This is a genomic window from Kitasatospora sp. NPDC087315 (assembly GCF_044744345.1).
Lineage (GTDB): Bacteria > Actinomycetota > Actinomycetes > Streptomycetales > Streptomycetaceae > Kitasatospora.
Map to the genome: position 1 here is coordinate 145,567 of NZ_JBIUYD010000006.1, position 55,448 is coordinate 201,014.

At 73.6% G+C, this 55,448-nt stretch carries 50 protein-coding genes and 6 tRNA genes (1 of these 56 running past the window's edge); 17 read left to right on the forward strand and 39 right to left on the reverse strand.

The annotated features are described in order from the left end of the window. Positions 1-156: 156 nt before the first annotated feature. The 4 genes from ACIO5D_RS10890 to ACIO5D_RS10905 all read right to left on the reverse strand — a co-directional run bounded on the left by ACIO5D_RS10890 (position 157) and on the right by ACIO5D_RS10905 (position 4,661). Positions 157-717, reverse strand: coding sequence for an HIT domain-containing protein (locus tag ACIO5D_RS10890; protein WP_363611356.1), 561 nt, complete (start codon positions 715-717; stop codon positions 157-159). 139 nt (positions 718-856) lie between these two features. Further along, positions 857-2,833 carry a threonine--tRNA ligase gene (gene thrS, locus ACIO5D_RS10895; protein ID WP_400757558.1) on the reverse strand — a complete coding sequence of 659 codons (1,977 nt, stop codon included), beginning with the start codon at positions 2,831-2,833 and terminating at the stop codon, positions 857-859. 87 nt (positions 2,834-2,920) lie between these two features. Next, positions 2,921-4,075 carry a hypothetical protein gene (locus tag ACIO5D_RS10900; protein WP_400794800.1) on the reverse strand — a complete coding sequence of 385 codons (1,155 nt, stop codon included), beginning with the start codon at positions 4,073-4,075 and terminating at the stop codon, positions 2,921-2,923. A 31-nt stretch (positions 4,076-4,106) separates the two neighbouring features. Continuing rightward, the gene (locus tag ACIO5D_RS10905; protein ID WP_363611350.1) at positions 4,107-4,661 is read right to left on the reverse strand and encodes a DUF4365 domain-containing protein; all 555 of its coding nucleotides are present in this window, start codon (positions 4,659-4,661) and stop codon (positions 4,107-4,109) included. A 148-nt stretch (positions 4,662-4,809) separates the two neighbouring features. On the opposite strand from ACIO5D_RS10905, the gene ACIO5D_RS10910 reads away from it, so the two are divergent. Then, positions 4,810-5,577: a 3'-5' exonuclease gene (locus ACIO5D_RS10910; RefSeq protein WP_363611348.1), complete on the forward strand. Its 768-nt coding sequence runs from the start codon at positions 4,810-4,812 to the stop codon at positions 5,575-5,577. Between the two features lie 79 nt (positions 5,578-5,656). Here ACIO5D_RS10910 and ACIO5D_RS10915 read toward each other — a convergent pair. From ACIO5D_RS10915 to ACIO5D_RS10925, 3 genes are all read right to left on the reverse strand, one after another. Continuing rightward, positions 5,657-5,728: transfer RNA gene (locus ACIO5D_RS10915), tRNA-Val, on the reverse strand. A gap of 212 nt (positions 5,729-5,940) precedes the next feature. Continuing rightward, positions 5,941-6,012, reverse strand: a tRNA-Val gene (locus ACIO5D_RS10920). An 87-nt stretch (positions 6,013-6,099) separates the two neighbouring features. Next, the gene (locus ACIO5D_RS10925; protein ID WP_400794802.1) at positions 6,100-6,606 is read right to left on the reverse strand and encodes a TIGR02611 family protein; all 507 of its coding nucleotides are present in this window, start codon (positions 6,604-6,606) and stop codon (positions 6,100-6,102) included. A gap of 194 nt (positions 6,607-6,800) precedes the next feature. Between ACIO5D_RS10925 and ACIO5D_RS10930 the strand changes: the two genes are divergently transcribed. Beyond that, the gene (locus tag ACIO5D_RS10930) at positions 6,801-7,214 is read left to right on the forward strand and encodes an SsgA family sporulation/cell division regulator (RefSeq protein ID WP_030056266.1); all 414 of its coding nucleotides are present in this window, start codon (positions 6,801-6,803) and stop codon (positions 7,212-7,214) included. A gap of 390 nt (positions 7,215-7,604) precedes the next feature. After that, entirely contained in the window at positions 7,605-8,174 is a 570-nt protein-coding gene (locus tag ACIO5D_RS10935; protein WP_363611345.1) for a CGNR zinc finger domain-containing protein, read from the forward strand. A 33-nt stretch (positions 8,175-8,207) separates the two neighbouring features. On the opposite strand, the gene ACIO5D_RS10940 is transcribed toward ACIO5D_RS10935, so the two are convergent. Continuing rightward, positions 8,208-8,675, reverse strand: coding sequence for a hypothetical protein (locus tag ACIO5D_RS10940; RefSeq protein WP_400794804.1), 468 nt, complete (start codon positions 8,673-8,675; stop codon positions 8,208-8,210). 109 nt (positions 8,676-8,784) lie between these two features. Here ACIO5D_RS10940 and ACIO5D_RS10945 point away from each other — a divergent pair, with 109 nt between their 5' ends. Continuing rightward, the gene (locus ACIO5D_RS10945; RefSeq protein ID WP_400794806.1) at positions 8,785-9,300 is read left to right on the forward strand and encodes a DsbA family protein; all 516 of its coding nucleotides are present in this window, start codon (positions 8,785-8,787) and stop codon (positions 9,298-9,300) included. Here ACIO5D_RS10945 and ACIO5D_RS10950 read toward each other — a convergent pair. The 3 genes from ACIO5D_RS10950 to ACIO5D_RS10960 all read right to left on the reverse strand — a co-directional run bounded on the left by ACIO5D_RS10950 (position 9,293) and on the right by ACIO5D_RS10960 (position 12,145). Then, the gene (locus tag ACIO5D_RS10950; protein WP_400794808.1) at positions 9,293-10,135 is read right to left on the reverse strand and encodes a GNAT family N-acetyltransferase; all 843 of its coding nucleotides are present in this window, start codon (positions 10,133-10,135) and stop codon (positions 9,293-9,295) included. The two genes, ACIO5D_RS10945 and ACIO5D_RS10950, sit on opposite strands and share 8 nt — an antisense overlap. Before the next feature lie 58 nt (positions 10,136-10,193). Further along, positions 10,194-11,024, reverse strand: coding sequence for an aminotransferase class IV (locus tag ACIO5D_RS10955; protein ID WP_400794810.1), 831 nt, complete (start codon positions 11,022-11,024; stop codon positions 10,194-10,196). Between the two features lie 83 nt (positions 11,025-11,107). After that, positions 11,108-12,145, reverse strand: a complete 1,038-nt coding sequence (locus ACIO5D_RS10960) for a chorismate-binding protein (protein WP_363611364.1) — start codon at positions 12,143-12,145, stop codon at positions 11,108-11,110. A gap of 313 nt (positions 12,146-12,458) precedes the next feature. On the opposite strand from ACIO5D_RS10960, the gene ACIO5D_RS10965 reads away from it, so the two are divergent. The 4 genes from ACIO5D_RS10965 (at position 12,459) to ACIO5D_RS10980 (ending at position 12,865) form a co-directional block, all read left to right on the forward strand. Beyond that, positions 12,459-12,531, forward strand: a tRNA-Gly gene (locus tag ACIO5D_RS10965). Between the two features lie 40 nt (positions 12,532-12,571). Beyond that, positions 12,572-12,645: transfer RNA gene (locus ACIO5D_RS10970), tRNA-Cys, on the forward strand. 35 nt (positions 12,646-12,680) lie between these two features. Continuing rightward, a tRNA-Val gene (locus ACIO5D_RS10975) sits at positions 12,681-12,752 on the forward strand. A 41-nt stretch (positions 12,753-12,793) separates the two neighbouring features. Then, positions 12,794-12,865, forward strand: a tRNA-Val gene (locus tag ACIO5D_RS10980). A gap of 314 nt (positions 12,866-13,179) precedes the next feature. On the opposite strand, the gene ACIO5D_RS10985 is transcribed toward ACIO5D_RS10980, so the two are convergent. Next, positions 13,180-13,374 (reverse strand): hypothetical protein, encoded by a 195-nt coding sequence (locus ACIO5D_RS10985; RefSeq protein ID WP_363611334.1) that lies wholly within the window; start codon positions 13,372-13,374, stop codon positions 13,180-13,182. A 425-nt stretch (positions 13,375-13,799) separates the two neighbouring features. Between ACIO5D_RS10985 and ACIO5D_RS10990 the strand changes: the two genes are divergently transcribed. Next, entirely contained in the window at positions 13,800-15,845 is a 2,046-nt protein-coding gene (locus tag ACIO5D_RS10990; RefSeq protein WP_400794812.1) for a protein kinase, read from the forward strand. Positions 15,846-15,871: 26 nt separating this feature from the next. Here the strand turns inward: ACIO5D_RS10990 and ACIO5D_RS10995 are convergent, their stop codons facing one another. Beyond that, a complete protein-coding gene (locus ACIO5D_RS10995; protein WP_363611332.1) occupies positions 15,872-16,681 on the reverse strand; it encodes an RNA methyltransferase in 810 nt (269 codons plus the stop codon). A 98-nt stretch (positions 16,682-16,779) separates the two neighbouring features. Between ACIO5D_RS10995 and ACIO5D_RS11000 the strand changes: the two genes are divergently transcribed. Further along, positions 16,780-19,542 carry a SpoIIE family protein phosphatase gene (locus ACIO5D_RS11000; protein ID WP_400653576.1) on the forward strand — a complete coding sequence of 921 codons (2,763 nt, stop codon included), beginning with the start codon at positions 16,780-16,782 and terminating at the stop codon, positions 19,540-19,542. A 48-nt stretch (positions 19,543-19,590) separates the two neighbouring features. Here ACIO5D_RS11000 and cobA read toward each other — a convergent pair whose 3' ends face one another. From cobA to ACIO5D_RS11085, 17 genes are all read right to left on the reverse strand, one after another. Beyond that, positions 19,591-20,868 carry a uroporphyrinogen-III C-methyltransferase gene (cobA, locus tag ACIO5D_RS11005; protein ID WP_363611328.1) on the reverse strand — a complete coding sequence of 426 codons (1,278 nt, stop codon included), beginning with the start codon at positions 20,866-20,868 and terminating at the stop codon, positions 19,591-19,593. A 102-nt stretch (positions 20,869-20,970) separates the two neighbouring features. After that, positions 20,971-24,759, reverse strand: a complete 3,789-nt coding sequence (gene cobT / locus ACIO5D_RS11010; RefSeq protein ID WP_400794814.1) for a nicotinate-nucleotide--dimethylbenzimidazole phosphoribosyltransferase — start codon at positions 24,757-24,759, stop codon at positions 20,971-20,973. Between the two features lie 483 nt (positions 24,760-25,242). Next, complete coding sequence (gene cbiE / locus ACIO5D_RS11015) at positions 25,243-26,508, reverse strand: precorrin-6y C5,15-methyltransferase (decarboxylating) subunit CbiE (RefSeq protein ID WP_363611324.1); 1,266 nt, start codon at positions 26,506-26,508, stop codon at positions 25,243-25,245. A gap of 143 nt (positions 26,509-26,651) precedes the next feature. Continuing rightward, complete coding sequence (locus ACIO5D_RS11020) at positions 26,652-27,287, reverse strand: GNAT family N-acetyltransferase (protein WP_400653578.1); 636 nt, start codon at positions 27,285-27,287, stop codon at positions 26,652-26,654. Positions 27,288-27,470: 183 nt separating this feature from the next. Then, the gene (locus ACIO5D_RS11025) at positions 27,471-28,301 is read right to left on the reverse strand and encodes a MetQ/NlpA family ABC transporter substrate-binding protein (protein ID WP_363611320.1); all 831 of its coding nucleotides are present in this window, start codon (positions 28,299-28,301) and stop codon (positions 27,471-27,473) included. 57 nt (positions 28,302-28,358) lie between these two features. Continuing rightward, positions 28,359-29,096, reverse strand: coding sequence for a methionine ABC transporter permease (locus ACIO5D_RS11030; protein WP_363611318.1), 738 nt, complete (start codon positions 29,094-29,096; stop codon positions 28,359-28,361). Then, entirely contained in the window at positions 29,093-30,115 is a 1,023-nt protein-coding gene (locus ACIO5D_RS11035; protein WP_400653579.1) for a methionine ABC transporter ATP-binding protein, read from the reverse strand. The genes ACIO5D_RS11030 and ACIO5D_RS11035 overlap by 4 nt, the downstream gene beginning before the upstream one ends. A gap of 557 nt (positions 30,116-30,672) precedes the next feature. Continuing rightward, on the reverse strand, positions 30,673-31,176 hold the full coding sequence (locus ACIO5D_RS11040) for a GNAT family N-acetyltransferase (RefSeq protein WP_400653580.1): 504 nt from the start codon (positions 31,174-31,176) through the stop codon (positions 30,673-30,675). 495 nt (positions 31,177-31,671) lie between these two features. After that, positions 31,672-31,929, reverse strand: a complete 258-nt coding sequence (locus ACIO5D_RS11045; protein WP_363611312.1) for a hypothetical protein — start codon at positions 31,927-31,929, stop codon at positions 31,672-31,674. A 108-nt stretch (positions 31,930-32,037) separates the two neighbouring features. Then, the gene (gene argH / locus ACIO5D_RS11050; RefSeq protein WP_400653581.1) at positions 32,038-33,477 is read right to left on the reverse strand and encodes an argininosuccinate lyase; all 1,440 of its coding nucleotides are present in this window, start codon (positions 33,475-33,477) and stop codon (positions 32,038-32,040) included. 84 nt (positions 33,478-33,561) lie between these two features. Next, positions 33,562-34,755, reverse strand: coding sequence for an argininosuccinate synthase (locus tag ACIO5D_RS11055; RefSeq protein ID WP_363611308.1), 1,194 nt, complete (start codon positions 34,753-34,755; stop codon positions 33,562-33,564). 106 nt (positions 34,756-34,861) lie between these two features. Further along, positions 34,862-35,410 carry an arginine repressor gene (locus ACIO5D_RS11060; RefSeq protein WP_363611306.1) on the reverse strand — a complete coding sequence of 183 codons (549 nt, stop codon included), beginning with the start codon at positions 35,408-35,410 and terminating at the stop codon, positions 34,862-34,864. A 17-nt stretch (positions 35,411-35,427) separates the two neighbouring features. Then, positions 35,428-36,636 carry an acetylornithine transaminase gene (locus tag ACIO5D_RS11065; protein ID WP_400757547.1) on the reverse strand — a complete coding sequence of 403 codons (1,209 nt, stop codon included), beginning with the start codon at positions 36,634-36,636 and terminating at the stop codon, positions 35,428-35,430. After that, positions 36,633-37,568, reverse strand: coding sequence for an acetylglutamate kinase (gene argB, locus ACIO5D_RS11070; protein ID WP_363611302.1), 936 nt, complete (start codon positions 37,566-37,568; stop codon positions 36,633-36,635). Before argB ends, ACIO5D_RS11065 begins: the two co-directional genes overlap by 4 nt. Before the next feature lie 60 nt (positions 37,569-37,628). Beyond that, positions 37,629-38,780, reverse strand: a complete 1,152-nt coding sequence (gene argJ, locus ACIO5D_RS11075) for a bifunctional glutamate N-acetyltransferase/amino-acid acetyltransferase ArgJ (RefSeq protein ID WP_400794855.1) — start codon at positions 38,778-38,780, stop codon at positions 37,629-37,631. 14 nt (positions 38,781-38,794) lie between these two features. After that, the gene (argC, locus tag ACIO5D_RS11080; RefSeq protein ID WP_363611300.1) at positions 38,795-39,823 is read right to left on the reverse strand and encodes an N-acetyl-gamma-glutamyl-phosphate reductase; all 1,029 of its coding nucleotides are present in this window, start codon (positions 39,821-39,823) and stop codon (positions 38,795-38,797) included. A 108-nt stretch (positions 39,824-39,931) separates the two neighbouring features. After that, on the reverse strand, positions 39,932-41,131 hold the full coding sequence (locus tag ACIO5D_RS11085; protein ID WP_400794816.1) for a methyltransferase: 1,200 nt from the start codon (positions 41,129-41,131) through the stop codon (positions 39,932-39,934). 84 nt (positions 41,132-41,215) lie between these two features. Between ACIO5D_RS11085 and ACIO5D_RS11090 the strand changes: the two genes are divergently transcribed. Together ACIO5D_RS11090 and ACIO5D_RS11095 are read left to right on the forward strand one after the other, a co-directional pair. Further along, positions 41,216-41,617 (forward strand): VOC family protein, encoded by a 402-nt coding sequence (locus ACIO5D_RS11090; protein WP_363611296.1) that lies wholly within the window; start codon positions 41,216-41,218, stop codon positions 41,615-41,617. 55 nt (positions 41,618-41,672) lie between these two features. Next, positions 41,673-42,047, forward strand: a complete 375-nt coding sequence (locus ACIO5D_RS11095) for a S4 domain-containing protein (protein WP_363611293.1) — start codon at positions 41,673-41,675, stop codon at positions 42,045-42,047. Between the two features lie 60 nt (positions 42,048-42,107). On the opposite strand, the gene ACIO5D_RS11100 is transcribed toward ACIO5D_RS11095, so the two are convergent. Continuing rightward, complete coding sequence (locus tag ACIO5D_RS11100) at positions 42,108-42,614, reverse strand: FBP domain-containing protein (RefSeq protein WP_363611291.1); 507 nt, start codon at positions 42,612-42,614, stop codon at positions 42,108-42,110. Between the two features lie 84 nt (positions 42,615-42,698). Between ACIO5D_RS11100 and ACIO5D_RS11105 the strand changes: the two genes are divergently transcribed. Continuing rightward, the gene (locus tag ACIO5D_RS11105) at positions 42,699-42,848 is read left to right on the forward strand and encodes a hypothetical protein (protein WP_400794818.1); all 150 of its coding nucleotides are present in this window, start codon (positions 42,699-42,701) and stop codon (positions 42,846-42,848) included. 92 nt (positions 42,849-42,940) lie between these two features. Here the strand turns inward: ACIO5D_RS11105 and ACIO5D_RS11110 are convergent, their stop codons facing one another. Continuing rightward, a complete protein-coding gene (locus tag ACIO5D_RS11110) occupies positions 42,941-43,825 on the reverse strand; it encodes an SAM-dependent methyltransferase (protein ID WP_363611289.1) in 885 nt (294 codons plus the stop codon). Between the two features lie 266 nt (positions 43,826-44,091). Between ACIO5D_RS11110 and ACIO5D_RS11115 the strand changes: the two genes are divergently transcribed. Beyond that, positions 44,092-45,006, forward strand: a complete 915-nt coding sequence (locus ACIO5D_RS11115; protein WP_363611287.1) for a polysaccharide deacetylase family protein — start codon at positions 44,092-44,094, stop codon at positions 45,004-45,006. Between the two features lie 25 nt (positions 45,007-45,031). Here the strand turns inward: ACIO5D_RS11115 and ACIO5D_RS11120 are convergent, their stop codons facing one another. Beyond that, positions 45,032-45,850, reverse strand: coding sequence for an SDR family oxidoreductase (locus ACIO5D_RS11120; RefSeq protein WP_363611285.1), 819 nt, complete (start codon positions 45,848-45,850; stop codon positions 45,032-45,034). Positions 45,851-46,134: 284 nt separating this feature from the next. Between ACIO5D_RS11120 and ACIO5D_RS11125 the strand changes: the two genes are divergently transcribed. The 3 genes from ACIO5D_RS11125 to ACIO5D_RS11135 all read left to right on the forward strand — a co-directional run bounded on the left by ACIO5D_RS11125 (position 46,135) and on the right by ACIO5D_RS11135 (position 48,623). Next, the gene (locus ACIO5D_RS11125) at positions 46,135-47,004 is read left to right on the forward strand and encodes a 3-hydroxybutyryl-CoA dehydrogenase (protein ID WP_363611283.1); all 870 of its coding nucleotides are present in this window, start codon (positions 46,135-46,137) and stop codon (positions 47,002-47,004) included. A gap of 213 nt (positions 47,005-47,217) precedes the next feature. After that, positions 47,218-48,384, forward strand: a complete 1,167-nt coding sequence (locus tag ACIO5D_RS11130; RefSeq protein ID WP_400757540.1) for a peptidoglycan-binding protein — start codon at positions 47,218-47,220, stop codon at positions 48,382-48,384. Positions 48,385-48,398: 14 nt separating this feature from the next. Further along, positions 48,399-48,623, forward strand: coding sequence for a holin (locus tag ACIO5D_RS11135; RefSeq protein ID WP_363611279.1), 225 nt, complete (start codon positions 48,399-48,401; stop codon positions 48,621-48,623). A gap of 9 nt (positions 48,624-48,632) precedes the next feature. Here ACIO5D_RS11135 and ACIO5D_RS11140 read toward each other — a convergent pair whose 3' ends face one another. The 6 genes from ACIO5D_RS11140 to ACIO5D_RS11165 form a co-directional block, all read right to left on the reverse strand. Beyond that, positions 48,633-49,184, reverse strand: a complete 552-nt coding sequence (locus ACIO5D_RS11140; RefSeq protein ID WP_363611277.1) for an NUDIX hydrolase — start codon at positions 49,182-49,184, stop codon at positions 48,633-48,635. 81 nt (positions 49,185-49,265) lie between these two features. Next, entirely contained in the window at positions 49,266-49,628 is a 363-nt protein-coding gene (locus ACIO5D_RS11145; protein ID WP_363611275.1) for an SET domain-containing protein-lysine N-methyltransferase, read from the reverse strand. A 467-nt stretch (positions 49,629-50,095) separates the two neighbouring features. Further along, on the reverse strand, positions 50,096-50,938 hold the full coding sequence (locus ACIO5D_RS11150) for a chitosanase (protein WP_400794820.1): 843 nt from the start codon (positions 50,936-50,938) through the stop codon (positions 50,096-50,098). Between the two features lie 450 nt (positions 50,939-51,388). Continuing rightward, entirely contained in the window at positions 51,389-53,890 is a 2,502-nt protein-coding gene (gene pheT / locus ACIO5D_RS11155) for a phenylalanine--tRNA ligase subunit beta (protein ID WP_400653583.1), read from the reverse strand. Further along, positions 53,890-55,011, reverse strand: coding sequence for a phenylalanine--tRNA ligase subunit alpha (gene pheS, locus ACIO5D_RS11160; protein WP_363611269.1), 1,122 nt, complete (start codon positions 55,009-55,011; stop codon positions 53,890-53,892). Before pheS ends, pheT begins: the two co-directional genes overlap by 1 nt. Before the next feature lie 292 nt (positions 55,012-55,303). Next, positions 55,304-55,448, reverse strand: partial view of an ATP-binding protein gene (locus tag ACIO5D_RS11165; protein ID WP_363611267.1) — the end only. The gene runs 959 nt beyond the window's last position; 145 of the gene's 1,104 nt are visible here — the last part of the coding sequence; its start codon lies off the right edge, out of view; the stop codon is at positions 55,304-55,306.

Here is a 55,448-nt window from a genome sequence, read left to right on the forward strand (position 1 = left end):
GTCCCACAACCTCCCCTCCCCCAACAGCCCCGTGGCACCGCCCACCCGCCCCCCCCCCCGCCGCGGCGCCGCCGCCGGGGGGGGGGGGGGCGGGGGCCCCCCCCCCCCCCCGCCCGCCGGCGGGCCCCTCCGCTCTCGCGGTGTCAGGGCTCGGCCTCAGCCCTGCGGCCAGACCTCGGCCAGCATCTTGCGGGTGTCCGCCAGCAGTTGCGGCAGCACCTTGGTGTGGCCGACCACCGGCATGAAGTTGGTGTCCCCGCCCCAGCGCGGCACCACGTGCTGGTGCAGGTGCGCCGCGATCCCGGCGCCGGCCGCCGTGCCCTGGTTCATCCCGATGTTGAACCCGTGCGCCCCGGAGGCCGCCCGCAGCGCGGTCATCGCCTTCTTGGTGAACACCGCCAGCTCGGCCGTCTCCGCCTCGTCCAGCTCGGTGTAGTCGGCCACGTGCCGGTACGGGACCACCATCAGGTGCCCACCGTTGTACGGGTACAGGTTGAGCACCGCGAACACGGCGCTGCCGCGTGCGATGACCAGCCCGTCCTCGTCGCTCAGCGACGGGACCGAGCAGAACGGGCAACCGTCGTCCGGAGCCGGGCCGGTGGGCTTGTTCTCGCCCTGGATGTACGCCATCCGATGGGGGGTCCAGAGGCGGCGGAAGCCGTCCGGCTCGCCGACGCCCCGCTGCAGTTCCGGCTCAGTCGTCATGCTGATCAGCATATTCGCCCGGCAGGGCTTGCAAAGCAGTGCGGGGCAGACTCGTCAGGAGCCTGCCCCGCGGCCCCCGCGTGAGCGGGGACCAGGACGTACCCCGGATCCGCCGAAGCGCCGGGTATCACCCGCTCACGCGGGGAACGCCTCACACCTGGATGCGGCGCTCCACGGCGTCCACGATCTCGGCGATCGCCTGGTCACGCGGCACGCCGTTCTTCTGCTCGCCGTTGCGGTAGCGGAACGACACCGCACCCGCCTCGACGTCGTCGTTGCCGGCGATCAGCATGAACGGGACCTTGGACTTCTGGGCGTTGCGGATCTTCTTCTGCATCCGGTCGTCCGAGGTGTCCACCTCGACCCGGATCCCGCGCTTCTTCAGCTCGGCCGCGACCTCCAGGAGGTAGGGCACGTGCTCGTCGGTGATCGGGATGCCGGTCACGGTGACCGGGGCCAGCCACGGCGGCATGGCGCCGGCGTAGTGCTCCAGCAGCACCGCGAAGAACCGCTCGATCGAGCCGAACAGCGCGCGGTGGATCATGACCGGCCGCTGGCGCGAGCCGTCCGCCGCCGTGTACTCCAGGTCGAAGCGCTCGGGCAGGTTGAAGTCCAGCTGGATGGTGCTCATCTGCCAGGTCCGGCCGATGGCGTCCTTGGCCTGCACCGAGATCTTCGGGCCGTAGAAGGCCGCGCCGCCCGGGTCCGGCACCAGCGGCAGGCCCTGCTTCTCGGCCACGCTCGCCAGGACGGCGGTGGCCTCCTCCCAGGTCTCGTCGCTGCCGACGAACTTCTCCTCGTCCTTGGTCGACAGCTCCAGGTAGAAGTCGGTCAGACCGTAGTCGCGGAGCAGGTCCAGGACGAAGGTCAGCGTGGAGTCGAGCTCCTCCGCCATCTGCTCGCGGGTGCAGTAGATGTGCGCGTCGTCCTGGGTGAAGCCGCGGGCACGGGTCAGGCCGTGCACGACGCCGGACTTCTCGTAGCGGTACACCGTCCCGAACTCGAAGAGGCGCAGCGGCAGTTCACGGTACGAGCGGCCGCGCGCGTCGAAGATCAGGTTGTGCATCGGGCAGTTCATCGGCTTGAGGTAGTAGTCGATGCCCTCGTCCAGCTGCATGGGCGGGTACATGCCGTCGGCGTACCAGTCCAGGTGACCGCTCTTCTCGAAGAGCTTCCCCTTGGTGGCGTGCGGGGTGTAGACGAACTCGTAGCCCTCTTCCTCGTGCCGCTTGCGCGAGTAGTCCTCCATGGTGCGGCGGATGATGCCGCCCCTGGGGTGGAAGACGGCGAGGCCGGAGCCGATCTCCTCGGGGATGGAGAAGAGGTCGAGCTCGTTGCCGAGCTTGCGGTGGTCGCGCTTCTCGGCCTCGACCAGGAAGTCGAGGTGCGCCTTCAGCTCGTCCTTGGTCGGCCAGGCGGTCCCGTAGATGCGCTGGAGCATGGGGTTCTTCTCGCTGCCGCGCCAGTAGGCGGCCGCGTTGCGCATCAGCTTGAACGCCGGGATGTGCCGGGTGCTGGGCAGGTGCGGGCCGCGGCAGAGGTCGCCCCAGCACTGCTCGCCGGTCTTGGCGTCCAGGTTGTCGTAGATGGTCAGCTCGGCGCCGCCCACCTCGACGTTCGAGCCGTCCTCGGCGGAGGCCGAGCCCTTGAGGCCGATCAGTTCCAGCTTGTACGGCTCGGCGGCGAGCTCGTCGCGGGCGTCGTCGTCGGCGACCACGCGGCGGGAGAACTTCTGCCCCCGCTTGATGATCTCCTGCATCTTCTTCTCGATGGCCTTGAGGTCATCGGGGTGGAACGGCTTCTCGACGTCGAAGTCGTAGTAGAAGCCGTCCTTGACCGGCGGGCCGATGCCGAGCTTGGCCTCCGGGAAGAGCTGCTGCACGGCCTGCGCCATGACGTGCGCGGTGGAGTGGCGCAGGATGTCCAGGCCGTCCTTGCTGCCGATCCCGACCGGCTCGACCTCGTCGCCGTCCTGGAGGGCGCAGGCGAGGTCCTTGAGCTGACCGCCGACGCGGGCGGCGATGATCGAGCGGTCGTCGGCGAAGAGCTCGGCGGCCGTAGTGCCCGTGGTCACCACGCGCTCTTCCCGATCGGGTTCGCGGTTGATGATTACCCGGACGTCCGTCACCGGTCTCTCCTGACGTGCTGGATTCATAGGACGCAACACTGCGCTGCGCGTGACGATGGTACCGAGAGCACCACCCCCGCCGTGCAACTACGTCCCCTGCCGCCCCTCCCCCAGGGTCTTCAGCAGGCGCTCCCGCTCGGCCTCCTCCAGCCCGCACGGTTCCAGGCCGCGCGGGTGGGCGAGCCGCCGGAAGCCGCCCCGCCGCTCCAGCCGGCCGCTGACCCGGACCGGGGTGCCCGCCAGGTGGGCCTCGGCGGCCAGCCGGTACGCGGCGTCGCCGAGCCGGATCCTCACCTCGGTGACCTCGGCCCCGCCGAGCACCCGCAGCCGTACCGTGCCCGGCCCTGCCGGGTCGGACCGCTTGAGGCGGACGACGATGCCGACGACGGTGACCGCCACGGCGGGCTCGATCCGTTCCAGCAGTTCGGCGGCCTCTTCGAGGGCGGGCAGGTCCCCGGGGGAGAACTCCAGGGCGATCCGCCGGTCGCCGAAGCCGCCCGGCGTTCCGGCGGCGGCCGACCAGGAGACGGTCAGCTGCGCCGCCGTCGCGCCGCGCACCAGCTCCTCGACGGACTGCACCAGCTCGCGGCTGACCCCGGCCTGCACCGCGTTCTCGAAGGCCTCGGGCCCGCCGCTGACCCGGCGGTAGTCCACCGCGTCGCGCAGCGCCTCCAGGGCGCGGACCAGGGTGGTCACCGCCGCCCGGCCCTCGGGCGCGGGGGCGTAGGCGGTGAGTCCGGCGCCGTTCTCGACCACCAGGACGCGGTCCAGGAAGTCACCGGCCCAGGCGTCCAGCCGGGCGCCGAAGTACGCGGCCCTGGTCCGCCCGGCCTTGGCACCGGCCACGAGCATCGCCCGCGCGGCCCGCTGGAGCCGCTCGGCGCCGTCCCAGGGCGCGGCGCCGGCCGGGCCCGGCAGTTCGCGCCGCCACCGCAGCTCGTCGCCCGGCACCGCGAGTGCCAGCAGGATCGAACGGGCGGACGGGCTGCGCGAGCGGGACAGCGCGGTGACGGCGTCGGCGAGCAGGTCGACCGCGTCGTCGAAGCCGTCCCCGGCCGGGACCAGCAGGCTGGTGCCGGGGTCGGTGTCGCCGGGCGGCGTCCAGCGCCCGTACCGGGCCGAGGGGCCGCCCCGCCGTACCCAGCCGTGCCGGGCGAGCAGGGTGGCGAGGACCACCGGGTCGACGGCGGCCGGGTCGGGCAGTGCCCGGGCACCCTCCGGCGACCCGTCTGGCAGCGTCATGGTCCTGCTCCTCCCCGTCGGGGCCGGGCCGTCACGGGCTGCCGCCCGCGCCGACCCGCGCCATGATGTCGCACAGCGCCCGGTCGTCGAAGACCTTCGCGACGGGCACGCGGACGTTGGTGCGCTGCCGGCCGGTCACCGGGTGGCCGGCCAGGTTGATCCAGTAGCAGCAGTGCCGCAGCTCCAGCGCGTCCGGCCGGGCCTCCAGCCAGTCGTCGACCCGGCGTGGCAGCAGCATCACGACCAGGATCCTGGGCACCGCCACCCGGACCCGCGCCAGCTTGCGCAGGTGGTCGTTGTCCAGGGTGAAGCTGAAGTACGGCCCGCCTGGACCGGCCGCGATCTGCTGGGTGGCCTTGAGCTGGATCTTGATCGTGACCTCGTCGTCCACCTCGTGCGCCGCGGAACCGTGGCTGACCTGCCAGTCGATGCCGTTGTCCGGGAAGGGCTGGGAGAGCGAGCAGCCGGCCGCCGCCGCGACCGCGTGCAGATAGCCGACCTGCAGCGTCTCCATGCAGGCCGTCACGGCCAGATTGCCCCGCAGGACGGCCGCCGCCCCCTCGGGCTGCGGCTGTGTCAGCGCCATCGCCCCGTTGCCTCCCCCGGCCCCGGGCCCGTCCGGATTCGAACGGGACACCCGACGGCAGCATCCCCGACCCGGGCTGCGCCAAACGGTTGAGCGGGCGTCAGAAGCGGGTATCAACCGGGCGGAACGCAGTACCTGAGGGGCAGTCATGCAGCAGCAGTGGTACACCGGCCCGCTCGCCTCCTTCGACACCGAGACGACCGGCGTGGACGTCGAGACCGACCGGATCGTCTCGGCCGCCCTGATCGTCCAGCTCGCACCGGGCACACCGGCCCGGACCTCGACCTGGCTGGCCGACCCGGGCGTCCCGATCCCGGACGGCGCCCGCGCGGTGCACGGCATCACCGACGAGCGGGTGCGCGCGTTCGGCCGCCCACCGCACGTGGTGGTGGCCGAGATAGCCCACGCCCTCGCCGAACAGGCCCGCGCCGGGCGACCGCTGGTGGTGATGAACGCGCCCTACGATCTGACGCTGCTGGACCGGGAGCTGCGCCGGCACCGGGGCCGGTCGCTGGCCGACGGGCTGGGCCCGGACGGTCTGCTGGTGCTGGACCCGCGGGTGCTGGACAAGCACATGGACCGCTACCGCAAGGGCCGCCGCACACTCACCGACCTGTGCGCGCACTACGGCGTGGAGCTGACCGGCGCGCACGACGCCGCGGCGGACGCGACGGCGGCGCTGAAGCTGGTCCGGACGATCGGCGCCCGTTACCCGGTGGGGCTGGGCGGGTTGTCGCCGGCCGAGCTGCATCTGCGGCAGGCGGTCTGGCACGCGGCGCAGGCCCGCGGGCTGCAGAGCTGGTTCGACCGGTCGGGGACGCCGGAGCGGGTGGACCCGTCCTGGCCGTTGCGCCCGGCCCGGTGCGGCTGCGGGCGGCGGCCGGGGCCGGAGCACAGCTGCGAGGTCGCCGCGTAACAGGGGCGTCGCGGCGGGGGTTCCCGAAGACGCCGCAGGCCCCGACCGGTCTCCCGATCAGGGCCTGCATGCTGTCCGGTGGGCGATACTGGGATCGAACCAGTGACCCCTTCGGTGTGAACGAAGTGCTCTCCCGCTGAGCTAATCGCCCGGGCAACGAGAAGAACAGTAGCACCAATTGGGGGGTGCCGTACAACTCGTTCCCCCCGGGCGGCCGCCCGGCGGATCCACAGAACTACGGCTCCGCACGGAAGATGACTGCGCTTCAGCCCGATTCCGGGCAGGCCGCTCCCGGGATTCCGGAAATACATGTGAGGCCCAGCCGATAATCGACTGGGCCTCACATATCACAATGCATTCCGGTGGGCGATACTGGGATCGAACCAGTGACCCCTTCGGTGTGAACGAAGTGCTCTCCCGCTGAGCTAATCGCCCGGGTGCAGGGAAAACATTACCGCATCCCGCAGGGTGGTCCGAACACCCCCGCTTCGGGCTCCCGTCACCCGGGACACCCCGCACGGCTCAGTTGCCGTTGATCGTCCAGGGCGCGACCAGCCCGTACCTCCACAGGTACCAGCCGCCGAGGCCGGCGATCACGGCCAGGCCGACCGCGGTGAACGTGAGGTTGCGACGCCGGACCCTCGGGTCCATGGCCTTCTGGGCCGTCTCGGCCACCTTGCGCCTGGTCCAGCGCAGGGCCAGCTGGGCCCAGACGAACTCGGTCGCCCAGATGCCCATGCCCAGGAAGATGACCACCCAGCCGGGGCCGGGCAGCGGCAGCATGATCACGCCGATCACCACCACGGCGAGGCCGATCAGGAAGACCGCCACCTGCCAGCTCAGGTGCAGCGACCGGGACCGCCGGACGAAGTGCGGCGCACGCGAGCCGAGCGGCCGGCCGCCGTCGACGCCCGCCCGCTCCTCGTCCGCGCCCTCGCCCGCCGCCCCGGAGTCGTCCGGCACCACCGCATCACCCGTTCCCGTGTTCCCGCCCGCGTTCCCGCGTGTCCTGTCGCTTCGCACAGTCATGCCGGGAAACTAACCGAGAAGTCCCCGGGTAATGCCCCGCCGGGCGCTCCGGGCCGATTCCGCAATGCGCCGTAAGGGGTACGACTCGCCCCCGAATCGGGACAGAGGGGTTTACATCGGTCGTGGGGGTGGGATGGTCCGTTCGCCGACGTGCGATTCCCCGAGCGCACACTGAGCGAAAGGCCATGGCGCTTATGAACACCACGGTCAGCTGCGAGCTGCACCTGCGCCTCATCGTGTCCAGCGAGTCCTCACTGCCCGTCCCCGCGGGCCTGCGCTACGACACCGCCGACCCCTATGCCGTGCACGCCACGTTCCACACCGGCGCCGACGAGACCGTGGAGTGGGTGTTCGCCCGAGATCTCCTTGCGGAGGGGCTGCACCGACCCACCGGTACCGGTGACGTCCGGGTGTGGCCGTCGCGCAGCCACGGGCAAGGGGTGGTCTGCATCGCGCTGAGCTCTCCGGAAGGAGAAGCCCTGCTGGAGGCCCCGGCCCGGGCGCTTGAGTCGTTTCTCAAGCGGACGGACGCCGCCGTACCCCCTGGCACCGAACACCGTCACTTCGACCTCGACCGGGAGCTGTCCCACATCCTCGCCGAAAGCTGACCCCAACCGGAGGAGGTCACGCCCCGCTGCCGGCGGGGTGGTCACCCCCTGCCGTCATCGCAGCCGTCCTACTCGGGGGCACGGCCGCAGACTCAGCCGCGCACGACGCGGTCTCGGGGCCGGTGTACGGCCCGCTCCCACCGGAGCGGGCCGAGCACCACAGGCGCCCGGCACCGGAGCCGGCCATCCGTACGGGTGGCCGGCCTCGCTGCCGGGCGCCGTCGGTTCCCCCCGCGCACCGGCGCCGGGCGCCGCGATCGCACACCCTGACGACATCCGTACACCTCTTCGAAGAAAGCGGCCATCCTTCGGCGGCACAGCCCGGTAAGGTCTGGGGTTAACCGTAGACGTGGGGTGCCGACGGCCCCCTCCGCGCGAGGAGCCCCCAACGTGCTGATCACCCATGACACCGAGTGCGCGCTGAGCATCCTCGTCGAGCTGCTCAACACCGCACCCGAGGTGTGCGGCACCGAGCTGCTGCCCGACGTGGCCGCGCTGGACGCCTTTGTGATCCGCCAGGAGATCAGCGAGGTCGACTCGCTGACCCAGGACGACCTGCGCAAGGTGCACGAGCTGCGCTCCCGGCTGCGGGAGGTGTTCGGCACCGAGTCCACGGCCGAGGCCGCCGAGCTGGTCAACGCCCTGGTCGCCGACGCCGGCACCACGCCCCGGCTGACCAACCACGACCACCACGGCTGGCACATCCACTACTTCGCGCCGCACGCCGCCCTCGGCGACCACCTGGCGGCCGAGCTGGGCATGGCGCTGGCGTTCATCCTGATGGCGGGCGAACGCGAGCGGCTGCGCCGCTGCGAGGCGCCGGACTGCGCGCGGGTCTTCGTGGACCTCTCCCGCAACCGCTCCCGCCGCTACTGCGACAGCCGCACCTGCGGCAACCGGCTGCACGTCGCCGCCTACCGGGCGCGCCAGCGCTCGGCGGAGGCCGTGCCGTCCGCCTGAGCCGTGCTCCCGGGGCCGTGCTCCCGGGCCGGGTCAGATGCCGCGCCGGCGGAGAATCTCCTCGATGTCGTCGAAGTCGCCGAGACCGTCGTCCCGCTTCCTGGCCGGTTTGGCCTTCGGGGCGGCGGTCTTGCCCTGGTCCGACGCGGCCGTGACCGCGGGGCGGGCCGGGGCCGGTCCGGTCGCGGCCGGGCGGGTCCCGGAGGCCTCGACGGCCCGGCGGCCCACCCAGCGGGTGGCGAGCAGCAGACCGGCCGAGACCGCGAGCAGCGCGATGCCGGTCCAGACCCGGGGGTCGAACACCAGCTTGGCGGCCCAGTCGGCGAATTCGTGGCCGATCGTCCGCGCCACCGGGAAGAGGCCGGTCAGATAGAGCCCGGCCGGCAGCAGGGCCACCGCGAACCAGCGGGTCGCGGAGAGGAAGCGCCGCCGGTACGCGCGCAGCCCGGCGACGGCCACCCCGGCCGCCGTGAGCAGGAAACTGACCGCCGCCGTCAGCATGGCCGCACCCCGTCTCGTCCAGTCGTCCTGGTCATCAGGCCCTCCTGTCGGTCCGGCCCCGATCGCACCGCCGACCCGGCGCGGGGCCTATTAGTGGAACACTGAGGACATGATCGAAGGTTCCCTCCCCCGTCTCGAGTTCTGGTGCGAGCTCCAGTGCCCGGACTGCCGCACCGCCCTGGACGACGTACGGGCGCTGCGCGCCGAGTACGGCGACGCGCTCCCGGTCGAGCTGCGCCACTTCCCGCTGGAGAAGCACAAGCACGCCTACGCCGCCGCGCAGGCCGCCGAGGAGGCGTTCGCGCAGGGGCTGGGGTGGCCCTATGTGGAGGCGCTGCTGGCCCGGGTCGAGGAGCTGGACGCGCGCGGCGAGGAGTTGCTGCTCGAGGTGGCGCGCGAGGCCGGGGTGGACGCCGAGGAGGTCGACACGGCGCTGGTCGACGGCAGGCACACGCTGATCGTGGACGCCGACCAGGCCGAGGGCAAGGCGATCGGGGTGACGGGCACGCCGACGTACGTGATCGCCGGGCAGCGGCTGGACGGCGGGCAGAGCCAGGACGGCCTGCGGGCCCGGATCGTCGCCGCCATCGAGGCCGCGCGGGCTTCCCGACCGACCGTCAGATGAGCGGCTTGCCGTAGACCCGGTTGACGGTCCGGTAGCCGAGCGAGTCGTAGAGGCGGATCGCGACCTCGTTGTCGCTGAAGACGTTCAGCGCGAGGTCGCGCACTCCGGCGGCCAGGCACTCGCGTTCGGCGAGCAGCATCAGCGACCGGCCGTGGCCCCGGCCCCGGCGGGGCCCGTCCACCTGGACCACCATCACCCAGGCCAGCGGGGCGCCGTCGGGCAGCTCGCGGACCCGCAGGGCCAGCCAGAGCGAGCCCAGCGGGTCCGGCCCGTCCCCGTAGAGCCGGCGCAGGGCGACGCCCGAGGTCTCCGCGCCCTGCGGGAGCAGCTGCACGTGGTCGGCGTCCGACTTGGCGCGCGCCTGCTCCGGGCTGAGGCCGGAGGAGATCAGGTGGCCGAGATAGACCTCCTTGACGGTGGCGAGCCAGTGGGGGAAGGCCTCGGCGTCGATCCGGCACACGACGGCGCCGGCCGGCAGCCCGGGCGGGGCGGTGAGCCGCTTGGACATGCTCCGCATCCGCTCGGTGTAGCCGAGGGTGGTGGCGAGGGCGCGGGCGACGGGCGCCGGCTCGGAGATGTCGGCGTCCACCCGGACGCAGCCCCAGCCGCGCAGCACCTCCTCGGCGGCCAGCGCGCCGAAGGTGCCGCGCCCTCGTCCGCGGCCTTCGCGGACCTCCAACTCCGCTATCTCGCCCCAGAGTTGCCCTCCCCTGAGGACTGCGGTGGTGCGCAGCGCGCCGACCGGGTGGCCGTTGGCGCAGATCAGCCAGCGTCTGGTTCGGCCGCCTTCGGCGGTGGGTGTTTCCGGGCCCTCGGGGCGCAGCGTGGTGGTCATGTGGTGCTCCCTCCCCACCGTCCGGGGGTTCTATCCGTGCCCGGGCGCGGGGTGGGGCTCACGGGTCGAGGTCGTCGCCGCTGCGCTCGGTGAAGACGGCCATGGCCTTGACGGTGACGGGGCCGGGTCCGGCGAGTTCACGGTCGTCGACGCGGGTGACGGCCTGGACGTCGCGCAGGGTGGAGGTGAGGAAGATCTCCTCGGCGTCCTGGAGCGCGCTGAACGGCAGGTCGGCCTCCTCGGCGCCGGACCAGTCGATGACCAGCCGACGGGTGATGCCGGCCAGGCAGCCGGAGGCCAGGGCGGGGGTGAGCAGGCGTCCGTCGATCACGACGAAGACGTTGGAGCCGGTGCCCTCGCAGAGCCGTCCCGCGGTGTTGGCGAAGAGGGCCTCGGAGGCGTGGGCGCGGTGGGCGGCGGCGAGGGCGACGACGTTCTCGGCGTAGGAGGTGGTCTTGAGGCCGGCGACGGCGCTGTGCTCGTTGCGGCGCCACGGGACGGTGGCGACGGCGGTGGTGTCGGGGCGGCGGCCGGCGGCGGAGAGGGCGACGACCAGGGTGGGGGTGTCGTCGCCGCGCTCGGAGCCGAGCGGGGCCGGGCCGCCGGTGTAGGTGACGCGCAGGCGACCGAGCGGCACGGGGTTGGCGGCGAGGACCTGGGCGCAGGCCTCGCGGACCAGGTCGTGGTCGGGGTCGGGCAGTCCGAGGCCGCGGGCGGAGCGGGTGAGCCGGTCGAGGTGGCGGGTGAGGGCGAAGGCCCGGCCGTCGACGGCCTTCATGGTCTCGAAGACCCCGTCGCCGGTGGTGAGTCCGTGGTCGAGGACGGACACGGCGGCGTCGGCCGAGTCGACGAGTGACCCGTTGACCCAGCTCTTGGTGGGGTTCTGCATCGAGGGGTGCTCCTCAGGGCGCTTGTGCGGAGCGCTGCGCCGGGGCCGGGGGTTCCCGTTCGGCTCCTGGCGTTCGCCCCGCTTCAGTCGGTTTCGGTGCCCGACGCTATCGCGACCAGGCGGGCGGCCTTCAGTTCGGTTTCCGCCCACTCGCGCTCGGGGTCGGAGCCCCAGGTGATGCCGGCGCCGGTGCCGAAGCGCAGGAGGGGGGTGCCGGGGTCGGTGCGGTCGATCCAGAAGGTGCGGATGCCGACCGCGAGTTCGGCTTCGCCCCGGTCCGCGTCCACCCAGCCGACGGCCCCGCAGTAGGGGCCGCGCGGGGCGGTCTCCAGGGCGTCGATGATCCGGAGCGCGCTGGACTTGGGCGCGCCGGTGACGGAGCCGGGCGGGAAGGTGGCGTCGAGGAGGGCGGGCCAGCCCGCGTCGGCGCGCAGGGTGCCCTGGACGGTGGAGACCAGGTGGACCAGGCCGGGGTGCTTCTCGACGGCGCAGAGATCGGGGACGGTGACGGTGCCGGTCCGGCAGACCCGGCCGAGGTCGTTGCGGACCAGGTCGACGATCATCACGTTCTCGGCGTGGTCCTTCTCCAGCAGGTCGTCCTCGGTGCGGCCGGTGCCCTTGATCGGGCCGGAGGAGACGGTATGGCCGTCGCGGCGCAGATAGAGCTCGGGTGAGGCGGTGGCGATCTCGACGCCGTGCTGCGGGAGCCGGATCGTTCCGGCATAGGGGGCCGGGTTGCCGTGGGCGAGCAGACCGGTCAGGGCGTCGACGTCGGAGCGGGCCGGGTCGGGCAGTGGCGCGGAGAGGACGCGGCAGAGGTTGGCCTGGTAGACCTCGCCGGCGGCGATGTGCTCGCGGATCCGGCGGACCCCCGCGGTGTAGGCGGCGCGGTCGAGGGAGCTGTGCCAGGTGCCGGCGGCCGGGCCGAGCCAGCCGGCGACGGCCGGGGGCGCGGGGGCGGGGCGGACGTCGTCGAAGCGGGCGCAGGTGAGCCGGCCCTCGAAGTCGTGGGCGACGGCCCAGTAGCCGGTGGAGTCCAGCGCGGCCGGATCCGAGGTGACGTCGCGCAGCCCGGTGGCGAGGCGGCCCCCGAAACGGGCGAGCGGGGTGAGGGGGGCGATGGGGCCGAACACGGTTCTCCTGCACGGGTGGCGGGGCTGCGGTGCCTGAAGTGTAGGTCGGGGGTGCGCGCCGGGGTCGTGAGCAGGCGCGGGCATCGCGCGGGTGTGCGACGGATGGCCTGCGGATGATCGTCCGGCTTCGCCGCCGACGGGGCGCGACGGCCCTCCGGAGCGGCTGACGGAACGGCACTCGAGGGACACCCCCTCGGCACGCTGCGGGAACGGATTTTTAGCTGGCCCGGGAATCCGCTAGAGTTCAACACGTCGCCAGGGAGCGCAGCCGAAGAAAAGCGGTGAAGATCCCGGGAGACAGGCGGACGTGGCTCAGTTGGTAGAGCATCACCTTGCCAAGGTGAGGGTCGCGAGTTCGAATCTCGTCGTCCGCTCAATGGAGAACAGTGTAAGATCGTTCTTCGAGTGTTGCCTGGTGGAGTGGCCGAGAGGCGAGGCAACGGCCTGCAAAGCCGTCTACACGGGTTCAAATCCCGTCTCCACCTCCAAGAGGATCGACCGGTTCTGCCGGAAGAACCTCCCCGCGCGATTAGCTCAGCGGGAGAGCACTACCTTGACACGGTAGGGGTCACTGGTTCAATCCCAGTATCGCGCACGTCGGGCCCTTCGGGGTCTGCTGCAGGACCGCCACACCAGGCGCGATTAGCTCAGCGGGAGAGCACTACCTTGACACGGTAGGGGTCACTGGTTCAATCCCAGTATCGCGCACAGTAACGGCCGGGGCCGTGATCCGTGAGGATCACGGCCCCGGCCTTTTGTCGTTCCCTTCAGGGCCCGGGGCCTCGGCTCAGGCGCCCCAGGGCATCCGGGGGTTCCGGGCATGCAGAAGAGCCGCGTACGGTCGACCTCACCGACGTCCGTACGCGGCATCTCCGCCTGCCGGGGTGCTCTGCGCACCGCTATCGCCCGTCCGCGGTCATCGCGGGCACGGCCTCCCCGGCGGCACCGCTCCCCGTCCCCAGGGGATCGGTGCCCGTTCAGTGGCCGGCTGTGGCAGCCGGCCGGTCTCAGTGACCGATCGGTCAGTGACCGATCAGCTCGGCGACGGCCTGGGCCTGGTTCGCCATCTGCTCCCAGCCGCCGAAGAGCGCGACCAGCAGGACGGCGCAGGGCAGGGCCATGGCCAGGGCGACCGCTGGGTGCCTGGTCTGGTCGGCGGAGCGCTGGGTGAAGGCCGGTCGCCGGCGGCGGGGGGATCCCGTGAGCTGCGCTGCCATGCCCTCACTCCTGATTCGTGCTCTGCTGTACCGGTCGGTCGATGTTGGCGCGGTGGACGGCTTACCTCGGGGGACGAGTGCCCCGTCCACCGCTGAGGACAACGCTATGGCGCGAGGGGGTGGTAGGTCGTCATGCCGTCGTACTGTTCGCCGGGCATCCCGGAGGATGACGCGCGTCCTCCGGGACTACTACCGCAGGGGGAGACGGGCTCGACCGCACCCCCGGGGGAACCCTGAGAGGCGACCCCGAGAAGCGCTCCGCAGGTCTGGTGACCTTGATGTCAGTGCTAGATCGGACAATCGCACCGAGGGTTGAGGTGTTGCGTATCAGCACACCGCAACGGGCAGTCCGTAAGCTGTGCCAGACAGGAACTGACGATGCCCCAACCGACGGGGCCTCATCCACGGGCTGACGGGGAACGAAGATGGCGATGATGCGGCTGAGGCGTGAGGACCCCCGCATCGTCGGGCCGTACCGCCTGCACCGACGGCTGGGAGCCGGCGGGATGGGCGTGGTCTACCTCGGCTCCGACCGCCGCGGCCAGCGGGTCGCCCTCAAGCTCATCCGGGCCGAGCTGGCCGAGGACCTGGAGTTCCGGACCCGCTTCGCCCGCGAGATCTCCGCCGCCTCCAAGATCCGGGGCGGCTGTACGGCGCGGGTGGTGGGCTCGGACATCGAGGCGGACCGCCCCTGGCTGGCCACCGCCTACGTCCCCGGCCCCTCGCTGTACAAGCGGGTCGGCGACGAGGGGCCGCTGAGCTGGCCGGAGGCGGCCAGGATCGGGGCCGCCCTGGCCGACGGGCTGGTCAAGGTGCACGAGGCCGGGGTGGTGCACCGGGATCTCAAACCGTCCAACATCCTGCTCTCGCCCCGGGGGCCGCGGATCATCGACTTCGGCATCGCCTGGTCGCGCGGCGCCAGCACGCTCACCCACGTCGGCACGGCGGTCGGCTCCCCCGGCTTCCTCGCGCCCGAGCAGGTCCGCGGCGCCGCCGTGACACCCGCCACGGACGTCTTCGCGTTCGGGGCGACGCTGGCGTACGCGCTCACCGGGGACACCCCGTTCGGCTCGGGGGCCTCCTCCGAGGTGATGCTGTACCGGGTCGTGCACGAGGAGCCGGACCTGTCGGCCGTACCGCCGCCGCTGGCGCCGCTGATCGGGGCGTGTCTGGCGAAGGAGCCCGCCGAGCGGCCGGGCGCGGCGGCCCTGCACGAGCGGCTGAGCGAACTGGCGGCGCGCGGCACGACCGTGGGTGGCACGGCCTCGGGAGGTCCCGCGCGCCCCGCCGGGCGGCCCGGGGCCCGGCCGGGGCCCGCGGTTCCCGCCGGGGCCACCGTACCGGCGCCCCCCGCCGTCCCACCGCGCGGTGTGCCCGCGCCCGGGCGCTCGCCGGACCCTGCCGCCGCGCGGGCCCGGGCAGGGGCCGTCGGCCGCCCGGTCGGCCAGCCCGCGGCCCATCCGGCCGGGCCGCAGCGGCACCCGCAGGGGCAGCAGGCCACCGCGCCGCTGCCCCGGCCCGAATCGCTCCAGACCACCCGGCCGATGCGCGAACGCCAGCAGACCCCGCCGCCCGTCCGCCCCGCAGGGCCCGGCGGCCCCGGCCCCGCGGCCGCCCGGGAACGCGAGCGGGAGCAGCGGCCCGACCGGCCACGCGGGCGGTCCGGGGACCGGCAGCACACGCCCGTGCCCGGCGGACGGCCCGCCACGTCGCGGCAGCGGCTGCTGCGCCAGCGGCTGGTGGTGTTCGTCACCGTGACGGTGGGGGTGGCGCTGGCCATCGCGGCGGCGCAGGGCTGCGAGAACCGGAGCAACCGGGGCCTCGGCCCGGCGGGCGGCCGGACGGTGAGCACCGCGCCGGTCCAGCCGCCGGGCGCTCCGGTGACGCCTTCGGCGGCCGGGCTGTCGGCGGACGGCGCGACGCCGTTCGCGGCGGCGGCGCACGGCGGCGCGACGGGTGAGGGTGCGCTGGGGCCCGCGCAGGGCGCGGGACCGGTGGTGGACTGGCCGAACCGCGGCTACCCCGATCCGGCGGGCGGCCCCGGGATCGCGCTGCGTGACGGCCGCTCGGTGGGGACGACGGGGCCGCAGGTCGTGCTGAGCGCCGTACTGCCGGCCCGGTACAAGGGCGCCCCGGCGACGCTGGTGGTGCTGCGCCGGGCGGAGGGCTCGGTGCCGGTGGACCTGGTCCAGCTGTTCTCCTTCAACGGGGACACGCCCGTCCCGCTTGCCTCCCGTTCCTCGGCCGCGGATCCGCAGTCGACGGCGACCTGGCGGCTCGACAACGGTGCGCTGGTCCGCGAGGAGCGGGTCACCCAGACCGGTGCGGTCACGTCCACCCGGTACACCGTGCGGGGCGACGGCACCATCGAGGAGTCCTGGCCCGGCGCGGGCGCTTCCGGCGGCACCGGCCTCAGCTCGGTCGCGCCGCCCGCCGCGGCCCCCGCGCCGCCGACCTCTCCGACGGGCTGACGGCACGGACGGGGGCGCCGCCCGGTTCAGGAGGCGGCGGTGACGGCGTAGAAGGCCACGGCCGCGGCGGCGCCCACATTGAGCGAGTCGATGCCGTGGGACATCGGGATGCGGACCGGACGGTCGGCCGCGGCGAGGGCCTGCGGGGTGAGTCCGTCCCCTTCGGCACCGAGCAGCAGGGCGGCCTTGGCGAGGCGGTGCGGGGCCAGGGCGGCGAGGTCGACGGCGGTGTCGGCGGGGGTGAGGGCCAGCAGGTCGAAGCCGGCGGCACGGACCGTCCCCAGGGCGGCCGGCCAGGGCTCCAGCCGGGCGTAGGGGACGGCGAAGACCGCGCCCATGGAGACCTTGACCGCGCGCCGGTAGAGCGGGTCGGCGCAGTCGGGCGAGAGCAGGACGGCGTCCATGCCGAGCGCGGCGGCGCTGCGGAAGATCGCGCCCAGGTTGGTGTGGTCGACCAGCCCCTCCAGGACGGCCACCCGGCGGGCACCGGCCAGCAGCGCGGCGGCGTCCGGCAGCGGCTTCCGTTCCATCGAGGCGAGCGCGCCGCGGTGGACGTGGTAACCGGTGACGGCCTCGGCCAGGGCGGGTTCGACGACGTGGACGGGGGCGTCGGCCTCGGCGATGACGTCCGCCATCACGTCCAGCCACTTGGCCGTGAGCAGCATCGACCGCATCCGGTAGCCGGCGGCGAGGGCCCGGCGGATGACCTTCTCGCCCTCGGCGATGAACAGGCCTTCGGCGGGTTCGCGTCGGCGGCGCAGTTCGACGTCGGTCAGGCCGGTGTAGTCGCCGAGGCGCGGGTCGGCGGGGTCGGTGACGGTGCTGGGTTCGGACACCCTGCGATCTTGCCAAGCCCGGGAGGAGAAGACCAAACGGGCGTACGGCCGGACCGGCTGGCCTTGGCCCGACGGCGGCGGGAGTGCGAGGATGGCGTATGGCCCGATTTCCGGGTCGATCATGGGCTCCGTCGGCCTCTGGCACTTCCGGTTCCGCCGTATCCTCCCGTTCCGCCGGTGCCACCGGCTCCGCCGGTGGGGGCCCACACGGTCGGCCAGCACAGCCGTCGGCGGCCCGTTCGCGCTCACCGAAGCGTCGGTCGCTGGCCAGGCAGGTGTTCGCGCTCCAGGTGTTCGTGGTGGTGCTGCTGGTGATCGCCGCGGCGCTGGCGCTGGTCGTGCAGTCGCGCAACAACGCCACGGACGAGGCCCGCAACCGGTCGGTGGCGGTGGCCCAGACCTTCGCCAACTCCCCCGGCGTGGCCGCCGCGCTGGTCGGCCCCGATCCCACGGCCGTCCTGCAACCGTCGGCGGAGGCCGCCCGGACGGCCTCCGACGTGTCCTTCATCGTCGTGCTGAACCTCTCCGGCGTCCGCTACACGCACCCGAACCCGAACCTGATCGGCGGGATGTTCAACGGCACCTTCGAGCCCGCGGTGCACGGGCAGGTGGTCACCGAGAAGGTCAACGACTCGCTCGGACCGCTGATCCAGGCGGTGGTACCGGTCTACGGGCAGAACCACACGGTGGTCGGGCTGGTGTCCGCCGGGATCACGATCGCCAGCGTGAGCAGCGCGAGCGAGCGGCAGCTGCCGCTGGTGCTGGCGGCCGCTGTGGTCACGGTCGGGCTGGCCACCTGCGGGACGGCGCTGATCAGCCGGCGGCTGCGGCGGCAGACGCACGGGCTCGGTCCGGCCGAGATGACCCGGATGTACGAGCACCACGCGGCGGTGCTGCACGCGGTGCGCGAGGGCGTGCTGATCGTCGGCGGTGACGGCCGGCTGCTGCTCTGCAACGACGAGGCGCGCAGGCTGCTGGACCTGCCGCCGGACGCCGAGGGCCGGCCGGTGACCGAGCTGGGGCTGGACCGGGCACCCGAGGAGCTGCTGACCGCGAACCGGCCGGTCAGCGACGAGGTGGTGCTGGCCGGTGAGCGGCTGCTGGCGGTGAACATCCGGCTGACCGACCGCGACGGCGGCCCGCCCGGCTGCGTCGCCACGCTGCGCGACTCGACCGAGCTGCTGGCGCTCTCCGGGCGGGCCGACGTGGCGCAGCAGCGGCTGCGGCTGCTGTACGACGCCGGGGTGGCGGTGGGCAGTTCGCTGGATGTGACGCGGACGGCGGAGGAGCTGGCGCAGGTGGCGGTGCCGCGGTTCGCGGACTTCGTCACGGTGGACCTCGCCGAGCAGGTGCTGGAGGGCGAGGAGCCGCCGCCGGGGCCGGCGCTGGGGCGGATGCGCCGGGCGGCGCTGAGCGGCGTCCGGGACGACGCGCCGTTCTATCCGGTGGGCACGGCGCTGAACGTGGTGCCGTCGGCACCACTGGCGGGAGCGCTGAACAGCGGGCTGCCGGGGGTGGAGCCGCGGCTGGCGGACGCGCACGAGTGGCGGGAGCAGGATCCGGAGCGGTCCGCGCAGGTGCTGGCGTACGGGGTGCACTCGCTGGTCCGGGTGCCGCTGCGGGCGCGCGGGGCTCTGCTGGGGGTGGCGCGGTTCTGGCGGGCGGACCGCACGGAGCCGTTCGAGGAGGACGATCTGGCGCTGGCCGAGGAGCTGGTCGCGCACGCGGCGGTCTGTATCGACAACGCGCGCCGGTACACCCGGGAACACGCGATGGCCGTGACCCTGCAGCACAGTCTGCTGCCGCGCACCCTGCCGGACCAGAACGCGCTGGAGATCGCGCACCGGTATCTGCCGGCGCAGGCGGGGGTGGGCGGGGACTGGTTCGACGTGATCCCGCTGCCGGGGGCCCGGGTGGCGCTGGTGGTCGGGGACGTGGTGGGGCACGGGCTGCACGCGGCGGCGACGATGGGCCGGCTGCGGACGGCGATCCACAACTTCTCGACGCTGGACCTGCCGCCAGACGAGCTGCTGGGGCACCTGGACGACCTGGTGAACCGGATCGACCAGGAGGAGTCGGGGACCGGGGCGGCGGTGACCGGCGCGACCTGCCTGTACGCGATCTACGATCCGGTGTCGCGGCGGTGCACGCTGGCCAGCGCGGGGCATCTGCCGCCGGCGCTGGTCGGCCCGGACGGGCGGGTGGACTTCCCCGAGCTGTCGACCGGGCCGCCGCTCGGGCTGGCGTCGATGCCGTTCGAGACCACCCAGCTGGAGGTGGCGGAGGGCAGCCGGCTGGTGCTCTACACCGACGGGCTGGTCGAGGACCGCGAGCGGGACATCGACGTCGGGCTGGAGCTGCTCCGGACGGCGCTGAGCGGGCCGGACCGGACGCCGGAGCAGACCTGCGCGGACGTGCTGCAGACGATGCTGCCGGCGCATCCGCAGGACGACATCGCGCTGCTGGTGGCACGGACCAGGGTGCTGGCGCCCGACCAGGTCGCGGAGTGGGAGGTGCCGTCCGACCCGGCCGCGGTGGGCGAGGTCCGGGCGGCGGTCGCGGAGCGGCTGACCGGGTGGGGGCTGGAGGAGGCGGCGTTCGTCACCGAGCTGATCCTGAGCGAGCTGGTGACCAACGCGATCCGCTACGGGACCGGGCCGATCCGGGTACGCCTGCTCCGCGACCGGGCGCTGATCTGCGAGGTGTCCGACACCAGCAACACCTCGCCGCATCTGAAGTACGCGGCCACCACGGACGAGGGCGGGCGCGGGCTCTTCCTGGTCGCCCAGTTCGCCGACCGCTGGGGCACCCGGTACACGGGGACGGGGAAGGTGATCTGGACGGAGCAGCCGCTGGAGTAGGCGGTGCGCCGGGCGGACGGGGTGTTCGCCCGACGCGCCGTGCCGGTGTCAGAGACGCAGGCCGGGGGCCAGCACGTTGACGACGTCGCCGACGACGATCACGGCGGGGGGCTTGATCCGCTCGGCCTCGACGGTGGCGGCGACGGTGCCGAGGGTCGCGTCCACGCGGCGCTGCGCGGCCGTGGTGCCCTCCTGGACGACGGCGACCGGAGTGTCGGCGGGGCGGCCGCACTCGACCAGCCGGGCGGCGATCTCGCCGATCTTGTCCACCGCCATCAGCAGCACCAGGGTGCCGCTCATCCGCGCGGCGGCCTCCCAGTTGACCAGCGAGCGCGGGTCGGAGGGACCGACGTGGCCCGACATCACCGTGAACTCGTGCGTCATGCCGCGGTGGGTGACCGGCACGCCGACGGCCGCCGGGACACTGATCGAGCTGGAGATCCCCGGGACGACGGTGACCGGCAGCCCGGCCTCGGCGCAGGCGAGCAGCTCCTCGCCGCCGCGCCCGAACACGTACGGGTCGCCGCCCTTGAGCCGGACCACGAACTTGCCCGCCTTGGCGTGCTCGACGAGCGTCCGGTTGATCGCCTCCTGGGCCATGAACCGCCCGTACGGGATCTTGGACGCGTCGATCACCTCGACGTGCTCCGGCAGCTCGGCCAGCAGCTCGCGCGGGGCGAGGCGGTCGGTGACCACCACGTCCGCGGCGGCCAGCAGGCGGCGGCCGCGCACGGTGATCAGATCGGGGTCGCCCGGGCCGCCGCCGACCAGGGCGACGCTCCCCCGGCCTGACGGCCTGGAGGTACCCCCAGCGCCGTGCGAGCGGAACCGGCGGGCGGCCAGCGAGCCGTCCCGCAGGCCGTCCACGATCGAGTCGCGCAGGGCCGCGGAGTGCCGCGGGTCCCCGGTGAGGACGGCGACGGTGACGCCCGCGTCGCGGCCGCTGGCCGGGGTCCAGGCGGTGGCGGCCGACGCGTCGTCGCTGCGGGCGCAGAACACCCGCTCGCGCTCGGCCTCGGCGCTGACCGCGGCGTTGACGGCCGGGTCGGCGGTGGCGACCAGCGCGTACCAGGTGTCGGCGAGATCGCCGTCCTGGTACGGGCGGGCGTGCCAGGTCAGCTCACCGGCGTCGGCCATGGCCTGGACGGCCGGCGTGGTGGTCGGCGACACCAGGTGCAGCTCCGCGCCCGTGGCGATCAGCGCCGGCAACCGCCGCTGAGCGACCTGGCCGCCGCCGACCACGACCACGCGGCGGCCGGCGAGCAGCAGGCCGACCGGGTACGGGGTACGTCCCTCGGTGCTCGGGTGCGGGTTGGGCGCGGTCATCGGCGGAACTCCTGGATCGGGGACGGACAGGTGGGGGTACGACGGCACCGCCGCGCGTACCGGCCCGGGGGTGCGCCGGTACGCGCGGCGGTGCGGGCGGCGTCAGGCCTTCTCGGTGACCCCGGCGGAGTCGAAGGTGGCTACATCGTGCATCGCCCGGGCCGCGCTCTGCACCAGCGGCAGGGCCAGCAGGGCGCCGGTGCCCTCACCGAGCCGCAGGTCGAGGTCGATCAGCGGGCGCAGACCGAGCTTGGCCAGCGCGGCCTGGTGGCCGGGCTCGGCGGAGCGGTGGCCGGCGATGCAGGCGGCGAGCACCTCGGGGGCGATCGCCTTGGCGACGAGCGCGGCCGAGCCGGCGATGACGCCGTCCAGGACGACCGGGGTGCGCAGCGAGGCGGCGCCGAGCAGGAAGCCCGCGATGGCCGCGTGCTCCAGGCCGCCGACGGCGGCGAGGACACCGATCGGGTCCGCCGGGTCGGGCTCGTGCAGGGCGAGCGCGGCGCGGACGACCTCGACCTTGCGGGCGTGCGTCTCGTCGTCGATGCCGGTGCCGCGGCCGGTGACCTCGGCCGGGTCCAGGCCGGTGAAGACCGAGATCAGGGCGGCGGAGGCGGTGGTGTTGGCGATGCCCATGTCGCCGGTGACCAGCGCCTTGTTCCCGGCGGCGACCAGGTCGCGGGCGGTCTCGATGCCGACCTCGATGGCCTTGAGGGCCTCCTCGCGGCTCATCGCCGGACCCTGGGTCATGTCGTCGGTGCCGGGCCTGACCTTGCGCGGCAGCAGGCCGGTGGTACGGCCCTGCTGGACGGCGTCCGGCAGCTCGGCGGCGACGCCGACGTCCACCACGCAGACCTCGGTGCCGATCTGCTTGGCGAAGGAGTTGATCACCGCTCCCCCGGCCAGGAAGTTGCCGACCATCTGGACGGTGACCTCCTGCGGCCAGGGGCTGACGCCCTGGGCGTGGACGCCGTGGTCACCCGCGAAGATCGCCACGCAGGCGGGCTCGGGGACCGGCGGCGGGCACTTGCGGGAGAGACCGCTCAGCTGCGCGGAGATGATCTCCAGCATGCCGAGGGAACCGGCCGGCTTGGTCATCCGCTTCTGGCGGTCCCAGGACTCGCCGAGCGCCTTGGCGTCCAGCGGGCGGATGCCCCGCAGGGTCTCGGACAGCAGGCCGTGCGGCTCCTCGCCCGGCAGCGCGCGGTTGCCGTACTGCTCCTCGTGGACGACCCAGGACAGCGGGCGCTTCCTGGCCCAGCCCTGCTGCTGGAGCTCGGGCTCGTCCGGGAAGGCGTCGACGTAGCCGACGCAGAGGTAGGCGACGACCTCCAGGTGCTCGGGCAGGCCGAGCTCCCGGACCATCTCGTCCTCGTCGAAGAAGCTCACCCAGCCGACGCCGAGGCCCTCGGCCCGGGCGGCCAGCCAGAGGTTCTCGACCGCGAGGGCGGCCGAGTACGGCGCCATCTGGGGCTGGGTGTGCCGGCCCAGGGTGTGGCGGCCGCCGCGGGTGCGGTCGGCGGTGACCACGATGTTGACGGGCGTTTCGAGGATGGCCTCGATCTTGATTTCCTTGAACTGCTTGGCCCGGCCCTTGGGGAGCGAGTCCGCGTACGCCTCGCGCTGGCGCTCGGCCAGTTCGTGCATCTTGCGGCGGGTCTTGGCCGAGCGGATCACCACGAAGTCCCACGGCTGGGAGTAGCCGACGCTGGGCGCGGTGTGGGCGGCCTCCAGGACCCGGATCAGCACCTCGTGCGGGATCGGGTCGGGGCGGAAGCCGTTGCGGACGTCGCGGCGCTCGCGGATGACCTGGTGGACGGCCTCGCGGCCGGCCTCGTCGTAGCCGGGGGCGGCCGGGCCGCGGGGCTCAGCGGGCTCCTCGGGAGCGGGCTCCTCGGCGACGGGCTCGGCGGTGACGGGCTCCTCCGCGGCGGGCTCGGCGACCGGGTCGGGTGCGGGGTCCTGCCCGGGGGCGGGGTCCTCGGTGGTGTCCTGCGCGGCGGCGGTGTCCGGTGCGGCGGCGGGCTCGGCCCCAGGGCCGGCCTCGGGCTGGGGCCCGGCCTCGGGGGCCGTCTCGGCGACGGGCTCCTCGGCGGCGTCCTGACCCGGAGCGGGTTCCTCGGCGGCGTCCTGCGCGACGGCGGGCTCGGCCTCCGCCACGGCCTCGGCCTCGGGCTCGGTTTCGGCGGCAGGCTCGGTCACGGCGGGCTCGGCGGCCGAGGGGACCTCGGCGGTGGCCGGCTCGGCGGGTCCGGCCTCGACCGGGGTGGCCTCCTGCGGCTGCTCGGCCGACGGGGCCACGACGGCCTGCCCGGAGGGCATCTCACCGGTGCCGGCGGCGGTCTCGGCAGCCTGCTGGGTCTCGGCGGCGACCGCCGTCTCCGTGGTCTCGACGGTCTCAGCGGTCTCGCCGGCCTCGACCGCCTCGGGGGCCGGGGCGGCAGGCTGTGCCTCGGTGGCGGTGTCCGCCGGGGCGGCCTGCTCCGGCTCCGTGGCAGCCTGCGCCGACGCGGCGTGTTGTGCCACCTCGGCAGGGTGTGCCACCTCGGCGGCCGGTGCGTCACCCTGCTCGGCGACCGCTATGGGGGCGGGCTGCTGGGCGGTCGTCTCCGCGACCACCGGAGCGGGCTCGACCGCCTCGACCTGCGGGAGGCCGTGCGGGGTGGGGGCGGCGAGGAAGGCGGAGATGCGGCGGGGCTGGCCGGCCGGGGCGGGCTGCTCCTCGGCGGCCACGGCGGGGACGGCCTGCTCGGCGGGCACGGTCGCGGCCCCGGCCTCGGCGGCACCGGGCGCGGGGACCTGCTCGGCGGCGGGGGCCTCGGCGGTGTCCTGCGCGACGGCGGGGGCCTCGGTGACCGGCTCGGTGACCGGCTCGGTGACCGGTTCGGCGGTCGGCTCGGCGACGGGCTGCGCGGTGGCGTCCGCCACCGGGGCGGCGACGGCGGCCTGCGGGGCCACCGGGGCGGCGGGCTCGGCCTCGGGCGCCTGCTGGACGTTCTGAACCGGCACACCCGGCTGCGCCGACCCGGCCGGCGCGGCCTGCGGCGCGAAGCCCTGAGCGGGCACCGCGGCCTGCGGCTCCGGCTGCGGGCCGACCACGACGGGAATGCCGTGCGCGGGCGTCGCCCCCTGCGAGGGGCCGCGGTCGGCGAGCGAGCGGACCGGGACGTGGCCGGTCATCAGCGACGGGTCCGGGATCGGCGGGCCGGCGTGCAGCGGGCGTCGCGGCGCCTGAGCCGCCGTCAGCGGCTCCGGTCCCTGCGCCTGGACCGGCGGCTGGCCATGCGGCTGACCCTGTGCCTGGACCGGCTGTCCCTGGGGCTGTCCCTGGGGCTGCGTCTGGGGCTGTGCCTGGACGTACGACTGGGCCTGCGCGTGCAGGGCGGCCGGGTCGGCGGCGCCCAGCAGCGGCGGGTCCAGCGGCGGCCAGGACGGCTCGACCGGAGTGCCGGGCACGGCGGCCCCGGTCTGCTCCTCGGCGCCGTACGCCAGCTGGTCGGCGGGGACGGGCGGCTCGCCCCAGGAGCCCTGCGGACCGGGCATCAGCAGCACATCGTCCTCGTCGTCGAGCGGGTCCGGCTGGTCGGGCTGGTCGAGGAAGTGGAAGGCCGGGCGCGGGGCACCCGGGTCGACGGCCCAGCCCCCGCCGGGCACACCGACGGCCGGAGTGCCGTGGCCGGGCACGCCCTGCGGCAGCCCCTGCCCGTGGACGCCCTGCGGCGGGATCCCGCCCGCCCCCGGCACCGCGGGGTTCGGGACCGCACCGCCGTCCATCGCGACGCCCTGGACGGGTGCGACGGGTACCGCGACGCCCTCCGGGCCGCCGAGCGGGGCGGGCCCGGCGAGCAGGTGCTCCGGCAGTCCCTCGTTCGGGACGTGGCCGCCATCGGTCATGTCAAAGCTCCTTCCAGGCCGCTGCCGCGCCCTTGGCGACGCGATCACCGACCGCAGCGCCCATCCGCACGGGCCGGGCCTGCACCGACCCGCCCCTCAACCACACACGGCCGCCGCGCCGAGGCGCTGCGGCCGAAGTCCTACTTCCGGCGCGCTGCGGCACCCCGGCCCACGCACCACCCACGAGGAGCGGCGCGCCATCTGAAACAACGACAACCCGGGGCAACCGGCACGTCCGCACCGGACCCTACGGCATTCTCCCGGTCCGGCACGCGGCCCGTCGAATTGCCCACACTCCGAGCCACACCGGGTTGCACCACGTCAAAAAGGCGACAAACCGACCGGATCGGGCAGGTCACCGGCCGCCACAGCCGCCCAGGACGCCACACTACCGGCCCGGCGGTGTCACCTCTCGAATCGGTGTCCGGATGCGACCTGGATCACCGCCGGGCGCCTTCGGGACCACGCGGCGGCACTTCGCCTTCACACGATCTGCTCACCCCAGAGCAGGAGCACGCCCGGCTCCCCCGCCCCGAACCGCAGCCCGCCACCGCTCCCGTCCGTCCGCAGGGGCGTGGACTGGAGCAGCGCGCCGTCCGCCCGGTAGCCGGCCTCGGCGATGGCCCGGCGGATCTCCTCCGCCTCCGCGAGCGTGCGGGCCACCGCGACGAACCGCTCGGGCCGGCGGGCCAGGACGGCGCGCACCACCTCGGAACCGCCGGATTCGACGACCGCCGCGTCCGGCTCCGGCAGACCGCCGAGCACCTCGGGGCCACGGCCGTGGACGGTCTCCACCTCGACGCCGTAGCGGCGGGCGTTGACGGCCAGCCGGGCGCAGGCCGAACGGTCGGACTCGACCGCGACCACCGCCGCGCCGAAGCGGGCGGCCTCGACGGCGAGGGCTCCGCTGCCCGCGCCCACGGACCAGACCAGGTCGCCGGGGCGCGCGCCCAGCCGGGCCAGCACCAGCGCACGCACCTGCGCGGGGAGCGCCTCCGACGCGCCGGGCTCGTCCTCCGCACGCCCGGCGCCCGCGTAGGCATCGCCGGGGAGTGCCCAGCCGCGGTCCGCGCCGGGGAAGCCGACCGGACGCCCGGCCAGCCAGCCGGCCGCCTCACCGGGCGCGCCCGACTGCGGGCCGCCACTGTGGCCGCCGATGACCAGTACCACGTTCGGGTCGCGCCAGATGTGGTCCGCGACCCGGTCCGAGGTGAGCACCGTGACGTCCTCGTCGGGGGTGCCGAGGGCCTCGCAGACGACGAAGGTCCGGTGCACCCCACGCAGCATCAGCGCGAGTTCGCTGGGCCCGGCGCCCGGGGCGGTGAGGACCGCCACCTTCGGGTTGGCCCGGCAGATGTTGGCGGCGCGGCGCAGTCGTCCGCCGTGGGCGCTGACCACCTGGGCGTCCTCCCAGGGCATGCCGGCCCGGGCGAAGGCGACGGCCACCGAGGAGACGGCGGGCAGCACTTCGAGTTCGAGGCCGTACTCGGGCCGGCGCAGGGTGCGGACGACGCCGAAGAAGCCCGGGTCGCCCTCGGCGACGACGACGGCGGCGCCGCGGTGCTCGGCGATCCTGCGGGCGGCCAGCTGGACGCTGCCGAGGGCCAGCCGTTCGGCGGCGGGTGGCACCGGGAGGGCGTTGAGTTGGTAGGGTGCGCCGGCCACCAGGGTCGCCGCGGCGAGGGCCGCGCCGGCGGCCTCGGTCAGCGGTGTGCCGTCCCACCCGATGACCGTGATCCGGTCAGCCATCTGCGGCTGTTCTCCCTCGCCTTGGTACGCCGACATCCCGCGCCCGTGTACGGCGCCGGAGCAGAGGCTACCGGGTGTGATCCCCTCGGCGCCGACATCTCGTACACATGTCCGCCACCGGTCGCGTCCGGTGGACGGGGCGGTCAGTCGCGGAGCACGTAGTGGTGGTCGCCGGGCCAGACCGTGGCGTCGGCGGGCTCGGTCTCCATGTCCTCGGGGAGCAGGCTCCACAGGATGAGGTCGCTGCGGCTCTCCCCTCCGGCCCGGAGCCCGTCGCCGCGCACTATCCAGGCGCTGCGCAGGACGCCCTCGCTGATGCCGCCGATCTTCTGGGCGACCTGCTGGGCGGCGGTGTTCCCGGCGGCGGTGCGCATCTCCAGGCGCAGGAAACCGCGGTCCTCGAAGAGCCACTGGGCGACGCCGAGGACGGCCTCCGGCGCGTAGCCCTCGCCGCGGCCCCAGGGCGCGGTGACATAGGTGATCTCGGTGGAGCGCAGCCGCCAGTCGGTGTTGCGCAGTTCGACCAGGCCGACCAGGCGCTGGGTGAGGTGCTCGGCGACGGCGAAGACGATGCCGCGGCCGGCGGCCCGGTGCCCGGGCGCGAGGGTACGGGCGAGCGTGGCGGCGTACTCCTCGGTGAAGGGGTGCGGCAGGTCCGTCCAGGCCAGGACGAGTTCGTCGGCCATCATGGCGGCCAGGCCGGGGGCGTCGTCCTCCGCAAGGGGGCGCAGCAGCAGCCGTTCGGTGCTGATGGCGGTCTCGGGGAAGCTCGCTGCCATGCCGTCTCTCCTCGCCGGGTCCTGGACACACCGTACGCCTCGCCGGTACCCGGGTGTCACGCGGTGCACGGCTCGCACGACGGTACGTCAGAACTCGGCCTGTCAGGGTGTCACTCCCGCATACTGCCCGACCGGGCCCCCGCCGAGGTGTGGCGGGGGCCCGGTCGAACGGTGCGCGACGGATCAGAAGGCGGGGATGACCGAGCCGTTGAAGGTGTCGTCGATGTACTTCTTCACCTCGGGCGAGTGGAGCAGCTCGGCGAGCTTCTTGACCCGCGGGTCGTTCTCCTTGCCCTTCTTGACGGCGAGGATGTTGGCGTAGGGGTTGCCCTCGGCCTTCTCCAGGACCACCGCGTCGGTGGCGGGCTTCAGGCCGGCGTCGATCGCGTAGTTGCCGTTGATGACGGCCGCGTCGAGGTCGCCGATGGAGCGGGGCAGCTGGGCGGCCTCCAGCTCCTTCCACTTGAGGTTCTTCGGGTTGCCGGTGACGTCGGCCGGGGTCGCGGCGGTGCCCGCGCCCTCCTTGAGCGTGATCAGCTTGTTGTCGGCGAGCAGCTTGAGCGCGCGGCCCTCGTTGGTGGCGTCGTTGGGCAGGCCGATGGTGGCGCCGTCGGCGATGTCGCCGATGGACTTGACCTTCTTCGAGTACACGCCCAGCGGCTCCAGGTGCACCGGCTCGACGGAGACGATGTCGGTGCCGTGCTTCTTGTTGAAGTCCTCCAGGTACGGCAGGTGCTGGAAGTAGTTGGCATCGGCCGAGCCGTCCTGCACCGCGGTGTTGGGGGTCACGTAGTCGGTGACCTCCTTGATGTTGAGCTTGAGGCCCGCCTTCTCCGCCAGGTTGTCCTTGACGAACTTCAGGATCTGGGAGTGCGGCGTGGGGCTGGCGGCGACGGTGAGGGCCGCGTTCGGGTCGGAGGACCCGGACGACGAGCCGGAGCTGCCGCAGGCGGCGAGCGAGAGGGCGATGCCGGCGGTGGCGAGGACGCTGGTGAACTTCAGGGCGTTGCGCACGAAAAGTGCCTTTCTGCGTGATACGGGGAGCCGCGTCCGGAGTCGGACGGCGGGAAGTCAGGGGGCGACGAGGTCCTCGTCGGGGGTGGCCGCCGGGGTCGCGCCGCCGCGGAGCAGCCGGGTGCGGCCGCCGCCGCGGCCGCGGTTGGCGAGCCGGCGGACGGCGTAGTCGCCGAGCAGCTGGATGGCGGTGACGATGATCGCCAGCTCCGCGACGATGACCCACATGAAGGTGGTCTCGAAGCGCAGGTAGCCATAGGTGATGGCGAGGTTGCCGAGGCCGCCGCCGCCGACGGTGCCGGCCATCGCCGAGTAGCTGATCAGCGTGATGACCGTGGTGGTCAGCGAGGCGGTCAGGCTGGGCAGGGCCTCCGGGATCAGCGTCTTGCGGACGATGGTCCAGGTGCTGCCGCCCATGGCCCGGACGGCCTCGACCAGGCCGCCGTCCACCTCGCGCACCGAGGTCTCGACCAGGCGGGCGAAGAACGGGATGGCGCCGATGGTGAGCGGCACGGTGGCGGCCTGCCAGCCGAGGGAGGTGCCGGCGATCAGTTTGGTGAAGGAGAACAGCGCGACCATCAGTACCAGGAAGGGCAGCGAACGGGCGATGTTGACGACCGTGCCGATCACCCGGTTGAGGAAGACGCTCTCCAGCGCGCCGCCCTTGGCGGTGAGCACCAGCAGGACGCCGAGCGGCAGTCCGAACAGCACGCTGCCGACGGTGGAGACGGCGACCATCTGGAAGGTCTCCCAGGTGGCGGGCCACAGCAGTTCCTGCATCTGGTCCCAGGTCATGCCACCGCTCCGTTCACGTCGAGCACGTCCACCTGAAGGCCCTGCTCGCGCAGGTAGCCGATCGGCACCACGTTGTCCTGGTGGCCGCCGGGGAGTTCGACCCGCATCCGCCCGACCATGCGGCCGGCGATGGTCTCGACGGCGGCGCCGAGGATGTTGACGTCGATCTGGTAGGTGCGAGCGAGCTGCGAGACGAAGGGCTCGGCCGAGGTTTCACCCTGGAAGGTGATCTCCAGGACGGTCCCGCCGGGGTGGCCGGAGCCGAACTCGCTGAGCGGGAAGAGCTCGCGGGCGAGCTCGGAGCCCGGCTTGGCGAGCAGGTCGGTGAGCTCGCCGGACTCGACCACCCGGCCGCCGCGCATCAGGGCGGCGGAGTCGCAGACGGACTTGATGACGTCCATCTCGTGGGTGATCAGCAGGACGGTGAGGCCGAGCTGCTGGTTGAGGTCGCGCAGCAGCTTGAGGATGGAGCGGGTGGTCTCGGGGTCGAGCGCGGAGGTGGCCTCGTCGGAGAGCAGCACCTTGGGGTCGCCGGCGAGGGCGCGGGCGATGCCGACGCGCTGCTTCTGGCCGCCGGAGAGCTGGCCGGGGTAGCTGCGGGCCTTGTCGGCGAGGCCGACCAGGTCGAGCAGTTCGGAGGCCTTGCGGCGGCGCTCGGTGCGGTCCAGTCCGATGATCTCCAGCGGGAGTTCGACGTTCTGCTGGACGGTACGGGAGGCGAGCAGGTTGAAGTGCTGGAAGACCATGCCGATGCGGCGGCGGGCCTCGCGCAGCTCCCGGCCGGCCCGGTTCTCGCCGCCGGACAGCGCGGTGAGCTCGACGCCGTCCACGGTCACCGTGCCGGAGCTGGGGCGCTCCAGCATGTTGACGCAGCGGATGAGGGTGGACTTGCCGGCACCGCTGGTGCCGACGACTCCGTAGACCTCGCCGGGGCGGACGTGCAGGTCGACGCCGGCAAGGGCGGTCACCTCGCGGCCGCGGGAGCGGTAGACCTTGGTGAGGTCCGTGGTGGTGATCACAGCTGCTTCCGTGGGTCGGGGGCGGGCGGCGGACGGCGACCGGACCGGGTTTCGGGTCGGTGGCGTGGCCGGCGCTGCGCCAGGGGGATCCGGACCTGCCACCCCTTGATCGTGGCCGCTGGGCGACCGGGCCGCGCGACGGCGTGGCCCTTACGAGTCATCGGGGACGACCACCGCCCGTGGGTGGGCAGGCGGAGGGAGAGGGTGCGGCAGGCGGGGCGCGCTCACACGGACGGGAGCGGGCGGGGTCTCGCTTCGGGGCGCGAGGAGGGGGGTGCTCCCAGCCGGAGGCTGGGAGGGAACAGTGGCCCTCAGCGGTGACACATTCGACGACACATGGCACGCTCACCTGCCGGCAGAGTGCCGGTGGGGGTCCATTTCGTCGTCGCAGTCATGTGAGCCAGTAAATCAGATGGGCCGGTTTCGTCCCAATTATTTGGATCCGCTGTCCGCAATACGGACAGGAAACGCCGCTACCAGGGACGATACGGCTCGGCGCCGCCACCGAAAGGCTCGAATGGTGGCGGCGCCGACCGGGTGGGGCCGGGTGGCGGGGCTCAGGCGGTGGCGGCGAGCGGCGCCTCGGCGGACTTCTCCAGGTGGACCAGGCTGATCCGGCCGTCGGTCTGCTCGACGGCGGTCTGCCGGTAGCCCTGGCGGGCATAGAGGCGCAGGTTCCCGAGACTGCGGTGGCCGGTCACCAGCCGGTAGGACGTCACCGGGCGGCCGTCCTCGGCGAGGCGGCGCTCCAGCGCCTCCAGCAGGCGCCCGCCGAGGCCGTGCCGCTGCATCCGCGGGTGGACGACCAGGCGCTCTATCCGGCCGACGCCGTCGGGGCCGATCCGGCCGCGCACCGTGCCCACCACCTCGCCGCCGAGCCGGGCGACCAGGAAGTGCTGCTCGGTCAGCTCGTCGCGCAGGCTCTCCAGGGTCTGCGTCAACGGCTCGATGGCCCAGTCGCCGTACAACTCGGCCTCGCTCTGGTAGCCGAGGTACTGGAGCTTGAGGATCTGCTCCGCGTCCTCGGCGTCCGCCGCCGAGATGATCACGCTCATGCCCATGTGCTGGGGCCTCCCCAATGTCGTGCCCGGCGCGCGAACGTGAGGGTGCCGCACCGGATGTCCTGCCGGAGATGGACCGGCCGGGGATCCGCCCTGGCCGGGGGTGGCGCACGAACGTACCAGCCGCACGGCCCGGTGGGGCCCACGTCGCCGACGGCGCGCTCACGCTCAGTATCCAAGTGATCGCGCCGTCGTCAAGAGCTACGTTCGCCAGCGCTCTACCCGCGTGTCAGCTTCCCTCAACCTTCCGGCCGCCCGACGTGGCGAGGGTCACGTCGGGCGGCCGGGCGGGGGCGGCGGGCGAAAGGGGCGGTGAGGGCCGTGCGCCCAAGGGGCCGGCCGGGGCGGAGGACGTCCGGCGTGGTGGGTGCGCCCCGGACGGCGGAGAGGTCGGCGGCCGGCCGGCGCGGGGGCGGGAGGGGTGCCCGACGTGGCGAGGGTCACGTCCGAACGGGGGGCGCGCGGTGACTGGGTGTGTCGGAGCACGGGCCGGCCTCAGCCATGACGCTCGCCGTGCAGGAGCACGCGCAGGCAGGCGAGGCAGCGGGAGCGGGTGGGGCCGATGGAGCCGCGCGGCATGCCGAGGCGGACGGAGAGCTCGTGGTAGGTCGGCGGCGGGTCCTCGGCGAGGGCCGCGACCAGCCGGGGACAGCGGCCGGGCAGGGCGGCCACCGCCTCGCGGACGAGACGGCGCCGGAGCTCGGCGAACACCTCGTCCTCGGCGGAGGGGACGGAGGGAACGTTGGTGCGCATACCGTGCATGACCGGGTCCGGGCGGGGGCGGTCACGGTCGGGCGGGCGTGCTCGCGCGGAAGGGGCGTGACGGTCGGCCCGTCACGCCCCTTCCGCCTGGCTCACCTGTCAGCCCTGGACCCACTCCTGCTGGAGCGCGAGGTCCGCCTTCACCTCGGCCAGCTGGACGGCGACGGCCGAGGGGGCGGTACCGCCGCGCCCGTTCCGCGAGGCGATCGCGCCGTGGACGCTGAGCACCGAGCGCACCTCGGGCGTCAGGTGCCCGGAGATCGCGGCGAACTGCTCGTCCGTCAGGTCGGACAGCTCGATGCCCTGGGACTCGCAGACCTTGACGCAGGCGCCGGCCACCTCGTGCGCGACCCGGAACGGCACGCCCTGCTTGACCAGCCACTCGGCGATGTCGGTGGCGAGCGAGAAGCCGGCCGGGGCCAGCTCCTCCAGCCGCTCCCGGTGCACGGTGAGGGTGGCCATCATGCCGGTGAAGGCCGGCAGCAGCACCTCAAGGGTGTCGCAGGAGTCGAAGACCGGCTCCTTGTCCTCCTGGAGGTCCCGGTTGTAGGCGAGCGGCAGCGCCTTCAGCGTCGCCAGCAGGCCGGTCAGGTTGCCGATCAGGCGGCCGGACTTGCCCCGGGCCAGCTCGGCGATGTCCGGGTTCTTCTTCTGCGGCATGATCGAGGAGCCGGTGGAGAAGGCGTCGTGCAGCGTGATGAAGCCGAACTCCTTGGTGTTCCAGATGATCACCTCCTCCGCGATCCGGGAGAGGTTGATCCCGATCATCGCGGTCACGAAGGCGAACTCGGCGACGAAGTCGCGGGAGGCCGTGCCGTCGATGGAGTTGCCGACCGAACCGCCCTCGAAGCCGAGGTCGGCGGCGACGGCCTCCGGGTCCAGGCCGAGCGAGGAGCCGGCCAGCGCCCCGGAGCCGTACGGGGAGACGGCGGTCCGGGCGTCCCACTGGCGCAGCCGCTCGGCGTCCCGGCCGAGGGCCTGCACGTGCGCGAGGACATGGTGGGCGAAGAGGACCGGCTGGGCGTGCTGGAGGTGGGTGCGGCCCGGCATGGCGGTGTCGGGGTGGGCCTCGGCCAGGCCGACCAGGGCGTGCTGGAGGTCGAGGACCAGCCCGCCGATGATCTTCGCGTGGTCCCGCAGGTACATCCGGAACAGCGTGGCGATCTGGTCGTTGCGCGAGCGGCCGGCCCGGAGCTTGCCGCCGAGTTCGGCGCCGAGCCGCTCCAGCAGGCCCCGCTCCAGCGCGGTGTGCACGTCCTCGTCGGCGACGGTCCCGGTGAAGGTGCCCGCCTCGACGTCGGCGAGCAGCCGGTCGAGCCCCTCCAGCATGCCGGCCAGCTCGTCGGCGCTCAGCAGCCCGGCCTTGTGCAGGACCCGGGCGTGCGCCTTGGAGCCGGCGATGTCGTACGGCGCCAGCCGCCAGTCGAAGTGCACCGAGGCCGAGAGCCTGGCCAGCGCCTCGGACGGGCCGTCCGCGAAGCGCGCGCCCCAGAGGCGCAGCTCAGGACCGGTACTGGCGGCGTTCTGGTCGGCAGGCATCGCGCGGGCTCCTTACAAGCTGAGGGGTGTCGGGGGTGGGCCCCGGCCGTGGGGTGGGACGGCCGGGGCCCGGGAGGGAGTGGATCAGGCGAGGTCGCGCCGCGCGGCGATCTTCGAGGAGAGGCCGAAGATCTCGATGAAGCCCTTGGACATCGACTGGTCGAAGGTGTCACCGGTGTCGTAGGTGGCGAGGTTGAAGTCGTACAGCGACTGGTCCGACTTCCGGCCGTTGACGACGGCCCGGCCGCCGTGCAGGACCAGCCGGATCTCACCGGAGACGTGCTGGTTGGCCTCGTTGACGAAGCCGTCCAGGGCGCGCTTGAGCGGGGAGAACCAGAGGCCGTCGTAGACCAGCTCGGCCCAGCGCTGCTCCACCTGCCGCTTGTAGCGGGCGAGTTCGCGCTCGACGGTGACGTTCTCCAGCGCCTGGTGGGCGGTGATCAGGGCGATCGCGCCGGGAGCCTCGTAGATCTCCCGGGACTTGATGCCGACCAGCCGGTCCTCGACCATGTCGAGCCGGCCGACACCCTGGGCACCGGCCCGCTTGTTGAGCTCCTCGATGGCCTGCAGGACGGTGACCTTGCGGCCGTCGATGGCGACCGGGACGCCGGCGTCGAAGGTGATGACCACCTCGTCGGCCTCGCGCTGGGTGGCCGGGTTCTGGGTGTACTCGTAGACGTCCTCGATCGGGGCGTTCCAGATGTCCTCCAGGAAGCCGGTCTCGACGGCGCGCCCGAAGACGTTCTGGTCGATCGAGTACGGGGACTTCTTGGTGGTGGCGATCGGCAGGCCCTTGGCCTCGGCGAAGGCGATCGCCTTGTCCCGGGTCATCGCGTAGTCGCGGACCGGGGCGATGCACTTCAGGCCGGGGGCCAGGGAGTTGATGCCGACCTCGAACCGGACCTGGTCGTTGCCCTTGCCGGTGCAGCCGTGGGCCACGGTGGTGGCACCGTGCTTCTGCGCGGCGGCGACCAGGTGCTTGACGATGACCGGCCGGGAGAGGGCGGACACCAGCGGGTACTGGCCCTGGTAGAGGGCGTTGGCCTTGACGGCCGGCAGGCAGTACTCGTCGGCGAACTCGTCGCGGGCGTCCGCGACCTCGGCCTCGACGGCACCGCAGTCCAGCGCGCGCTGGCGGATGACGTCCAGGTCCTCGCCGCCCTGGCCGACGTCGACGGCGACGGCGATGACCTCGGCGCCCGTCTCCTCGGCGATCCAGCCGATGCAGACGGACGTGTCCAGACCGCCCGAGTAGGCGAGTACGACGCGCTCGGTCACGGCTTTCTCCTTCACAACTGTGCGAACAGGTTTACGGCGATAGGCATAAGTATGCACTACGCCGTATGAAATTCAAAACCCATCGCCGCATCCCGGTGAGCGGGGGTTACTGGGCCTTGGCCTGGGCGAGTTGCATCAGGTGGTCGGCCAGGGCCTGCCCGCCGGCCGGGTCGCGGCTGATCAGCAGGACGGTGTCGTCGCCGGCGATGGTGCCGATGATCTCGAAGACCTCGGCCTGGTCGATCGCCGAGGCCAGGAACTGCGCGGCGCCCGGCGGGGTGCGCAGCACCACGAGGTTGCCGGAGGCGGTGGCGGAGACCATGAGTTCGCCGGCCAGCCGGGCCATCCGGCCCTCGCTGGCCGACTCGCCCATCGGCGCGCGCGGCGTGCGGTCGCCGCCCTCGGCCGGGACGGCGTAGATGAGCGCGCCGTCCCGGTTGCGGATCTTGACCGCGCCCAGCTCGTCCAGGTCCCGGGAGAGGGTGGCCTGGGTGACCACCAGTCCATCGTCGGCGAGCAGCTTGGCGAGCTGGCTCTGCGAGCGCACGGGCTGGCGGGTGAGCAGATCCACGATCCGCCGGTGGCGCGCGGTGCGGGTCTGCGGGACCTGCGGCGTCGGCCCGGCGGAGGACTGGCCGGAGTTGGGTACGGTCATGTGATTATTCTCCCGGACTACGCTCGGCTCGCACCGGCCGGGGCGCTCTCGCGCACCGTCCGGAGGATGCCCGGCAGCGCGGCGAGGAAGGCGTCCGCCTCCTGCTCGGTGAGCACCAGCGGGGGCGCCAGCCGGACGGCGTCCGGAACGGCGGCGTTGACCAGGAAACCCGCCTCCTGGGCGGCGGCCTGGACCCTCGCGGACACCGGCTCGGTGAGCACGATGCCCAGCAGCAGGCCGGCGCCGCGGACATGCGAGACCAGCGGGTCGCCGATCGCCTCGACGCCCCGGCGCAGCCGCTCGCCGAGCGCGCGGACGTGCGCCAGCAGCCCCTCGGACTCGATGGTGTCGAGCACCGCGAGGGCGGCGGCCGCGACCACCGGGTTACCGCCGAAGGTGGTGCCGTGCTGGCCCGGGGTGAGCAGGTCGGCGGCCTCGCCGAAGGCGAGCACGGCGCCGATCGGCAGCCCGCCGCCGAGCGCCTTGGCGAGGGTGACGACATCCGGCTCGACGCCCTCGAAGGCCTGGTGGGCGAACCAGTACCCGGTCCGGCCGATGCCGGTCTGGATCTCGTCCAGGACCAGCAGGGTGCCGGTGGCGCGGGTGATCTCGCGGGCCGCCTTCAGGTAACCGTCGGGCAGCGGGATCGCGCCGTTCTCGCCCTGGACGGGCTCCAGGAAGACGGCGGCGGTCTCGGTGGTGACGGCGGCCCGCAGGGCCTCGATGTCACCGAACGGCACATGGGTCACCTCGCCGGGGAGCGGGAGGAAGGGCTCCTGCTTGGCGGGCTGGCCGGTGAGCGCGAGGGCGCCCATGGTCCGGCCGTGGAAGCCGCCCTGGAGGGCGACGACATGGGTGCGGCCGGTCCGGCGGCTGATCTTGAAGGCGGCCTCGTTGGCCTCGGCGCCGGAGTTGCAGAAGAACACCCGGCCCGCGCGGCCGTCCAGCCGGAGCAGCCGCTCGGCCAGTGCGATCGTCGGTTCGGCCATGAAGAGGTTGGAGACGTGCCCGAGGGTGGAGATCTGTCGGGTGACGGCCTCGACGACGGCCGGGTGGGCGGTGCCGAGGGCGTTGACCGCGATGCCGCCGAGCAGGTCGGTGTAGACGTTGCCGTCGGCGTCCCAGAGCCTGGCGCCCTCGCCCCGGACCAGCGGGATGCGGGGGGTGCCGTAGTTGTCGGTGAAGGCGTGCCGCCACCGCTCGGTCAGCGCGCTGTTGTCGGTCATGCCAGTCCCCCGGTCACGGTCGCCTCGTCGTCGTCCGGCACGACCATCGTGCCGATGCCCTCGTCGGTGAAGATCTCCAGCAGCAGGCTGTGCTGCACCCGGCCGTCCAGCACGCGGGCGGTGCCCACGCCGGAACGGACGGCGCGCAGGCAGCCCTCCATCTTGGGGAGCATGCCGCTGGCCAGCTCGGGCAGCAGGCCCTCCAGCTCGCTCGCGCTGAGCTGGCTGATCACGTCGTCGGAGATCGGCCAGTCCGCGTACAGGCCCTCGACGTCGGTGAGGACGACGAGCATCTCGGCACCGAGCGCCACCGCCAGGGCGGAGGCGGCGGTGTCGGCGTTGATGTTGTAGACGTGGCCGTCGGCGCCGCGGGCGATCGAGGAGATCACCGGGATGCGGCCGTCGGCGATCAGCGCCTTCACCGCGCCGGCCTCGATGTTGACGATCTCGCCGACCAGGCCGATGTCGACCTGCTCGCCGTCGACGACGGCGTAGCGCTTGACGGCGGTCATGGTGTGGGCGTCCTCGCCCGTCATGCCGACCGCGAACGGGCCGTGGCTGTTGAGCAGCCCGACGAGTTCGCGCTGGACCTGGCCGGCCAGCACCATCCGGACCACGTCCATGGTCTCGGGGGTGGTGACCCGCAGGCCGTTGGTGAAGGAGGACTCCAGGCCCAGCTTGTTCAGCTGCGCGCTGATCTGCGGGCCGCCGCCGTGCACCACGACGGGGTGCAGGCCGGCGTAGCGCAGGAAGACCACGTCCTGCGCGAACGCGGCCTTGAGGCTCTCGTCCACCATGGCGTTGCCGCCGAACTTGATCACGATGGTCTTGCCGTGGAAGCGCTCCAGCCACGGCAGCGCCTCGATCAGCGTTATGGCCTTGGGCAACGCGGTGTTGTTGCGGGCCTGTTCGCCCTTGGGTGCGATCTGCACGGTTCCGGTGTCCCTCGTGGGCTCGGTGTCGGTTGGCGTGGCCGTCGGACGGCGCGCCGGTCAGGTGGAGTAGGCGCTGTTCTCGTGCACGTAGTCGGCGGTGAGGTCGTTGGTCCACACGGTCGCGGCGGCCTCGCCGGCGTTCAGGTTCGCGGTGATGACGACCTCGCGGCCGGCCATGTCGACGAGGTCCCGGTCCTCCCCCACGCTGCCGTTCCGGCAGACCCAGACGCCGTTGATGGCGACGTCCAGCCGGTCCGGGTCGAAGGTGGCGGCGGTGGTGCCGATCGCGGCCAGGACGCGGCCCCAGTTGGGGTCCTCGCCGTGGATGGCGCACTTGAGCAGGTTGTTGCGGCTGATGGTGCGGGCGACCTCGACGGCCTCGTCCTCGGTGGCGGCGCCGGTGATGTCGATCCGGATGTCCTTGCCGGCGCCCTCGGCGTCGCCGATCAGCTGGCGGGCGAGGTCGGCGCAGACGGTGCGGACGGCCTCGTCGAACGCGGCCTGGTCCGGGGTGGTGCCGGAGGCGCCGGAGGCGAGCAGCAGCACGGTGTCGTTGGTGGACATGCAGCCGTCGGAGTCGATCCGGTCGAAGGTGGTGCGGGTCGCGGCGCGCAGCGAGGCGTCCAGGGCGGCCGGGTCGAGGGCGGCGTCGGTGGTGAGGACGACCAGCATGGTGGCGAGGCCCGGGGCGAGCATGCCGGCGCCCTTGGCCATGCCGCCGACGGTCCAGCCGTCCTTCGTCACCTGGGCGGTCTTGTGCACGGTGTCGGTGGTCTTGATGGCGACCGCGGCGGCCTCGCCACCGGTCGCGCTGAGCTCCCGGGCGGCGAGGGCGACGCCGGGCAGCAGGATGTCCATCGGGAGCCGCAGGCCGATCAGGCCGGTGGAGGCGACGGCGACCTCGCCGGCCGAGAGCTCGAGCTCCTCGGCGACCTTCTCGGCGGTGGCGTGGGTGTCCTGGAAGCCGAGCGGGCCGGTGCACGCGTTGGCCCCACCGGAGTTGAGGACGACGGCGGAGACCTGGCCGCCCTTGAGGACCTGCTCGGACCAGAGCACGGGCGCGGCCTTGACCCGGTTGGAGGTGAAGACGCCGGCGGCGGCGAACGAGGGGCCGTCGTTGACGACGAGGGCGAGGTCGGGGGTACCGGAGGCCTTGATACCGGCGGTGACACCGGCGGCGCGGAAGCCCTTGGCGGCCGTCACTCCCAGGTTCGGCTGGTCGGTCACGGTGCGACTCCGTTCAGGGGAAGGCCCAGCTCCTCGGGCAGGCCGAGGGCGATGTTCATGCTCTGCACCGCGCCGCCGGCGGTGCCCTTGACCAGGTTGTCGATCGCGCTGATCGCGATGATCCGCCCGGCGGTCTCGTCCAGGGTGACCTGGACCAGGGCGGCGTTGGAGCCGTAGACACTGCTGGTCTGCGGCCACTGCCCGGCGGGCAGCAGGTGGACGAACGGCTCGTCGGCGAACGCCTCGGCGTAGGCGGCGCGCAGGCTCTCGGCCGTCACCCCGGGCCTGGCCTTGGCCGAGCAGGTGGCGAGGATGCCGCGCGGCATCGGGACGAGGGTGGGGGTGAAGGAGACGGTGACCGGCTCGCCCGCGACCGGGCTGAGGTTCTGGGACATCTCCGGGGTGTGCCGGTGGCCGCCGCCGACGCCGTAGGGGCTGACGTTGCCCATGACCTCGCTGCCGAGCAGGCTGGTCTTGGCGGCCTTGCCGGCACCGGAGGTGCCGGAGGCGGCGACGATCACGGCCTCGGGCTCGGCGAGCCCGGCGGCGTACGCCGGGAAGAGCGCGAGCGTGACGGCGGTCGGGTAGCAGCCGGGGACGGCGATGCGGTTGCTGCCCTTGAGCGCGGCGCGGTGACCGGGCAGCTCGGGCAGCCCGTACGGCCAGGTGCCGGCGTGCGCGGAGCCGTAGAACTGCTCCCAGTCGGCGGCGGCCTTGAGCCGGAAGTCGGCTCCGCAGTCCACGACCAGCACGTTTCCGCCGAGGGCCTCGGCGACGGCGGCGGACTGGCCGTGCGGCAGCGCCAGGAACACCACGTCGTGGTCGGCCAGCACCTCGGGGGTGGTGGGCTCCAGGATCCGGTCGGCGAGCGGCAGCAGGTGCGGCTGCAGCGCGCCGAGCCTGGTGCCCGCGTTCGAGCCGCCCGTCAGCGCCCCGATCTCCACCTCCGGGTGGCCCAGCAGCAGGCGCAGCACCTCACCGCCCGCGTATCCGCTCGCACCGGCAACGGCGACTCGCAATGCCATGGCGTTCCCTCCTTAGTCGTGGCATGAATATACGCAGTGCGGAACATTCATGCAAGGAGTTCGCGGGCGGCCTCCCGGCGGCGGAGCCCGCCGCGGCCGGCGTCGCGGTCAGCGCCGGACGGCCCACAGGACGACGAACTTGGGATTGCCGGCGACGAGTTGGCAGTTGCCGAAGAGCCGGCGGAGCTTGAGGTGGTACCCCAGGTGGCGATTGCCGACCACCCAGAGTTCACCGCCCGGACGCAGGGCTCGGCGGGCGCCGGTGAACATCCGCCAGGCGGTGGCGTCGGTGGTGGCCTGGTGGGAGTGGAACGGCGGGTTGTTGAGCACGAGGTCCACCGAACCGGCCGCGACCGCCTCGGCCGCGAGGGCGTCCGCGGTGAGGAACTCGGCCGGGGCGTCCGGGCCGAGATTGGCCCGGAAGGTCGCCTCGGCGGAGGCCACGGCCTGGTCGGACTCGTCGACGAAGACCAGCTCGGCGCCCGGGCCGGCGAGGGCGGCGGCCGTGCCGACCACACCGTTGCCGCAGCCGAGGTCCACCACCCGGTCGCCGGGGGCGGCCGTCGGCAGGTGGCCCAGGAAGAAGCGGGTGCCGATGTCCAGGCGCTCGGCGCAGAAGGTGCCGGCGTGGTTGACCACGGTGCGGCCGGACGCGATACCGATGTCACCGGGCAGGGCGTAGCTGTGCGGCCACGGGCTGGGCCCGGGGTCGAGCGCCGGGTCGGGGGTGCAGAAGATCAGCCGGGCCTTGCGGACCGCGAGCGAGGTGCGGGTCGGGCCGAGGATTCGCTCGAAGAGCTGGAGGGTGGAGGTGTGGATCTCGGTGACCATGCCGGCGCCGATCACCACGGTGCCGGGGTGGACGGCCGGGGCCAGCCGGTGCAGCTGGTCCTCCAGCAGCGCGAGGCTCTTGGGGACACGGACCAGCAGGACGTCGACGCGCTCCGGCGGGGTGTCCCGGGTGGAGAGCAGCCGGGCGGCGCCGGGGGCGGTGCCGGCCCGGGCGAGGTTCTCCAGGGTGGCCCGCCGGCCGAGGTGGGAGTCGCCGATCTGCACCGGGCGGTGGGCGGCGAGCGCGGTGGTGAGGGCGCCCCAGCGGTCGCCGAGAACCACGACCGTCCGGCCGGTGAGGTCGGTCGCCACGCCCTGCGCGCTGTCCGTCTCGCCGGCGAGATGGCGCAGCAGGTACTCGTCGGCCGCGTCCCAGGCCCGCAACAGCTCGCGCGGGTCCGCCGGGAAGCGGGTGAGGTCGAAGGTGCCCCAGGACGTGGTGAAGGGCGTGGCGGCGGGCGTGCTGAGGCGGTTCATCGTGAGCTCAGGCTAGCCGACGGCCGGGCGGGGGCCGTCCGGGCGGCCGATACTGGGAGAGCCCGATCGGAAGGGGCAGCGGCCATGGACTGGAAGCTCGAAGTGGTGGTGGTCCCGGTGTCGGACGTGGACCGCGCGAAGCTGTTCTACGAGGAGCAGGGCGGCTTCACGGTCGACCATGACACCCGGATCCGTGACGGGGTGCGGGTCGTCCAGCTCACGCCGCCGGGTTCGGGGTGCTCGATCGTGGTGGGGGTCGGCCTCACGGAGGCGCCACCGGGCTCCATGAAGGGGCTGCAACTGGTGGTGCCGGACGTCGCCAGGGCGCACGCCGAGCTGGTCGCGCGGGGCGTGGAGGTCAGCCCGGTCCAGCACTTCGCGGACGGCGAGCGGGTGGACGGGCACGGCGGGGACTGGAACTCGTTCGTCTTCTTCAACGACCCGGACGGCAACGGCTGGGCCGTCCAGGAGTCGCCACGGCGGTGAGCCATGGCGGTGAGCGGGCTCGGGGCCCGGGCGAGCACGGCGTTAGGGTCTGGACATGGTCGAAGACGAGGGAAGCGTCCGGGTGGACAGCTGGATCTGGTCGGTACGGCTCACCAGGACGCGGGCGCTGGCCGCGGCGGCGTGCCGGGCCGGGCATGTCCGGGTGAACGGGGAGCGGGCCAAGCCGGCGCAGGCGCTGAAGGCCGGGGACGAGGTGCGGGTGCGCCAGGAGGGGTACGAGCGGGTCGTCGTGGTGAGGAAGCTGGTCCGCAAGCGGGTCGGGGCCGGGGTCGCGGCCGAGTGCCTGGTGGACAACAGCCCGCCGCGGCCGCCCCGGGAGCTGGCCGTGGCGGCCGGCGAGCGGGACCGGGGGGCCGGGCGGCCCACCAAGCGGGACCGGCGCGAGCTGGACCAGCTACGCCGGGGGTAGCGGGCGGCCCGGCCGCCGGCCGTCGGTATCGGCGGCCGCCGGCAGCCGCAGGAGGCCGGGTCAGGCGAGGGTGTCGGTGAGGACCTGGGCGACGAAGGCGTCCAGGTTGGCCACCGTACGGGCGATCTGCTCCTCCCGCGACAGCGACTCGGTGGGCCGGCTGACCAGCGGGGACGTCTTCAGCCCGCGCACGTACAGCGAGCAGGCCAGATCGGCGCAGATGTAGGTGCCGACCGTGTTCCCCTCGCGCCCGGAGACGCCCGCCCGGCGGGCGGTGAGGAGTGCGACGCCGGAGCCCGCGTGGGCGGAGACGCAGAGCGAGCAGACGTTGCTCTTGCTCAGGCTGCGGCGGATCGAGGGCACCCGCAGCGTGATGCCGACCGGCCCGCCGTCGCGCTCGGCGACCAGATAGCCGCGGTCGGGCGCGCCCTGGTCCCGCCAGCCGAGGAAGTCCAGGTCCTCCCAGGGCAGTTCGGCCAGGCCCCGGGGCAGGTTGAGCCGACGGGCCTCGCCCTTGGAGCAGTTGACGAAGGAACCGCGGATCTCGTTCTCGCTCAGGGGTCTCATGCCCCGGAAGCTAGCACCGGCCCAGGCGGCGCGTCGCGCCATTTTCCACCGGTGGGCCCGGCTTCGCCCCGTTACCGGACGGGGGTGCGCGGCCTGCACGGCCAGTCGGCGCCCGGCATCGTCGCCGAGCCGGGTGAGCAGGTCGTCCAACGCCAGGAAGACCTCCCGCGGTTCGCGCCCGGCGGCGTCGGGCAGGGGCGGGAGGGGGAGGGCGGCGGTCACGCCGCGGGGTAACTCGAACGGATGATGGTCTGTCAGTGGCGGAGGTTATGTTCCGGTGGCCGGATCCGGCGCCGGGAGGGGAGGCGCCGGATCCGGTGCCGGGGTCAGCGCTTGAAGGCGACGGCCGCGTAGCCGGAAACGTCCTGCCAGCCCTCGGGCAGTTCCGCGGTCGGCACATGGCCGGCCTCGGGGCGCCAGAGCGGGAGCTGGACCAGGCCGGGGCCGGCGAACTCGAAGTCGCCGAAGAACGGCTCGATGGCGGCGCGCGGGCGCAGCACCAGCGGGGCGCTGGCGCTCCGGTAGATCCGGGTGCCCTCGGCGGCGCTCTCCCGGGAGGCGAAGTCGGGGGTGCCGTGGGAGAGGATCAGCGCGCTGCCGGGGGCGAGCGCGTCGCGCAGGGTGCGGACGATCTCCCGGGCGCCGTCCTCGTCCCGGATGAAGTGCAGTACCGCGACCAGCATCAGGGCCACCGGCCGGTCGAGGTCCACGGCCTGGCGCAGGCCGGGGTGGTCCAGGATCGCGGCCGGGTCCCGCAGGTCGGCCTCGATGACGGAGGTGTGCCCGGCGGGGTGGCCGGCCAGCAGGGCGCGGGCGTGGGTGGCCACGATCGGGTCGTTGTCGACGTACACCACGCGGGCGTCCGGGGCGACCCGCTGGGCCACCTCGTTGGTGGAGCCGACGGCGGGGATACCGGTGCCGATGTCGACGAACTGGCGGATGCCCCGGCCGGCCGCGAACTCCACGGCGCGGCCGAGGAACTCGCGGTTGGTACGGGCCAGCAGCGGCAGCGCCGGATAGGCGGCGACAGCGGCCTCGGCGGCCTTGCGGTCGGCCTCGAAGTTGTCCTTGCCACCGAGGTAGTAGTCGTACATCCGGGCCGTGTGCGGCACGCCCGTGTCCAGCTCGGTCGGTGGCTCCCAGTCGTCCCGCTTCGCCCAGTGCCAGTCCGTGCCGGCCCGCGTGGCCGCCGCAACGGTGTCCTCGTGCATCCTGTTCCCGCCCCCTGTACTCACTGCCGGAATGCGTCCCGTCGCGCGTCCGAACACCGCGATCGGGCACCGAATTTCGCGGTCGGCCCGGCATGCCGCGACGTACCACGCGGTGCGCGGTGATCGTATCCGACGACACGCCGCGGAAACAGCGCGAGTTCGGGTTTCCGCACGCCCTCCGGGACGAAGCGTGCGCACGTCAACGGCGGTCGGCGGCCGTTTCCCCGAATCGCCGGAACGCGGCGCCGTCCCTATGCTGACTGCCGATGACTGTCGACCGCCGCACCGTACTGCGGACCACCGCCCGACTGGCCGCCCTCACCGCCGCCGGCGGGCTGCTCGCGGCTTGCGGCAGCGGCGACCCCCGCCGCGCCGACCCGGGGGCGCTCGCCGTGCACCCCGGCACCGTCGACCCGGAGGGCGGCGATCCGACCGCGGTCGACCCCGCGTGGGTGGACGGCGAGGGCCCGGCCTCCCCCGCCCCCGCGCCCACCCCCTCACCGGATCCGCAGCCCGACCCGACGATGGCCGCCACCACGGCGCCGCCCGTCCCCCCGGTGCTGCCGCCGCTGGCGCCCGGCACCCCCGTGGAGGTCGTGTACGGGCCGCGCACCGGCAAGAACGTCGCGCTCACCGTCCACGGCAGCGGCGACCCGAAGCTGGCCCTCGCCCTGCTGGACGCCGCCGAGCAGCGCGGTGCCAGGCTGACCGTGATGGCCGTCGGCAGCTGGCTGGACCAGCAGCCGCAGATGGCCCGGCGCATCCTGGACGCCGGCCACGAACTCGGCAACCACACCCAGAACCACCAGAACATCTCCGCGATGACACCCGAGCAGGCGCGTGCCGAGATCGCCCAGTGCGCGGAGCGGCTGCAGCGGCTCACCGGCTCGATCGGCCGCTGGTTCCGCCCGTCGGCGACCCAGTACGCCACCCCGATGGTGCGCGAGCAGGCCAGGGCCGTCGGGTACGAGCACGTGCTCTCCTTCGACGTCGACCCGCGCGACTACAGCGACCCGAGCGCCGCCTCGCTCCAGCGCCGGGTGCTCTCCTCGGTGAAGGGCGGCTCGGTGGTCGCCCTGCACATGGGCCACCAGTGCACCGTGGACGCGCTGCCCGGGATCCTGGACGGCCTCGCCAAGGCCGGCCTCAGACCGGTGACGGCCAGTCAGCTCTGCGCGTAGGGCCAGGGCGCGCGGCGGGCCGGTGTCACGCCAGGGGGTCATCGGGCCCGTACGGGCGCAGCCGGAGGGTGCGGGCGTCCGCCTCGCGGATCTCGTCGGCGCGGTGGACCAGTTCCTCCAGATCGTCCCGGCCGGCGTGGACGAAACGGCCGTGCAGGGCGTCGAAGCGGCCGCGGGCGGCGTCGACGGTGACGGCGACCATGTACGGGATGCTGCCCCAGGTCTTGGTGTCCCGGAACATCGGCATGCCCGCGGTCATGTCGGTGGCGACCGCGCCGGGGCTGATGTCGAGGACCACCACCTGGTGCTCGGCGAGCGAGTCCGCCATGTTGTCGGAGAGCTGGAGCAGCGCGCCCTTGGAGGTGGCGTAGGCGGTGTAGTGGCCGTCGGGGCGCAGCGCGAAGCCGGAGTTGAGGTTGATGACGCGGCCGCCGCGGCGCTGGACCATACCGGGCAGGACGCAGCGCAGCAGGTTGTAGGGGCCGCGCAGATTGGTCTCGACGACCTGCCACCACTGGTTGGCGTCGGTCTCCCAGATCGGGACCTCGGAGGGGTCGACCTGGCCGGCGTTGTTGATCAGCAGGTCGATCGGGCCGAGGTCGCGTTCGACGATGCGCACGGCCTCGCGGACGGAGCCGGGACGGGTGACGTCGGCGGTGACGGCGACCCCGCGGGCGCCGTGCCGGGCGCACTCCTTGAGGGTCTCGGTGAGGGTCTCGTGGGTGCGGCCGACCAGGCCGACGGCCATGCCTTCGGCGGCCAGGCCGATGGCGATCTCCCGGCCGATGCCCCGGCCGGCACCGGTGACCAGAGCGACCTGTCCTGCGAGTGATCCCGTCGACATCCCGTGCTCCCTTCACGTCCCCGCGCCCGCCCCACCAGGACCGGCGTCGCGTCTGCGGCATTCTGTCCGGCCGCGGGCGTGCCGGAACCCGGGCGCACGGACGGCGGGAGCGGGCCCACCCGTTCGGAGGAGCCGGGGAGGGAATGCCCTACCGGCCGGTACGGAGTAGTAACGTCGTCAGGACGGTGCACCGGTCCACACACACCGGCGCCCACCCGCTGAACAGCAGCTTGCATGGGACACCTGTCGCTGGGCCACCCCCAGCACCACCGAAGGGCAACTGAGTGAGTGACATCGCGCGCGTCGGAGTGATCGGCTGCGGCCTGATGGGGTCGGGCATCGCGGAGGTCTTCGCCCGGGCCGGGCTGGACGTCCTGGTATCGGAGGCCAGTGGCGAGGCACTGGAGTTCGGCCGCACCCGGCTGACCAACTCCCTGGAGACGGCGGTCAAGCGCGGCAAGCTGGCCCCCGAACTGCGGGACGAGGCGCTGGCCCGGCTGACCTTCACCACCGACCTGGCCGACTTCGCCGACCGTGACCTGGTGGTCGAGGCGGTCGCCGAGCGCGAGGACATCAAGGTCCAGATCTTCCAGAAGCTGGACCAGGTGGTCGAGCGCCGGGACGCCATCCTCGCCTCCAACACCTCGTCGATCCCGATCGTGAAGCTGGCCGCCGCCACCTCGCGGCCGGAGCAGGTGATCGGTCTGCACTTCTTCAACCCGGCGCCGGTGCAGAAGCTGGTCGAGGTGATCCCGACGCTGACCACCTCGGGCGGCACCACCGAGCGGGTCGAGGCGTTCGCCTCCCAGGTCCTCGGCAAGGAGCCGATCCGCGCCCGCGACCGGGCCGGCTTCGTGGTGAACGCGCTGCTGGTGCCCTACCTGCTGTCGGCGGTACGGATGTTCGAGTCGGGCGTGGCGACCGCCTCCGACATCGACAAGGGCATGGAGGCCGGCTGCGCCCACCCGATGGGCCCGCTGCGGCTGTGCGACCTGATCGGCCTGGACACCATCGTGTCGATCGCCGAGTCGATGTACGACGAGTACAAGGAGCCGCTGTACGCCGCTCCCCCGCTGCTCTCCCGGATGGTCGACGCGGGCCTGCTGGGCCGCAAGTCCGGCCGCGGCTTCTACGACTACACCGCGAGCGCCTGACCCCCGGCCCGGCCGGACCGTCCTGGTCCGGCCGGGCCTTCCGCCCCTCCGGCCCCGTCTCCCCCACCAGCCCCCGCGCCGTCGGCCGGGGGTTTTTGCCTGCCCCAAACCACTGAAGCCCGAGGCCTGTTGTGCCGATAAGAAGCGTATCCACCCGTCCCGACCCGCCACCGAACCCTCCCGTTCGGGGCCCGCGCATGCCTGGAGGCCCGCATGCCCGATCTGTGGATACCCGGAGCCGAGGTCCATGACGTCGGCGATCACGCGCCGACCGACCAGCAGTACCCGCCCAAGGCGATCGCCCACATCACGTGGGACCGCGACGCCACCGCCGCCGCGCCGCAGGACTGGTGCGACTTCGACTCCCTGGTCGGCTACTTCACCGGCAGCGGCGCCGACGAGGCGCCGCACATCGTCTGGGACCCGTTCAGCGGGCGAATCGCCCAGCTGTTCCCGGCCGACTCCCGCTCGAAGAGCCTCGTCGACGCGCCGGGCGGCACCCGCACCAACCGGGCGGGGCGGGTGGTGATCCAGATCGAGGCGGTGTTCTTCCCGTACTGCCGCTACAACGGTCAGGTGTACGCCCGGCTGACGGACACCCCGTGCACCGGCTGGGACCGGCTGCACGCCTGGATCAGCGGCTGGGGCGTCCCGGACGTCTGGCCGATGGGCAGGCCGGTCGACTTCACCGCCCACCGCGACGAGGGCGTGTGGGAGACCCGGGGCGGCTGGTACGGCCACAGCCAGGTCCCGGAGAACGACCACACCGACCCGGGTTCGTGGCCCGACTTCACCCCCGGATCGCCGCCCTCGCCGCCGGCCCCCGGGCAGACCCCCGCCCGGTACCAGGTGACGATCAACGGCCTGCCGTACGGCTACGGCGCGCACGGCGACCAGGTGACCGAGGTCGGCCGGGCGCTCGTGGCCGCGGGCTTCGGCAGCCACTACCAGCAGGGCCCCGGCCCCGACTGGACGGACGCGGACACCCTCAACTACCAGGACTACCAGCGCAGTCTCGGCTTCAGCGGGTCGGACGCGGACGGCGTCCCCGGCGAGACCAGCCTCCGCCGGCTGCTCGGCACCCTGCCCGGCGGCACCGTCTCGCTGTCGCACGTCGTCGCGGCGGCGCAAACGGACCCCGGCGCCGAACAGGGCCACCGGACGTACGGCGCCGACGTCCTGATCGTCGAGCAGGCACTGGCCGACGAGGGCCTGCTCGACGGCCAGTGGGTGGACGGCTCGTTCGGCACCAGGACCGTGACGGCGTACTCCCGCTGGCAGCAGCGGCTGGGCTACTCCGGTACCGCCGCGGACGGCATCCCCGGCCGCGACTCCCTCCAGCGCCTGGGCGCCGCCCACGGCTTCACTGTCACCGACTGATCAAGGAGATCAGCATGCGCACGTTCCTCCTCGACCTCACCGAACGCACGGTCGCCACCTACCTCGCGGCCCTGCTCGGCCTGCTGCTGGCCGACCGCGTCGACCTGACGAGCGTCGGCACGCTGCGGGCGGCGGCGGTGGCCGCCCTGCCGGCCGCGCTGACCGTCCTCAAGGGCGGCATCGGCACCTTCGTCGGTGACCCGAACAGCGCCGCGATACTCCCCCGCGATCGCGGGTGACGGCCGCCCCTACCGCCTGGCAGCGGCCAGGCGGTAGGGGCCGAGGTAGTAGGTCAGGGCGGCCAGGGAGGCGCCGTCGTTGACCTTGCCGCCGGTCAGGAGGTCGAGGACGTCGGCCTCCGGGACCCACTCCACCCTGGTCGCCTCGCTGATGTCCTGGGGTGCCCCGACCCGGGTGCAGCCGGTGACGTGGAAGGAGTGGAACCGCATGGTGGAGATGCCGGACAGGGCGTCGTACGCGAGCAGGGGGTCGACCCGGCCGGGGCGCCAGCCGGTCTCCTCCTCGACCTCGCGGGCGACCGCGTCGGCCGGCTCCTCCCCGGGCTCGGCCCAGCCGGCGGGCACCTCCCAGCCCCACCGGCCGGTGATGAAGCGGTGCCGGTAGAGCAGGAGGAAGCGGCCCCGCTCGTCGGTGACGACCGCGGTGGTCGAGGCCCGGGGCATGGCGACGACGTGGTGGTCGACGCGGCCCACGCCGGGGATGTCGACGTCGTCGAGCCAGACCTCCACCCACGGCGATCCGTAGACCTGCCGCCGGCCGTAGCTCTTCCACTCCGACACCCTGGTCCTCCTCACGCGCGTGCGGTCTGGCGCCCCGACTCTCTCACGCGCGCGGCCGGCCTCCCCGGGCCCCCGGGGCCGTCACTGGGGGAACCACAGCTTCTCGGTGCCGCCCTCGGTGTAGTCGACGGTGATCTCGTACCCGGCCGGGATGTCGCGGGCGGCCACGATCTCGACGATGCCCGCGCCGAAGTCCTTGCGGTACCGCGCCCGGGGTTCGGCGGCGTGGTTGTACAGGCTGCCGAAGCCCAGGGCGATCGCGGCGGCACCGTCCTGCCAGGGGAAGCAGTAGTGGTGGAGGTGGGTCCGGTCGATCAGGTGGCGCTCGGCGGCCGGGACGACCAGCACGGGGCACCGTTCGACGGTCTCCCCCGCACGGTATCCGCGGGTGGCGAAGACCCCCCGGTCGTGGATGTGCGAGGTGTGGATTTCCAGCCCGTCCATGCCCATACGAAACCCCCGGTTCGGTGTCTGGCGGCGCGGTGGAGGCCGCCGGGTTCGCCGGGCGTCCCGGGTCGCCCCGCTCCAGCGGCGGCGCCGCACGGTGCCGCCGCACGGCAGGCGGGCGGACCACCGCCCGGGCCGCCGGCGGCGCTCCCGGCCGCGGGCAGTGAAGCGTCCACCCGGCGCCTCCTCCTGCCGCGCTGCCGCGGCCTCGCCCCGTTCTACCCCGGCGCCCGGGCTCCTGGAAACGACGGAACCGGCCAAGCGGGACCTCGACCGGAACGGTCGGTCCCGCCGTGCCGCTCCGCCGCGCCCGGGGGCCCGCGGTCACCGGAGGCACGGGGCGCGGTCCGGGGCGGTGGAGTCGGTGCGGACGGCCCGCCGCGCTCCCGCCGCCGGGCGATTCGCCGCCGACGGCCGTGCGGGAGGCCGGATCTCCGGCCCCCCGCAGCCTTGATGACGGCACGTCAGCTGTTGATGGCGTAGCTGTCGCCGTAGACCTTCCACTTGAGCGGCGGGTTGAGGTCGAAGTTCTTGGCGTTGAGGAAGACCAGCTGCTCGGTGTCGACGCGGGTGGTGTCCGAGTGCGCCTCCTCGGTCTTCATGGCGGCCCGGCGGGCGTCCAGGAAGGCCTTGAGGTAGGTGGCCTCGTCGCCGCCCTGGGCGGGGGTCCTGGCCTTCTTCAGGGCGGCCTTGCGGATGCCGCCGAAGCTGGTCGGGTCGGAGCCGTCGCCGTGCATGACGATGGCGTCGTAGTAGGCGAACTGGCCGAGGGCGCGCAGACCGTCCGCCTTGGCCTGCTTGACGGCGGGGTTGAAGTAGACGCGGTCCCGCTCGTCGTTCTGCGCCTGCTGGAAGACGGAGTCCTTGGCGGCCGTGGCCCAGTCCTTCTCGAAGGTGGCGCCGAGGCCGGAGTGCGAGTCGCTGCCGTTGACCTTGCGCAGCGCGGGCAGGTACTTGGCGAGGACGTTGCCGGACTTGAGGTCGGTGTAGTGCTGCACCAGGTCGAGCATGTCTCCGGTGCCGGAACAGAACCCGATGATGCCGGCGGTGTAGCCGCGGCCGTCGCCGATGTCCTCGATGTACTTGTACTGGGCCTTCCAGTCCAGCGAGGAGTTCTCGGCGCTGGACACCAGCTGCATCGCGATGTCCTTCTTGTGCGGGTCGTCCAGGCCTATGCCCTTGACCTGGACGGCGGCGGCGCCCGCCGGGGCGGCGTGGGCGGCCCCGGCGGCCGCGACCGTGGCCGGTGCGGCCACCAGCAGGGCGGCGAGGGCCATGCGTACGATGCGGTGCTGCTGACGGTGCATCTCGCGCTCCGGTTCCGTGAGGAGCGGGCAAGGGGGTGCGCCCGCTCGCGGGGAGTTAGGAAACTTTCCTAACCAAGAGATAGCGTCAGCCGCCGCACGCCCGCAAGGGCTTTGACCGAACCTCTTCAAAAAGCCGGGCCCGCTCACACCGCCCGGCGCCGCACCCACCGCACCGCGGCCGCGCAGGCCGCCACCCCCGCCGCCGCCGTCCAGCCGAACGCGATGAACTGGAACGGCCAGGGGCCCGGGGGGGGGGGGGGGGCGGGCGGGGGGGCCCGGGGGGCGGGCGGCCCGCGCGCCCCCCCCCCGCCCCCCCGCGGGCGCCGCCCCCCCCGGCGGCCCGCCCCCCCCCCCCCCCCCCCCCCCCCGGACCCCCCAACCGCTTTAATGGGAACGGCCCCGGGCCCCCCCCGGGGGGGGGCCGGGGGGGGGCCCCTGGGGCCGGGCGGGTCAGGCGCCGCGCAGCACCGCGCCGGTGCGGGCGACGGCCTCGGCGACGGCCGCCTCGCGGGCGGCGCTCGCCTCGTCGGCGGTCAGCGTGCGGTCCGTGGCGCGGAAGCGCAGCGCGTACGCCAGCGACTTCTTCCCCTCGCCGACCTGCTCGCCGGTGAAGACGTCGAACAGCCGGATGGCCTCCAGCAGTTCACCCGCGCCGGAGCGCAGCGCGGCCTCCACCTCGGCGGCCGGGACGGCGGCGTCGACGATCAGCGCCACGTCCTGGGTGGCCACCGGGAACCCGGAGACGACCGGGCCCGAGACCCGCTCGGCGCCGTCGGCGGTGAGCAGGTCGAGGTCGATCTCCATCGCGCTGGTGCGGGCCGGCAGGCCGAGCGCCTTGACCACGCGCGGGTGCAGCTCACCGGCGTGGCCGACCACCCGGTCGGTGCCGGCGACCAGCAGCTCGGCGCAGCGGCCCGGGTGCCACGGGGCCAGCTGGCCCTGGCGCACGGTCAGCTCGACGCCGGCCGCGCGGGCCACCGTGCGGCCCGCCTCGACGGCGTCCGCCCAGCCCGCCGGCGCGCCCTTGCCCCACCAGCCGGAGGGCAGCCGCTCACCGGTCAGCGCGACGGCGATCCGGCGCGGCTGGTCCGGCAGGGCGGCGTCGAGCGCGGCCAGTTCCTCGTCGCTCGGACGGCGGTCCACGGCCGGGCGCGGCGCGACGGACAGCTCGTCCTTGGGCAGGAAGACCGTCCCGGTCTCGAAGACCGCCAGATCGGTGTTGCCGCGGCCGACGTTGCGGCGGAGCGCTCCGAGCAGGCCCGGCAGCAGCGTGGTGCGCAGCTCCGGCTCCTCGTCGTTGAGCGGGTTGACCAGCTTCACCGTACGGCGGCGCCGGTCCTCCGGCTCCAGGCCGAGCGCCTCGAAGGCGGCCTGGCCGAGGAACGGGTAGGTGTTGACCTCGACGTAGCCGGCACCGGCCAGCGCGACCCCGGTCCGGCGGTGGATGCGCTGGGCCTCGGTCAGGCCCGAGCCCGGCGGCACGGTGGGCATCCGCGAGGGCACGTTGTCGTAGCCCTCCAGGCGGATGACCTCCTCCGCGAGGTCGTACGGGTCGGTGAGGTCGGGCCGCCAGGTCGGCGGGGTGACCTCCAGGATGTCGGCGCCCGCGACCGAGCAGCCGATCTCCTGCAGACGCCGGGTGACGGTCTCGCGACCGTACCCGGTGCCGGCGACCCGGTCGGGCAGGTCGGCGGCGATGGTGATGGTGCGGACCGGGTGCGGGGCCGCGATGTCGGTGACCCCGGCCTCGGCGGTGCCGCCGGCGATCAGCACCAGCAGGTCCACGGCGCGCTGCGCGGCGGCGCGGGCGGCCTCCGGGTCCACGCCGCGCTCGAAGCGCTTGGACGCCTCGGACGGCAGCTTGTGCCGCTTGGCGCCGCGGGCGATGGCGACCGGGTCGAAGTGCGCCGCCTCGATGATCACCTCGGTGGTGCCCGGGCCTGCGGCCGGGTCGAGGATCTCGGTGGAGGCGCCACCCATGACACCGGCCAGGCCGATCGGGCCGCTGTTGTCGCAGATCAGCAGGTCCTCGGCGGAGAGCTTGCGCTCGACGCCGTCGAGGGTGGTGAGGGTCTCGCCCTCCTCGGCCCGGCGGACCAGGATCGGCCCGTCCACCCGCTGCTTGTCGTACGCGTGCAGCGGCTGGCCGACCTCCAGCATCACGTAGTTGGTGATGTCCACGGCCAGCGAGATCGGGCGGATGCCGGACTTCTGCAGGCGGCGCTGGAGCCAGATCGGGGACTTGGCGGCCGGGTCGAGGCCGACCACGGTGCGGGCCACGAAACGGTCGCAGCCGGCCGGGTCGGCGACCTTGACCAGGTAGCCGTAGGAGTTGGCGGGCGGCACGTCGAGCAGCGCCGGGTCGGCCAGCGGCAGCCCGTACGCGGCGGCGGCCTCGCGGGCGACGCCGCGCATGGAGAGGCAGTAGCCGCGGTCCGGGGTGACGGCGATGTCCAGCACCTCGTCGACGAGCTGGAGCAGCTCGATCGCGTCGGTGCCGGGCTCGTACTCGGGCGGGAGCACGATGATGCCGTTGTGGTCGTCGCCCATGCCCAGCTCGCGGGCGGAGCAGATCATGCCGGCCGAGGTCTGGCCGTAGGTCTTGCGGGCGGCGATCGGGAACGGGCCGGGCAGCACGGCGCCCGGGAGCACGACCACGACCTTGTCGCCGACGGCGAAGTTGGTCGCGCCGCAGACGATCTCCTGCGGCTCACCGGTGCCGTTGGCGTCGCCGACGTTGACGAAGCAGTGCCGGATCGGCTTCTTGAAGCCGGACAGCTCCTCGATCGAGAGCACCTGGCCGACCACCAGCGGGCCCTTGAGGTCGGTGCCGATCTGCTCGACGGTCTCGACCTCGAGGCCGGCGCGGACCAGGCGCTCCGCCACGTCGCGGCCGGTCTCGCCGGCCGGCAGGTCCACGTACTCGCGCAGCCAGGAAAGCGGGACGCGCATCAGATCTCCATCCCGAACGGGAGGGTGAAGCGGATGTCACCCTCGACCATGTCGCGCATGTCGGCGACGTTGTGACGGTTCATCAGGATTCGCTCCAGGCCCAGGCCGAAGGCGAACCCGCTGTAGCGGTTCGGGTCGACACCGCAGGCGACCAGCACCCGCGGGTTGACCACGCCGCAGCCGCCGAGCTCGATCCAGCCCTCGGAGGAGCAGGTGCGGCAGGGCCGGTCCGGGTCGCCGACGCTCTCGCCGCGGCAGACGAAGCACTGCAGGTCGATCTCGGCGCTCGGCTCGGTGAACGGGAAGTACGAGGGGCGCCAGCGCAGCTCCAGGCCGTCGCCGATCAGCGTGGACACCAGCTGCTCGATGGTGCCCTTGAGGTCGGCGAAGGTGATGCCCTCGTCCACGGCCAGGCCCTCGACCTGCCGGAAGACCGGGGTGTGGGTGGCGTCCAGCTCGTCCGTCCGGTAGACCCGGCCGGGGCAGATCACGTAGACCGGCGGCTCGCGGTCGAGCAGGGTGCGGGCCTGGACCGGGGAGGTCTGGGTGCGCAGCACCACGCCGGAGTCGGCGGAGCCGTCCGGGGCCTGGACGAAGAAGGTGTCCTGCATCGAGCGGGCCGGGTGGTCCGGACCCAGGTTGAGGGCGTCGAAGTTCAGCCACTCGGCCTCGACCTCGGGGCCCTCGGCGACCTGGTAACCCATCGCGACGAAGGTGTCCTCGATGCGCTCGGCCATCGTGGTCAGCGGGTGGCGGGCGCCGCGCGGGGTGCGGTCGTAGGGCAGCGTGACGTCCACCGCCTCCTCGACCAGCACGCGGGCGTCGCGCTCCGCCTCCAGCTCGGCCTGCCGCTTGGCGAGGGCCTGGTTGACGGCGCCCCTGGCCTGGCCGATCAGCTTGCCTGCGGCGGCCTTGGCGTGCGGCGGGAGCGCACCGATCTCGCGGTTGGCGAGGGAGAGCGCGGAGCGGTCGCCGGTGTGGGCGACCTTGGCCTGCTTCAGCTCGTCCAGGGTGGTGGCGGCGGCGAAGGCCGCGACGGCCTCGTCCCGGGCCTGCTCCACCGCCTCGGGCTTGAGGGCCTCGACCTCGACCGGGTCGTACGACTTGTTGGGTGCCGACATCTCTATCTTTCCCGTGCTCCTGCTCGTCCGTGCTCAGGTAAGGGTGGACTCGCGCCCTCCCGGCCCGCCAGGGGACGGGAGGGGCCCAGTGCGCTACGCCCGGCGGGGCCGGGGCGCGGGCAGCCGATCTCCGTACGGGGAGGAGGGTTGTCCGCGGCACAACCGCGCAGGGCGTCCCACAAACGCCAAAGGTCGAGTGTAGTCGCAGCGCGTAGCGCAACCGCCGTGAAGCCCGTCCGGGGGCCGATCCAGAGCCTGCTCCGCCGCTGCGGCCGAGGCGGCCGGTGGGCGGTCAGAGCATGAAATCGGGCACGCCGGCGGGCAGGATAAATCGGAACCGGGCGCCGCCGCCGGGCGCGCGGTCGACGCGGATCGAGCCGCCGTGGGCCTCCACGATGCCCTTGACGATGTAGAGGCCCAGGCCCGTGCCGCCGCGC

Bases quoted from the DNA above. Each gene is read 5' to 3' on its own strand.
- ACIO5D_RS10890 (WP_363611356.1), bottom strand. From the start codon at position 717: ATGCTGATCAGCATGACGACTGAGCCGGAACTGCAGCGGGGCGTCGGC.
- ACIO5D_RS10900 (WP_400794800.1), bottom strand. From the start codon at position 4,075: ATGACGCTGCCAGACGGGTCGCCGGAGGGTGCCCGGGCACTGCCCGAC.
- ACIO5D_RS10905 (WP_363611350.1), bottom strand. From the start codon at position 4,661: ATGGCGCTGACACAGCCGCAGCCCGAGGGGGCGGCGGCCGTCCTGCGG.
- ACIO5D_RS10910 (WP_363611348.1), top strand. From the start codon at position 4,810: ATGCAGCAGCAGTGGTACACCGGCCCGCTCGCCTCCTTCGACACCGAG.
- ACIO5D_RS10925 (WP_400794802.1), bottom strand. From the start codon at position 6,606: ATGACTGTGCGAAGCGACAGGACACGCGGGAACGCGGGCGGGAACACG.
- ACIO5D_RS10930 (WP_030056266.1), top strand. From the start codon at position 6,801: ATGAACACCACGGTCAGCTGCGAGCTGCACCTGCGCCTCATCGTGTCC.
- ACIO5D_RS10940 (WP_400794804.1), bottom strand. From the start codon at position 8,675: ATGCTGACGGCGGCGGTCAGTTTCCTGCTCACGGCGGCCGGGGTGGCC.
- ACIO5D_RS10945 (WP_400794806.1), top strand. From the start codon at position 8,785: ATGATCGAAGGTTCCCTCCCCCGTCTCGAGTTCTGGTGCGAGCTCCAG.
- ACIO5D_RS10950 (WP_400794808.1), bottom strand. From the start codon at position 10,135: ATGACCACCACGCTGCGCCCCGAGGGCCCGGAAACACCCACCGCCGAA.
- ACIO5D_RS10955 (WP_400794810.1), bottom strand. From the start codon at position 11,024: ATGCAGAACCCCACCAAGAGCTGGGTCAACGGGTCACTCGTCGACTCG.
- ACIO5D_RS10985 (WP_363611334.1), bottom strand. From the start codon at position 13,374: ATGGCAGCGCAGCTCACGGGATCCCCCCGCCGCCGGCGACCGGCCTTC.
- ACIO5D_RS10990 (WP_400794812.1), top strand. From the start codon at position 13,800: ATGGCGATGATGCGGCTGAGGCGTGAGGACCCCCGCATCGTCGGGCCG.
- ACIO5D_RS11000 (WP_400653576.1), top strand. From the start codon at position 16,780: ATGGCCCGATTTCCGGGTCGATCATGGGCTCCGTCGGCCTCTGGCACT.
- cobA (WP_363611328.1), bottom strand. From the start codon at position 20,868: ATGACCGCGCCCAACCCGCACCCGAGCACCGAGGGACGTACCCCGTAC.
- cobT (WP_400794814.1), bottom strand. From the start codon at position 24,759: ATGACCGATGGCGGCCACGTCCCGAACGAGGGACTGCCGGAGCACCTG.
- cbiE (WP_363611324.1), bottom strand. From the start codon at position 26,508: ATGGCTGACCGGATCACGGTCATCGGGTGGGACGGCACACCGCTGACC.
- ACIO5D_RS11020 (WP_400653578.1), bottom strand. From the start codon at position 27,287: ATGGCAGCGAGCTTCCCCGAGACCGCCATCAGCACCGAACGGCTGCTG.
- ACIO5D_RS11030 (WP_363611318.1), bottom strand. From the start codon at position 29,096: ATGACCTGGGACCAGATGCAGGAACTGCTGTGGCCCGCCACCTGGGAG.
- ACIO5D_RS11040 (WP_400653580.1), bottom strand. From the start codon at position 31,176: ATGGGCATGAGCGTGATCATCTCGGCGGCGGACGCCGAGGACGCGGAG.
- ACIO5D_RS11045 (WP_363611312.1), bottom strand. From the start codon at position 31,929: ATGCGCACCAACGTTCCCTCCGTCCCCTCCGCCGAGGACGAGGTGTTC.
- argH (WP_400653581.1), bottom strand. From the start codon at position 33,477: ATGCCTGCCGACCAGAACGCCGCCAGTACCGGTCCTGAGCTGCGCCTC.
- ACIO5D_RS11060 (WP_363611306.1), bottom strand. From the start codon at position 35,410: ATGACCGTACCCAACTCCGGCCAGTCCTCCGCCGGGCCGACGCCGCAG.
- ACIO5D_RS11065 (WP_400757547.1), bottom strand. From the start codon at position 36,636: ATGACCGACAACAGCGCGCTGACCGAGCGGTGGCGGCACGCCTTCACC.
- argC (WP_363611300.1), bottom strand. From the start codon at position 39,823: ATGGCATTGCGAGTCGCCGTTGCCGGTGCGAGCGGATACGCGGGCGGT.
- ACIO5D_RS11085 (WP_400794816.1), bottom strand. From the start codon at position 41,131: ATGAACCGCCTCAGCACGCCCGCCGCCACGCCCTTCACCACGTCCTGG.
- ACIO5D_RS11090 (WP_363611296.1), top strand. From the start codon at position 41,216: ATGGACTGGAAGCTCGAAGTGGTGGTGGTCCCGGTGTCGGACGTGGAC.
- ACIO5D_RS11095 (WP_363611293.1), top strand. From the start codon at position 41,673: ATGGTCGAAGACGAGGGAAGCGTCCGGGTGGACAGCTGGATCTGGTCG.
- ACIO5D_RS11100 (WP_363611291.1), bottom strand. From the start codon at position 42,614: ATGAGACCCCTGAGCGAGAACGAGATCCGCGGTTCCTTCGTCAACTGC.
- ACIO5D_RS11110 (WP_363611289.1), bottom strand. From the start codon at position 43,825: ATGCACGAGGACACCGTTGCGGCGGCCACGCGGGCCGGCACGGACTGG.
- ACIO5D_RS11115 (WP_363611287.1), top strand. From the start codon at position 44,092: ATGACTGTCGACCGCCGCACCGTACTGCGGACCACCGCCCGACTGGCC.
- ACIO5D_RS11120 (WP_363611285.1), bottom strand. From the start codon at position 45,850: ATGTCGACGGGATCACTCGCAGGACAGGTCGCTCTGGTCACCGGTGCC.
- ACIO5D_RS11130 (WP_400757540.1), top strand. From the start codon at position 47,218: ATGCCCGATCTGTGGATACCCGGAGCCGAGGTCCATGACGTCGGCGAT.
- ACIO5D_RS11135 (WP_363611279.1), top strand. From the start codon at position 48,399: ATGCGCACGTTCCTCCTCGACCTCACCGAACGCACGGTCGCCACCTAC.
- ACIO5D_RS11145 (WP_363611275.1), bottom strand. From the start codon at position 49,628: ATGGACGGGCTGGAAATCCACACCTCGCACATCCACGACCGGGGGGTC.
- ACIO5D_RS11150 (WP_400794820.1), bottom strand. From the start codon at position 50,938: ATGCACCGTCAGCAGCACCGCATCGTACGCATGGCCCTCGCCGCCCTG.
- pheT (WP_400653583.1), bottom strand. From the start codon at position 53,890: ATGCGCGTCCCGCTTTCCTGGCTGCGCGAGTACGTGGACCTGCCGGCC.
- pheS (WP_363611269.1), bottom strand. From the start codon at position 55,011: ATGTCGGCACCCAACAAGTCGTACGACCCGGTCGAGGTCGAGGCCCTC.